We start from the raw sequence: 57,100 nt of genomic DNA, 5'->3' as shown, positions 1-57,100 counted from the left end.
CTTCCAGTGTGGCCAGATCCAGCACCAGATCGCCCACCTGCAGGCGCTTGCGCGGGTTGCGGCCCTGCGCACGCAGCAGCAGCGCTTCCAGCCGCACCTCCAGCTCCGGGAGTGCGAACGGCTTGGTCAGGTAGTCGTCGGCGCCGGCGCGGAAGCCGGCAATCTTGTCCGGCAGCTCGTCACGCGCGGTCAGCATGATCACCGGCACTTCCGATGCATGCTCGGCGCGCAGCCGGCGTAGCACCTCCGGGCCCTCCATGCGCGGCAGCATCCAGTCCAGGATGACAGCGTCATACGGATGGCTCCCGGCCAGGTGCAGTCCGGTGATGCCATCCGGCGCCACGTCGAGCACGTGCCCGCGCGACTCGAAATAGTCGAACAGGTTGGCCACCAGCTGGCGGTTGTCCTCGATCACCAACAGACGCATGCACGAAACATCCACGGAAGTTCGTACCATGGTAGCGCCGCACATGTCGGAATGCGGTCGCCCCGGCGCCGCTCTGACGCTTTTCCCACCCCTGCCACCTCAGAATGGCCGTTTTGCTCCCGGAGCCTGCCGTGCCCGTAGCCCTGCCCCGCCGTTGGCGCCTGCCCCTGTTGTGGCTGCTGATCATTGCTGCGCTGGCAGCGGGGATCGGCCTTCGGCAGCCGCAGCCGCCGGACGAGCCGCGCTTCGTGCTGGCGGCCCGGACCATGGTCGAGAGCGGGCAATGGCTGCTGCCGCACCGTGGCGTGGAACTGTATGCGGAGAAGCCACCCGTCTTCATGTGGCTGCAGGCCGCCGCCTACGAGATCGTCGGCAGCTGGCAGTGGTCCTTCCTGCTGCCGTCGTTGCTGGGCGCCCTGCTCAGCCTGTGGGTGGTGTCGGACCTGGCGCGGCGGCTGTGGTCGCCACGACATTCCATCTACGCCCTCGCTGCACTGTTCTGCACCCTGCAGTTCGGGCTGATGGCCAAGCGCGCGCAGATCGACATGGTGCTGGTGGGCATGACCACCGTGGCCCTCTGGGGCCTGATGCGTCATCTGTGTGAACGCCGCAACCTGCCTGCCCTGTGGCTGGCCGGCTTCGCCGCAGGCGTCGGCACGGTGACCAAGGGCGTGGGTTTCCTGCCGCTGCTGATGGTGCTGCCCTGGTTCGGCTGGTGGCTGTACCAGCGCCGCCGCGGACGCACGGTGGAGGGTCCGCATCCGGCGACCCTGCTGTGGCTGATCCCGGCCTTCCTGCTGGGTGTCGGGGTGTGGCTGGCGCCGCTGGGCTGGGCCCTGCTGCACACGCCCAGTGCCGAACTGCAGGCTTATGCGCACGAGCTGCTGTTCAAGCAGACCGGCACCCGTTATGCCAATGCGTGGCACCACCGGCAGCCCGCCTGGTATTACCTGCAGGTGATCCTTACCCTGTGGCTGCCGGGCAGCCTGCTGCTGCCGATGCTGTTCAAGCCCTGGTGGCGCCGTATCCGCCGTGGCGACCGCCGTCAGTGGCTGCTGCTGGGCTGGGCCGTGCTGGTACTGGTGTTCTTCAGCGCAAGCCCGGGCAAGCGCGAGGTGTACCTGCTGCCGATGTTGCCGGCGATGGCGCTGGCCGTAGCCCCGCTGCTGCCCGGCCTGCTGCGCCGCCTGTGCGTTCGCCGCTACCTGTTCGGCTACAGCGTGGTGCTGATGCTGGCCACTGGCACGCTGGGCGTGATGCTGCTGACCGAACACGCTTGGGCGGTGGCCCAGCTGGAACGCCGCGCCATGCCAGACACCCTGCTACCGGTGCTGGGCGATGGCCTGCTGACCTTCGCCATCGCGCTAGCCACGCTGATCGTGTGGTTGCGGGTGCGCCGCGCGGCGACGCTGGTGCTGCTGACCCACGGGATGCTGTGGATGCTCTACGGCCTGGTACTGATCCCGGCGCTGGATCCCTATGCATCGGCGTCAGCGCTGATGCGCCGGGTCGGCGCGCGGATCGGACCGGATGCCGAACTGGCGCTGGTGGCCTGGCGCGAGCAGAACCTGCTGCAGGCCGACCGCCCGGTACGCGAATTCGGCTTCAAGCGGCCCTGGGCAGAGCAATGGCATGACGCCGGCCCTTGGCTCGCTGAGGCGCCGGACAAGCGCTGGCTGCTGGTGCTGGACGATGCGATGAGCCCCTGCGTGGATCCGGCCAAAGTGATCGACATCGGTGTTGCCAACAGGAATCGTTGGCAACTGCTTCCCGGTACCGCATGGAACCCGGAGTGCCACGCCGAGCGGACAGGATCGACCGCCGAAGAAGACTGAACGTTGACACGTGCCGGACGAACATTAACCCGGCACGAACGAGCATCCGACCCTTCTCCGACATCCAGGTGACGAGCATGACTGCGGATTCCCGAACCGCCCCTTCCCAGCATGCCCGTCCGTCCCCTTGATTCGGTAGCGCCGCTTGCGACATCACCACTGGCGTCTCGATTTGCCGTAACTCACCTCTGGCTGCCTGTCGCAATCGGTCTGCCATTGTTTACGCTGCTGATGGACTTCGGCGGTGATCAATGGGTGGCCGATCACCTGTTCCGTCTTGAAGGCAGCCACTGGGCGCTGCAGGACGCCTGGATCACCCGCAGCGTCGTGCACAAGGCCGGCAAATGGTTGAGCACGGCGGCAGCGCTGGTCGTGACCCTGCTGTGCTTCCACCACTGGCGTAGGGGTCGCGATCGCACCCTGCAATGGGCGCTGCTTTATGTCGTGATTGCCATGGCACTGGGCACCGGCGTGATCTCCCTGCTGAAGTCGCTGGTGCCGATGGAATGCCCGTGGGACCTGCTGCGCTACGGTGGCCACCAGCCTTTCATCGGTCTGTTCACCCTGCGCCCGGAAGGCATGCCGGCACAGGCCTGCTTCCCGGCAGGCCACGCCAGCGCAGGCTATGCGTGGCTCTGCCTGTACTTCTTCGCGTTGCTGTGGCGGCCGTCCTGGCGGTGGACCGGGCTCTGGATCGGCCTCGGCACCGGCCTGGTGTTCGGGATCAGCCAGCAGTTGCGGGGCGCCCATTTCCTTTCGCATGACATTGCCACCGCGTTGATATGTTGGCTGCTTTCGTTGGGCCTGTATGTTCTGATCCACCGTCAGCTGGACCGTCCCCACCGCCAGGAGGCAAACGCATGAGTGCATCGGTCCAACGCCCCGCCCGCCTCCCCGCCCTTGCGGGTCTTCGCAACTGGCGGCCGCAGCTCTCCACGGAAGCACTGATCGCGCTGACCAGCCTGTTCTTCGCGGTGGCCGGCAACGGCCTGTTCTGGCACAGCGCGATGGCGAGCCATCCAGGCAGCCTGCGTTACGCGCTTTCGCTGCTGCTGTTGCTGCTGGGTGCGCACGGCGTGCTGCTGGGCATCCTGGTCTGGCGCTGGAATGCCAAAGTGGTAATCAGCCTGTTGCTGCTGGTGACGGCGTTCGCTGCGCACTACATGAGCCGGTACCACATCTATCTGGATGCGGACATGCTGCGCAACGTGCTGGCGACCGACCCCAAGGAGAGCCGCGAGCTGATGACCGTATCGCTGCTGTGGCCGCTGCTGCTGCTGGCCGTGCTGCCGATGGTGGTGCTGTGGCGCGTGCAGCTGCGCCGACGCAGTTGGGGCCGCAGCCTGCTGTGGCGACTCGGCTTCCTGGTCGTGGCGGCGGCGACCGCAGTTGGCGGTGCGCTGATCTCGTTCCAGGATGTCTCGGCGCTGATGCGCAACCAGCGCGAAGTACGCTATCTCGCCACCCCGGCCAACGTGCTGCTCGGTATGCCGCGTGCGCTGCGTGGCGACAACCCGGTGCAGCGCGCGCCGAAGCTGCCGATCGGCACCGACGCCAAGGCCACGCCACGCGCCCCGGCCAGCAAGCCGCGCCTGCTGGTGATCGTCATGGGCGAAACCGTGCGCGCGCAGAACTGGGGGCTCAACGGTGGCCGCAACACCACCCCGGAGTTGGCCCAGGCACCGGTGATCAACTTCCCCGACATGCACTCCTGCGGCACCAGCACCGAAGTATCGCTGCCGTGCCTGTTCTCGCCGTGGGGACGCCACGACTACGATGAAAAGAAGATCCGTGCACACCAGTCGCTGCTGCACGTGCTGAACCGCGCCGGCATCGCGCCGTTGTGGCGTGACAACCAGTCCGGCTGCAAGGGCGTCTGCGAAGGGCTGGAGTTCCAGTCGCTGTCCGATGCGACCACGCCGGGGCTGTGCGCCGATGGCCGCTGCATGGACGAGATCCTGCTGCAGGACCTGGCCGCCCAGGTGCGTGCCAAGCCCGGCGACCGCGTGGTGGTGCTGCACCAGCTGGGCAACCACGGCCCGGCCTACTTCGAGCGTTACCCGGCAGCCTTCGCGCGCTTCAAGCCAACCTGCGACACCCGTGACATCGGCCGTTGCTCTCGCGAAGAGATCACCAACAGCTATGACAACGCGGTGTTGTACACCGATCATTTCCTGAGCAAGACCATCCGCACCCTGCAGGGCATGCAGGATTACGACACGGCGATGATCTACCTGTCCGACCATGGTGAATCGCTGGGCGAGAAGGGCCTGTTCCTGCATGGCGTGCCGTATGCGATCGCTCCGGCCGAGCAGACCCGCGTACCGATGACGATGTGGTTCTCGCCGGGCTTTGCCAGCAGCCGTGGGTTGGACCTGCAGTGCGTGCGCAAGCGTTCGGCGGCGTATACCGACCACGACAACCTGTTCCCGTCGGTGCTGGGCCTGATGCAGGTGAAGACCTCGCTGTATGAGCGCGATCGCGACCTGTTCGCCAACTGCGAAGGTTGAGGGTTGTTCGGCAGGGCTTGCAGCCCTGCACCCGCGGTAGTGCCGGCCGCTGGCCGGCAGCCTCGACAGCAACAGCAACAGCAACAGCAAAAGCAAAAGCAAAAGCAAAAGCTGGCATTCCGTGGATTGGCGGGGTGGGTCCGGTTGCGGGGGACGCTGCAAGTACGTCCATGTAAGCTCGGTCGCCGCATCCATGCGGCTCACGCCCCCGCAACCGGACCCACCCCGCCTTCGACAGATTTCCGCGATCTGTTGGAACGACGCATTGCCCTGGTGGGTGTCGACCTTGGTCGACACAGTAGATCCACGCCATGCGTGGATGACTCATTCGATATCTGACAGATGTGTCGACCAAGGTCGACACCTACCGACAGCACATGGAATCTGTCGGAGGTGGGGCGGTGTCGGAGTGCGGGGTGTCAGCCGCATGGATGCGGCTGCCAAGCCTACAAGGACGTACTTGCGGCGTCCCCGCACTCCAACACCGCCCCGCCAAACCACGGACAGTCCGCTGTTGCTGTTGCTTCGGCCTTTGCCGTTGCTTGAAGGCCTCTGCGGGTGCCGGGCGCCGCCCGGCCGACTTCCGCCACTTGCGGTGGCAGCGACGGCCCACTAGCCTTCGGCCGTCGTTCACTACCCAAGGACCGCCCGTGAAACACCGTCATCTCCTGCTGGCCTCGGCAATCGCCGCCGCCACGCTGGCCCTGGCCGCCTGCAAAAAGGAAGCTGCCCCAGGCACCGATACCGCCAGCAGCAGCGCCCCGGCCGGCGAAACCGCCGACCAGTTCGTGGCCCGCATCAATGCCGAATTCAAGGCCGCCTACCCGGAGATGACCTCGGCGCAGTGGCTGTCTTCCACCTACATCAACAGTGATTCCGAACGCATCGCGGCCAAGGCCAACGAGCGCTCGCTGACCCAGCTCAACAGCTGGATCGAGCAGGCCGCCAAGTTCGACGGCAAGCCGATGAGCGAGGACAGCAAGCGTGCGATCCACCTGCTGAAACTGATGTCCTCGATGCCGGCGCCGCGCGATCCGGCCAAGCTGGCCGAGCTGACCCAGATCGCCACCCGCATGGAAGGCAGCTACGGTGCCGGCAAGTACTGCACCGACGCCAACGATCCGAACTCCTGCCGCCAGCTGGGCGAGCTGGAACAGGTACTGGCGCGCAGCCGCGACTACGACAAGCAGCTTGACGCCTGGCAGGGCTGGCACAGCACCACCAAGAGCATGCGCGGCGACTACCAGAAGTTCGTCGGCCTGGTGAACGAAGGCGCCAAGGGCATGGGCTTCACCGATGCCGGCCAGATGTGGCGCAGCGGCTATGACATGCCGCCGGAGCAGATCGGCCCGGAAACCGACCGCCTGTGGGAACAGGTCAAGCCGATGTACGAGCAGCTGCACTGCTACGCGCGCGGCAAGCTGGACAAGACCTATGGCAAGGACAAGGCCGAAGTTGGCAATGGCCTGATCGCCGCGCACCTGCTGGGCAACATGTGGCAGCAGGACTGGTCGAACCTGTGGGACCAGCTGGAACCGTACCCGGGCGCCGGCAGCCTGGACATCACCGCGGCGCTGGAAAAGCAGTACCAGACCAACCTGAGCGCGGCGCTGGCCAAGGCCGGCAAGGATGCCAACGTGGCCGCGCAGTACAAGGCGCAGCGCGAGGCCGAACTGCGTACCGCCAAGCAGATGACCGAGCGCGCGCAGGACTTCTACGTGTCGCTGGGCATGCCGTCGCTGCCGCAGTCCTACTGGGAAAAGACCCAGTTCATCAAGCCTGACGACCGCGACGTGGTCTGCCACGCCAGTGCCTGGGACATGAACATGGAAGGCGACGTGCGCACCAAGATGTGCATCAAGCCGAACGAAGAGAACTTCACCACCATCTACCACGAGCTGGGCCACATCTATTACGACCTGGCCTACAACCCGCTGCCGCCGCTGTTCCAGGGCGGTGCCAACGATGGCTTCCATGAAGCGATCGGCGACACCATCGTGCTGGCGATGACGCCCAAGTACCTCAGCTCGATCGGCCTGGTCGATGCGCCGACCGAAAGCCGCGAGGCGGTCATCAACAACCAGATGCGCATGGCGCTGTCAGGCGTGTCGTTCCTGCCGTTCGGGCTGATGATCGACCGCTGGCGCTGGGGCGTGTTCGATGGCTCGATCACTGCCGACAACTACAACAAGGCGTGGTGGGACCTGAAGGCCAAGTACCAGGGCGTGGCGCCGGCCAGCACCCGTGGCGAAGAGTTCTTCGATCCGGGCGCGAAGTACCACGTGCCGGGCAACACTCCGTACACCCGCTACTTCCTGGCGCGCATCCTGCAGTTCCAGTTCTACAAGGGCCTGTGCGACGCGTCCGGCTACAAGGGCCCGCTGCATGAGTGCACCTTCTACGGCAACAAGGAAGCCGGCCAGAAGTACTGGGCGATGCTGAGCAAGGGTGCCAGCCAGCCGTGGCAGGCCACGCTGAAGGAGCTGACTGGTACCGACAAGCTCGATGCCGGCCCGATGATCGAGTACTTCACCCCGGTCAACGAGTGGCTGAAGCAGCAGAACGAAGGCCAGATGTGCGGCTGGCAGGCCAACGCGGCCCCGGCGGCGAAATGAAAAAAGGGGCGGGTCCGCAAGGATCCGCCCCTTTCTGGTAGTGCCGGCCGCTGGCCGGCAACTGCACGGTGGAAATCCGTCTGGCAGCCGGCCAGCGGCCGGCTCTACCGCAACAGCAGTCAGCTGTTCTTCTTCGCGGCCATCGCTGCGGCCAGCTCGGCCTTGAATTCCTCGAAGGTCTGGCCCTTCTCCCTGGCTTCGGCCTGTGCGGCATCGCGCAGCGCGTCGGAGTACATCAGGCGCACCGGCGTGCCATTGCGTTCGTGCAGTTCACCGGCCTGCATGATCAGCGCCAGCACCTGCGCAGCGCTCTCGCTGTGGCCCGCGATGCGGCCGTCCATGCCCAGCACCCATTCGCCGTCGCGGCGCACGACACCGGCCAGCAGGGTGCGCTGTGCATCGCGCAGTTCCGCATGCGGCTCCACCGGCGAGGCCTGCGCGGCGGCCTTGTTGGCGGCCTGCTTTTCCTGGCGACGGCGCTGGTCGCGGCGGGTCTTGGAGCTGGTGGACATGGTGCGGTACCGCTGCGAAGGGGGGCGCAAGGATAGCGCACCCCGCCCGCAGCACCGCTTCACACCCCTCAGTCCAGCACTTTGCCGTGCCGCCAGTAGCCCATGAAGGTGATCGCGCGGCGGTCCAGCCCGCAGTCGCGCACCAGATGGCGACGGATCGCCATCACGGCCCCCGCCTCGCCCGCCACCCAGGCGTACAGCGGCCCGGCCACGCGGGTATCGGCCTGCTCCCAGAGGATCTGCGTATCGACGTCGATCTCCTCCAGCGCATCGCCGGCAGTCACGCCCGAGGTCGCTGCCAACCGCGCCTGGACCGCCTGCAGCAACCGCTGTCCGTAGGCGGCCTGCCCGCGCGGCAGCCAGACCAGCTCGGCGCTGGAGGGCGCCTTCAGGTGCACCGCATCACCGGCCTGCGCCACCTCCAGCAGCGCCAGCGTGCGCGGTGGGTCGACCATGGCCGCCAGTTCCTCGAGGATGCCGGCCACCGCAGGCAACGCGGTTTCATCGGCCACCAGCAGCACCTGGCCGACACCGGCCGGTGGCTTCCACTCCCAGCCCTCGCTGCTCCCGGCACAGTCGGCGTCCGGGGCCAGCAGCACCACGCGGTCGCCTGGGCGGGCGTGCATGGCCCAGCGCGAGGCGGGGCCGGTTTCGCCATGGATGACGAAATCGACGTCGACCTCGCCCTGCTCCGCGCGCAACTGGCGGATGGTGTAGGTACGCATCGGCGGGCGCTTGTCGTCCGGCAGGGCCCGGTAGCGTGGGTACCAGTCTTCACCGCTGGGGACCTGCGGTACCTCCTGGCCGGGCAAGGGGAAGAACACCTTGATGCGCTGGTCAGGGCCTTCGGTCTTCATCCGCGCCACGTCGGCACCGGTGAACACCATGCGGTCCAGGGAAGGGGAAAGAACGCGGCGCTCCTTCAGCGCCACCTCGAACAGGCGGTAGGTCTGCTGCGCAGCCATGGGGAACCTCATGCAACGACATCGGATTGGCTGGCTGTCGTGCATCCACGCACCGGCTGGCTGGAGTGCCCAGCCTAGTCCGGTCGTTCCTCTTCGCAAGCGTTGCGGGCAAAGCGGCCGGCCCTACCCCTGCGCGCTGCTCAATGGCCCGTGCAGGCCGCCTGTGCCGCGCGTTCACGCTGGTGTTCCCAGTACCAGAACACGAAGCCGGCGGCGAAGAACGCGGCCTGCCCCAGTGCCAGGTGCAGCGGGCTGGCGCTGAGCAGCGGCGACACCACGCCGGCCACCACCGTGCTGATCATCAGCTGCACGAAGGCCTGCAGCGACGAGGCCAGGCCGCGCTGATGCGGGTACATGTCCAGCACCGCCAGCGCCAGGATCGGGAAGATCAATGCCATGCCCATGCCGCCCAGGAAGATCGGCAGCACCGCCCACGGCAGCACGAACTGCGGCGACAGCGCCACGTAGCCGACATTCAGCAGCACCGACAGCGCACACAGGCCGAAACCAATGGACACCTGGCGGGTGGGCGTGGTGTGCCCGGCCATGCGCCCGGACAGGAACGAGCCGGTGGTCATGCCGCCGATGGTGGGGATGAACAGCCAGGCAAAACCACCCTCGCCCAGATGCAGGTGCTGCATCACGAACACCGGCGCCGAGGAGATGTACAGGAAAATGCCGCCGAAACCGATGCTGCCGGCCAGCGCCAGGCGCAGGAACCGCGGGTTGAAACCGATGCGCACGTAATCACGCAGCAGCACGCGCGGTGACAACGGCACCCGTGCCTCCACCGGATGGGTTTCCGGCAGGTAGCGTGCGGTGGCCGCCAGCAGGAGCAGCGCAAACATCACCAGGAACCAGAAAATCAGTGGCCAGCCGGCGCCACTGAGCAGGATCCAGCCGCCAATGATCGGTGCGATGGCCGGAGCGATGCCGAACAGCATCGATACCTGGCTCATCAGGCGCTGCGCGTCGTGTCCGTGGTACAGGTCGCGGATCACCGCGCGGCCGACGATCATGCCGACGCCCGCTGACAGGCCCTGCAGCGCGCGGAACGCCAGCAGCGTGGTCAGGTCGGTGGACAGCGCACAGCCGACCGAAGCGCCGACGAACACCACCAGGCCACCGAGGATCACCCGCTTGCGGCCCCAGGCATCGGACAACGGGCCGTGCGCCAGGCTCATCAGGCCGTAGAACAGCAGGTACACACTGATGGTCTGCTGCACCGCCACTTCGTCCACCGCCAGGCGCTGGGCCAGCTGCGGGAACGCGGGGAAGATGGTGTCGATCGAAAACGGACCGAACATGGCCAGGCCGGCGAGCAGCAGGGCCATGCGGCGGGTGGAGGGAGCAACAGCGGCGGTCATGGAAGGCGTCCGGCAGGGCCATGCGCGGCACGCACGGCGGGCGCCGGTCCCCTGCAGCAGGGACGGCGCCAGATGAATTCGGGTATCCGCCCATCATAGGTGGGGATTGCGCCTGATGCCATGCAGCAGTGCACAAAACGCACGGACGGGCCATCGGCCATTCAGGCGCGGCCGCCAGGTCCGAAGGCGGCCGCCGCGCCCGCAACGGGCTATAATCGGGGGGCAACACGGTGGGAGAAGCGGAACACCGCTGCCGAAGGCGCAACGCCCGTAATCGCTCAGGCCCGATACCACCCGTAACACAACTCTGGAGAGACCGGTTCGATCCGGCGCCGAAGGGGCACGAAGCTGCGGTCCGCCGCGCTTTTAAACTCTCAGGCAAAAGGACAGAGGGGCGCCCCGCAGACCGCCGACCGGCGGCTTGTGCCCGTGCGTGTGCCCTTTCCTGACGGATCCTTCGCCATGTCCCAGAACACCCCTTCCCTGCGTGAGCTCGAGCACCACAACGCGTTCGTCGAGCGCCACATCGGCCCCAACGACGCCGAGATCGCGCAGATGCTCGACGTCGTCGGCCACGCGTCGCTGGATGCGATGACCGACGCCATCGTGCCGGCCAAGATCAAGTCGCCGGCACCGCTGGCACTGCCGGAGTCGATGACCGAAGTGCAGGCACTGGCGAAGATCCGTGCGATCGCCGACAAGAACACCGTGCTGCGCAGCTTCATCGGCCAGGGTTACTACGGTACCCACACGCCGAACGTGATCCTGCGCAACATCCTGGAAAACCCGGCGTGGTACACCGCCTATACCCCGTACCAGGCGGAAATCTCGCAGGGCCGCATGGAAGCGCTGATCAACTTCCAGACCCTGTGCGCCGACCTGACCGGCATGGAAATCGCCAACGCCTCGCTGCTGGACGAAGCCACCGCCGCCGCCGAAGCGATGACTCTGGCCAAGCGTTCGGCCAAATCGAAGTCGGACACCTTCTTCGTGCACGACGCCGTGCACCCACAGACCCTGGAACTGCTGCGTACCCGCGCCGAGCCCATGGGCATCGTGCTGCGCGTCGGCACCCCGGCCGAAGCACTGGAAGCAGAAGCGTTCGGCCTGCTGCTGCAGTATCCGGACACCTTCGGCCAGGTCGGCGACTACAAGGCGCTGGTCGATGCCGTGCACGCACGCGGCGGCCTGGTGGCCGTGGCCACCGACCTGCTGGCCCTGACCCTGCTGGCTGCCCCGGGCGAATGGGGCGCGGACATCGTGGTCGGCAACAGCCAGCGTTTCGGCGTGCCGTTCGGCTTCGGTGGCCCGCACGCCGCCTTCATGGCCTGCCGTGACGCCTACAAGCGCTCGATGCCGGGCCGCCTGATCGGCGTTTCGATCGATGCCCAGGGCAACCCGGCCTACCGCCTGACCCTGCAGACCCGCGAACAGCACATCCGCCGCGAGAAGGCCACCTCCAACATCTGTACCGCGCAGGTGCTGCTGGCGGTGATGGCCTCGATGTACGCCGTTTACCACGGCCCGGAAGGCCTGACCCGCATTGCCCGCCGCACGCACCGCCTGGCCTCGATCCTGGCCGCAGCGCTGCGCAATGCCGGCGTGCAGGTCGGTGGCGACTTCTTCGACACCCTGCACGTCACCGGCGTGCATGCCGATGAAATCCATGCCAAGGCACGCGCCGCCGGTTACAACCTGCGCGCGATCGACAGCGACTCGGTCGGCATCAGTCTGGACGAGACCACCACCCGCGCCGACATCGTCGCCGTGGCTGCGGTGTTCGGTGCCTCGCTGGACGTCGACGCGCTGGACGCCAGCACCGCCGACGCGCTGCCGGCCGGCCTGCTGCGCCAGTCCGCGTTCCTGACCCACCCGGTGTTCAACACCCACCACAGCGAGCACGAACTGCTGCGCTACCTGCGTTCGCTGGCCGACAAGGACCTGGCGATGGACCGCACGATGATCCCGCTGGGTTCGTGCACCATGAAGCTCAATGCCACCGCCGAGATGATCCCGGTGACCTGGCCGGAGTTCTCGCAGATCCACCCGCTGGTGCCGGCCGACCAGGCGCTGGGCTACAAGGAACTGATCGACACGCTGGAAGCGATGCTGGTCGAATGCACCGGCTACGACGCGGTCAGCCTGCAGCCGAACTCCGGCGCACAGGGCGAGTACGCCGGCCTGCTGGCGATCCGCGCCTACCACCGCTCGCGCGGCGAAGGCCACCGCGACATCTGCCTGATCCCGGATTCGGCGCACGGCACCAACCCGGCCTCGGCGCAGATGTGCGGCATGAAGGTGGTGGTCACCAAGACCGATGCCAACGGCAATGTCGATGTGGAAGACATCCGCCTCAACGCCGAGAAGTACAGCGACCGCCTGGCCGCGATCATGATGACCTACCCGTCCACGCACGGCGTGTTCGAGGAAGAGGTGGTCGAGATCTGCGAGATCATCCACAAGCACGGCGGCCAGGTGTACACCGACGGCGCCAACATGAACGCCCTGGTCGGCGTGGCCAAGCCCGGCAAGTGGGGTTCGGACGTTTCGCACCTGAACCTGCACAAGACCTTCTGCATTCCGCACGGCGGTGGCGGCCCGGGCGTCGGCCCGTGCGCGGTCAAGGAGCACCTGGCGCCGTTCCTGCCGGGCAAGCTGGGTGACAACGGTCCGGTCGGCATGGTCAGCGCGGCCAGCTTCGGCAGCGCCTCGATCCTGCCGATCAGCTGGATGTACATCGCGATGATGGGCCGCGAAGGCCTGCGCAAGGCCACCCAGGTCGCGCAGCTCAACGCCAACTACATCGCCAAGCGCCTGGCGCCGCACTTCAAGACGCTGTACACCGGCCGCAACGGCCTGGTGGCGCACGAGTGCATCCTCGACGTGCGCCCGCTGGAGAAGACCAGCGGCATCGGCGCCGAGGACGTCGCCAAGCGCCTGATCGACTTCGGCTTCCACGCCCCGACCCTGAGCTTCCCGGTGGCCGGCACGCTGATGGTCGAGCCGACCGAGAGTGAGTCGCTGCACGAGCTGGACCGCTTCATCAACGCCATGATCCAGATCCGAGAGGAAATCAGCGCGATCGAAGACGGCCGCCTGGACCGCGAGGACAACCCGCTGAAGAACGCGCCGCACACTGCCACCGCAGTGACCGCCAGCGAGTGGACCCACTCCTACCCGCGCGAACTGGCTGCCTTCCCGCTGGCCAGCCTGAAGCAGAGCAAGTACTGGCCGCCGGTGGCACGCGTCGACAACGTGTACGGCGACAAGAACGTGATGTGCGCCTGCATCCCGGTCGATGCCTACAAGGATGATGAAGTCGAGGCTTGATTCCTCGCGGCATCGGTAAAGAGAACGGCCCGCGCAAGCGGGCCGTTCTCATTGTGCATCACGGGTCCGGCATCTGCCCCAGGCTCAACTGCCACGACACGCCGAAGCGATCCTGCACCCAGCCGTAGCGGTTGCTGAAGTCATAGTCGCCCACCGGCATCAGCCAGTGGCCGCCCTCACCCAGCACGCGCGCGGCGCGCTCGAACTGCTCGGCGCCGGAGCACTCGACGAACAGCGAGATCGACGGGCTGAAGGTGAAATCGTGCACGTCCAGGCTGTCAAAGCACAGGTAGTGGGTGCCACCGAGCAGGAAGATGGCCTGTCGGACCTGCCCGGGCACGCCGGCACCGGCGCCGTCCGGATGGCGCTGCATTGCCAGCAGGCGGAAATCGGCGAAGGCCTCGGCGTACAGGGCCAGGGCGGCCTCGGCCTGGCCGGTAAACATCAGGAAGGGGCGACTGCGCAGCATGCGGTACTCCCGGTCGACGGGCCGATGACGGCCCACACGATCAGGATGGCACGGCGGATGTGCAGCCCCCGTGGTAGTGCCGGCCGCTGGCCGGCAGCTTCAGTCACGCCTCGCGCATGCGCCGCGCGATGGCGCTGCCGGCGGCGATCGTGGCGGTCAGCGCCACCATCGACAGGAACTGCAGGCGGGTGTGCGACTCGCTCAGCAGCAGGCCGAAGATCAGCGCCAGGATCGCCAGCGCGCAGCAGGTCAGCCACGGGAAGCCCGCCATGCGGAACGGCAGCCGGGTACCCAGGCGATCCGCGCGGCGGCGCAACACCAGTTGTGAGACCAGCGACAGCGTCCACACCAGCAGGCAGGTCGAACCGACGATGTTCAGCAGCACCGGCAGCACCCGGTCCGGGAACAGCAGTTCCATCACCGTGGCGGCGAAACCGAACAGCACGCTGGCCAGCACGGCAATGACCGGCACCTGGCGCGGATCGGTCCAGCCCAGCACGGCCGGGGCTTCGCGGCGCTGCGCCAGTGAATACATCATGCGCGAGGCGCCGTAGAGGTTGGCATTGAGTGCCGACAGCAGCGCGATCACCGCGATCAGGGTGATGGCGGTGCCGGCACCCGGAATACGGGCAATGTCCAGCACGGCGGCGAAGGGCGACTTCAACGCTTCGCTGGTCCACGGCACCACGGCGATGATCACGCTCAGCGAGCCGATGTAGAACACCAGGATGCGCCACGCCACGGTGCGGATGGCACGGGCGATGCTGCGTTCCGGATCTTCGGTCTCCGCCGCCGCAACGGCGACGATCTCGGTGCCACCGAAGGCAAAAACGACAACCAGCAGTGCAGCGCCAATACCGGCCAGGCCCTTCGGTGCGAAGCCACCATGCTCGGTGAAGTTGCTCAGGCCCGGCGAGGTCACCTGCGGCAGCCAGCCCATCAGCAGCGCCACGCCGATGGCGATGAAGGCCAGGATCGCCGCCACTTTGAGGATGGCGAACCAGAATTCGAACTCGCCGAAGTTCTTCACCCCGAGCAGGTTGATCGCGGTGAAGAACAGCATGAAGGCCAGCGCCGCCATCGGTACAGGTACTGCTGGCCAGACCGTGGCCAGCAGCCCGGCCGCTCCCACCGCCTCGGCGGCGATCACGATCACCAGCTGCACCCACCACAACCAGCCGACGGTGGCACCGGCGGTGGCGCCCATGGCATCGGCGGCATAGACCGAGAACGCGCCGCTGGTCGGTTTGGCCGCCGCCATTTCGCCCAGAGCGTTCATCACGATGATCACCAGCGCGCCGGCGACCAGATACGACACCAGGACCGCCGGACCGGCCGCCTGCACACCCACGCCCGAGCCGAGGAACAGGCCGGCGCCGATGGCGCTGCCCAGGCCCATCATGATCAGCTGGCGGGGCTTGAGCGAATGTCCGAGGCGGGACGGTGAAGCGGTCGGAATCGAGTTGGGCATCGGCAGGGCTGGCGGCGGGCTACAGGGGCGACACCTTACCCTGTCCAATGCCCGCGGGGATAGGCACAGCGCAGCAGGCGGCTCAGGCCAGTGCCGGCTCTCCGACACTGCCACCAATACGGGCGCGGTAGGCACGCGGCGAGAAACCGGTTTCAGCCTTGAACTTGCGGGTGAAGGCGCTCTGGTCGCTGAAACCGCAGGCCTGGCCGATGCTGGCGATGCTCTCGTCACCGTGCAGCAGGTGCATGGCCATCTGGATCCGCAGCCGGGTCAGCACCTGCTGCGGGGTCATCTGGAACACCTTGCGGAAGCTGCGCTCCAGCTTGGACAGCGAAAAGCCGGTGATGTCCAGCAGGGTCTGCATGCGCACGTTCTCGGCGTAGTGCGCGTTGAGGTGGGCCAGCGCCAGCCGCAGCTGCTCGTACTGGGTACCCAGGCTGTCCTTCTGGCCCAGGTCGCGGGAAATGCCGATCAGGCCCTCGATGGCCCCATCGACCACCAGCGGACGCTTGCAGGTCAGGCACCAGCCCGGTTCGCGGTTGGCGAACAGGTGCAGCTCCATCAGATTCTCGATCACCTCACCGGCCAGCACGCGGGCGTCCTGGTCCACGTAGTCGGCGCTCAGCCCGGTCGGGTAGATCTCCGCCGCGGTACGCCCGATCACGTCCTTGCGGGCGCGCAGGCCCAGCCGCCGCAGCATGGTCTGGTTGACGTGGGTGTAACGCCCCTGAAGGTCCTTGATGAAGAACAGCACATCCGGGATGGCGTCGAACAGGGCTTCGATGTCGGCGGGCTCGACTCGCATGGAACAAGCATACCCGAGCCTGCTTTTGCCTGTACGTTCACCTTTGCCGGACCTCGGTTTAACGGGCCCGGTTCCAGTGTCGTGGTTCTCTTTGAGCATCCGGAGCCAACGTCAATGGCCGCCAGCAAGCCGACCGGCAAGCGCGCAACCACCCACGCCGAGAACCACCACCGCGGCGACGGCGATGAACTGCACCAGCAGGCCGGGGGCAGTCATCCGGCGATGACCACCGATCAGGGCATCCCGGTGGCAGACAACCAGAACTCCCTGCGGCAGGGACCTCGGGGGCCTACGCTGCTGGAGGACTTCATCCTGCGCGAGAAGATCACCCACTTCGACCATGAGCGCATTCCCGAGCGCATCGTGCACGCCCGCGGCAGCGCTGCGCATGGCTACTTCGAGTTGACCCGATCACTGAAGGCGCATACCCGCGCGCGCATCCTGACCGAGGTTGGCGTGAAGACACCCGTGTTCACCCGCTTCTCGACCGTGGCCGGTGGCGCAGGTTCGGTGGACACCCCGCGCGACGTGCGCGGCTTCGCGGTGAAGTTCTATACCAGGGAGGGCAACTGGGACCTGGTCGGCAACAACATCCCGGTGTTCTTCGTCCAGGACGCCATGAAATTCCCGGACCTGGTGCACGCGGTGAAGATGGAACCGGACCGTGCCTTCCCGCAGGCCGCGTCGGCCCATGACACGTTCTGGGACTTCATTTCGCTGATGCCCGAATCGATGCACATGATCATGTGGGCGATGAGCGACCGCGCCATACCGCGTTCGCTGCGGATGATCGAAGGCTTCGGTGTGCACAGCTTCCGCCTGCTGAACGAGGCCGGCGAGTCAACGTTCGTCAAGTTCCACTGGCGGCCCAAGCTGGGTATCCAGTCCACGGTCTGGGACGAAGCATTGAAACTGCAATCGGCCGACAATGACTTCCATCGCCGCGACCTGTTCGAGGCCATCCAGCGCGGCGACTTCCCGGAATGGGAACTGGCGGTGCAGTTGTTCACCGAAGAAGACGCCGACGCATTCCCGTTCGATCATCTGGACCCGACCAAGATCATTCCCGAATCGCTGGTGCCGTTGCAGGTCATCGGGCGCATGGTGCTGGACCGCTGGCCGGACAACTTCTTCGCCGAGACCGAGCAGGTGGCTTTCTGCCCGGCCAACGTGCCACCGGGCATCGACTTCAGCAACGACCCGCTGCTGCAGGGGCGCCTGTTCTCCTACCTGGACACCCAGCTGCTGCGCCTGGGCGGCCCGAACTTCCACCAGATCCCGGTGAATGCGCCCAAGTGCCCGTTTGCCAATCATCAGCGCGACGGCCACATGCAGATGCAGGTTCCCAAGGGTCGGGTGGCCTACGATCCCAGTTCGCTGCAGGAGGACACCCCGCGCGAGACGCCTGCCGGATTCCGCAGCCATGCCAGCGCCGACGATGGCCACAAGGGTCGCACCCGCGCGGAGAGTTTCGCCGACCACTACAGCCAGGCCCGAATGTTCTTCCGCAGCCTCGAAAAGCCGGAGCAGGCCCACCTGGCATCGGCGCTGGTGTTCGAGTTGTCCAAGGTGGAAACGCTGAAGGTGCGGGTACGCACCGTCAGTCACCTGCGCAACATCGATGACTCACTGGCGCAGCGCGTGGCCGATGGTCTGGCGTTGCCTGCACTGCCCGACCCGGCGCCGACCGCTACTCCAGTGCGGGACATGCCCCCCGCCCCCGAGGTGCGCGTGATTGGGCGCAACAAGCCTACCCTGCAGGGTCGCTGCATCGGCATCCTGTTCGATGAAGGCTCCGACGCCCGGATCATTGCCAGCCTGAGCAAGGCAGCCAGGAAAGCAGGTGCGGATGTGAAGCTGGTCGCCCCCAGAGTGGGTGGCGCCACGCTCAGCGATGGCGCGCTGCAGGCGGCGGATGGGCAACTGGCGGGCACCCCGTCGGCCGGGTTCGATGCAGTAGCCGTGGTGCTCAGCCCGGAAGCGGCGAAGGCCTTGTCGAAAGAGAGTGCAGCCATCGAATTCGTCAGCCAGGCGTGGGCGCACCTGAAGGCCATCGCCAGCGATGCGGGCGGCCAGACGCTGCTGAAGGCGGCAAGGGTCGGCAACGACGCCGGCATCGTCGAAGCGGAAGACGCCAAGGCATTCCTGGCGGCGGCCGCCACCCGCCAGTGGGCGCGCGAACCCAAGCTGCGCCTGCTGGCCTGACTACAACACCAGGAGAACTGTCATGCCCCGTGGTGACAAATCCGCATACTCCGATAAACAGAAGCGCCAGGCCGAGCACATCGAGGAAAGCGAGCGCGAGCGCGGTGCCAGCGAAGGCACCGCCGAGCGCATTGCCTGGGCGACCGTGAACAAGCAGGATGGTGGTGGCAAGCGTAGCGGCAGCGCGCGCAAGGGTACGAAGAAGGCGACCAGCAAGAAGGCTGCCAAGAGGGCGCCTGCCAGAAAGTCGGGCACAAAGAAGGCCACGACCAAGGCGACGGCGGCGAAGAAGGCCCCTGCGAAGAAGACGACAGCCAGGAAGGTGGCGGCAAAGAAGGCACCGGCTCGCAAGACAGCCACAAAGAAGACCGCAAAGAAGACAGCGGCCAAGAAGGCCGGTACAGCCGCCTCGCGCAGTGCTGCAGCGAAGAAGGCGGCGAAGACACGTGCGGCCAAGAAGACCGTGCGCAAGGTGGCAGCGAAGAAGGCCGCGCGTACCCGCGCGCGCGGCTGAGTCCTTCGATCAGGGCGACAGCGTCCTCATCCACGCGGCAACTTCGGCTGCGGCTGCGTCAGCGCGTGCCTGCAGCAGCAGATGCGGCCCTTCCAGCGAAACATGCCGGGCATCCGGCAAAAGGGCCTGCAGTTCTGCCACGCTGGGCGGCCACAGCAGGCGGTCATGGCACGCGTGCAGGCACAGCGTCGGCACGTCGATTGCCGGCAGCAATGCGCGTACGTCGACGCGCAGGGTCGCTGCGGCGCGTCGCCGCAGTGTGGCCGCCGCAATCCGGGCCAGCGCATCGCGCAGCATCGACAGGTGCTCGCGGGTGCGCCACCGCCCCAGCAGCAGGCCCGCCAGCAACGCCACGGGAGGCAGAGGCCAGGTCGGCGTCAGCAGGGCTGCGCTGGCTGCCGGCAATGGCACCGGCCGACGCGCAAAGGTCGCGGCAAGCACCAGTCCGCGCAGCCCGGCGGGCTGTCGCGTGGTCAGTTCAACCGCCAACGGGCCCGAGAAGGACTCGGCAAGCAGGATGAAGGGATGGCCGGGCAGCTGCGACCACAGCCGTTGGGCCAGCGTGGCGTGATCCTGCCCTCCCTGCGCAGGCAGCGTAATCGCCTGCGTCGTCGGCCTATTAGCCTGGAGTGCTGACAGAAACGGGATCGACAGCCTGCCGGAGCCATCCAGCCCGGGCAGCATCAGCACGTGCTGCGGCGTGGGTGATGCCGAATCACAGCCCGGCTTTTCCTCGCTCCCGATTCCCATGTCACCTCCTTTGCTGGCAAGCATCGCCCACATCGGCAGGCAGCGGAACCTTCGCTCCGGCTCTCCTGCTGCTTTGCCGGTCAAGGTTGAGCGATACTCCCCGCTCTGCCGCGGGACGCGGCTGCCAATGAGAGCCTCTGATGCGATGGACATACGCGCTGGCCATGATGGTCATGATGCTGCCACTGAACAGTTCCGCCAACGATGGCTGGATAAACGGGGCAGGCAAGGCGATGCCGGAGACCGATGCCATGAAATCCAGCGGTGGCTTTGCGGCATCGCTGCTGGTCACCTCCGATGCCGACTGGCGGGCCAAGTGGGAAACCCCACCAGAGACCACTCCCGGTTTTACCCAGGCCGACGAAGTCCACCCGGGCGGTGAATTGTTCCTGCTGACATTCCTGTCCAACCCGCAACTGGATGAGAACCGCGTACCCAAGGTGCACTGCGATCTGCGCATGCTGCGCCCGGACGGCACTACCAGCATCGACGAACGCGATGTTCCCTGTTTCACCGCTGCCCTGCCCGGCCCGCCAACCCTGTTGTACATGACCAACCTGCACCTGAAGTTCGTGGCCGAGGCCAGTGATCCGAAAGGCACGTGGACTGCGCAGGTGGTGGTCAGGGATCTGCTGCGGAATGTGAGCCTGCCTCTGCAGGCTCACTTCGACGTCCGTTGAACGGAGGCGTGCGGATGAAGATGCGGCGATTACTGAGCTGGACCGGTCTTGCGCTTTGCGTGGTCTACCTGCTGTTGACCGCATGGCTGGTTCACGGCGCGCAGTCGGATGCGGACCCGAAGGGGGCCTATATCCTGATGTCGCTCCCCATCACCCTGCAGTCTGCTGCACTCGATGCCATCGGCGCAGGCAGCCTGCTGTACGGCAAACCCTGGTCGACCGCGTATGCAGTACTGGTTCCGCCAACACTGCTGTTGCTGTACGCAGCCGGCTGGCTGATCGAACGCGCCGCGCGCGGCCGCTAGCCAGCGGCACCGACCGGTGGCGTGCATGCGGTGCCCTGCATGCGGGGCATCGCGATGCAGGGCGTCATCCAACATCCAGTCGCAGGTTGCTTACGCCGCCTGCGCAGGCACGATGGGCATGCGCGCGCCCTGCTCCACCTTGAACACCGCCACCGACGTGGTCAGCGCATGCGCCTGTTCTTCCAGCGCGCGGCTGGCGGCAGTGGCTTCTTCCACCAGCGCAGCGTTCTGCTGGGTCACCTGGTCCATCTGCACCACCACCTGGTTGACCTGCTCGATACCGGCGGCCTGTTCCTTGCTGGCCGCTGCGATGTCGCTCATCAGCTGCGTGGTGCGCGAGCTGGCCTGGGCCACGCGGGCGATCGCGGCTTCCGATTCAACGGTCACCGCCAGGCCGCTCTTCACCTTGGCAGCGGCGTCTTCGATCAGCTCCTTGATCTCCTTGGCGGCGACACCGGCACGCTGTGCGAGCGTGCGTACCTCGCTGGCGACCACGGCAAAACCACGGCCCTGCTCACCTGCACGCGCGGCTTCAACCGCAGCATTCAGCGCCAGGATGTTGGTCTGGAACGCGATGCCGTCGATCACGGTGGAGATTTCCGAGATGCGTGCCGAGGACTGATCGATCTCACCCATCACCGACGCCATCTGCGCCATCGCCTGCTCGGTTTCGCGTACGGCGGCACCGGCGGCGTGCGCTTCACTGTCGGCCTGACGAGCGAGCTCGGCATTCTGGCGCACAGTCGAGGTCAGTTCCTCCATCGATGCGGCGGCTTCTTCCAGGTTGGCGGCCTGCTGCTCGGTGCGGCGCGACAGGTCGTTGTTGCCGGCGGCCAGTTCCTGCGCCGCGTTGTTGATGCTGTCGGCGGCCACCTGGATGCCACGTACGATGCCGGTCAGCTGCGCGGTGGTGGTGTTGGCGTCGTCACGCATGCGGGCGAATACACCGTCGTACTCGCCGTCCATGCGTGCAGTCAGGTCGCCGTGCGAGATCGCACGCAGCACATCGGAGACATCAGCGATGCTGGCCTGCGAACTGGCCATCATGCCGTTGAGGTGCTCGACCATCGCCTTGAACTGGAACTGGAACGCAGCAGCATCGCCACGCATGCTGAAATCACCGGCGCGCGCGGCCCGGGCCAGTGCATCGATCTGCGCGTTGATCGCCATCAGGCTCTGCTTCACTGCGGCCAGAGTGCGGGTCAGCGTCCCCTTCTCGCCCGGGTAGTCCGGCAGGTCGCGGCTGAGGTCACCGATGGCGTAACGCTGCATCACTTCGGCCATCAGCAGTTCCACCTGCACGTGTGATTCGACCAGGCTGTTGGTGGCCTGCACCATGCGGCCGAAATCACCGGGGAAGGCGCTGGCGTCCATGCGGTAGCGGATCGCACCCGCCTCGTGCTGTTCGGCCATCTGCAGCTGCGCGCCGATCGCCGCCTGCACACTCTGGCGCACGCTGGCCATCGCCTCGCCCAGCTGGGTCAGTTCGTCACGGCCGCCGAGGCGGAACTCCTGATCCAGCTGGCCCTTGGACAGGCGCTCGGCCAGGTTCACCGCGCGGGCCAGCGGGCCGGTCAGGCTGCGCCCGATCATCACCGAGGCGGCGATGCCCACCAGCAGCGCGACGCCGCCCAGCACCAGCAACTGCAGCAGGCTGCGCTCGCCCAGGCGGATCGCCTCGGCGGCCGCCTCACGGCTTTCCTTCTCTTCGAAGTCCACGCCATCGGACAGCGCCTTGTTCCAGCCGTTGGCGGCTTCCTGCACCGGGCCCAGGGTCAGCGCCACGGCGCCCGGGTAGTCGCCCTGCTCCATCAGTTCGCTGGTCTGCTTGTTGAGCGGACGCGCGATGGCACGCTTGGCGGCGATGGTTTCGGCAATGGCCTTGCCCTCGGCGTCGCTGGGCAGCGCCTGGTAGGCGGTCCAACTGGCCTCATAGCGCTTGACCAGATCGGCGATGCGCTGCTCATCATGGCCACGGTCATCGCCCTGGCGGATCAGCATCTCGCGGCGAACGACCATCATCTGGTTGTTGGCATCGAGCATCTGCGAGAGCAGGCGCACCTTGGCCACGCTGACATCGACCACCTGCTGCATCGCGCGCTTCTGCACGACACTGGCGGTGGCGCCGGTGGCCACCACGGCCGCAACCAACAGCAGCAACAGGCCAAAGCCCAGCCCAAGACGCCAGGCAACCCTGACATTCCTCAAGTAGTTCATCGGTACATCCAAAACGGGGGGATGTGGCGTTATCGGCGGCCCGCCAGGCAATCTTGATCGCCAACCGCCAATGGCGTGGGGCACCATTCACCTTGGTGAGCCCTTGGCCGGCGGCACCCGCGCGGGGACGGTGGCGCAACGACCCGACTGCTCATGCAGACGTCAGATCTCTTTCACGGCGGCTCGGCGCGGCCTGCAGGCAAGGTGGTGGCGTCATCTGCTGGAGTTCCCAATGCCATTACCCGTGTACCGATCCACCCTGCTCGCTCTCTCGCTGCTGGCATCGCCGGCGTTCGCGCAGGCACCGCCGCCTGGACTGCCCGCCCCCATCGCCGAGAAGGCCGGACCGGACACCGCAGCACGTTCCGCCCTGCATGCCCAGGTGCTGCTGGATCGCGCGAATTTCTCGCCCGGCCAGATCGACGGTGAAGTGGGCAGCAACCAGCGGCGCGCGGTGTCGGGTTTCCAGGCGGCGCACGGCCTGACCGTCACCGGTGAACTGGACGACGCGACCTGGCAGGCCCTGCAGGCTGATACGGTCACCCCCCTGGCCAGCTACACGCTGACCAGCGAGGATGTCGCCGGGCCGTTCCAGGCGGTGCCGAAGGGCCCCGCCGCACAGGCCAAACTGAAATCGCTGGGCTTCAACAACGTCGAAGAGTCGCTGGGCGAACGCTTCCACGCATCCCCTGAGCTGTTGAAGCTGCTCAATCCGGGCGTGGATCTGAGCAAGGCGGGCAACCGCATCCAGGTGCCCAATATCGCACCATCGCCGCTACCGAAGGCGGCCAAGGTGGTCGTCGACAAGTCCGATTCCAGCCTGCAGTTGCTGGATGCGCAAGGCAAGGTGATCGCTCAGGTGCCGGTTTCCTCCGGCAGCCAGCATGATCCGCTGCCGATCGGCGAATGGAAGATCCTGGGCGTGTATCGCGACCCGCCGTTCCACTACAACCCCAAGCTGTTCTGGGATGCGCGCAAGGGCGAAAAGAAGGCGACACTGCCGCCGGGCCCGAACAATCCAGTCGGCCGGGTCTGGATCGACCTGTCCAAGCCACACTACGGCCTGCATGGCACGCCCGAGCCCGGCCATGTCGGCAAGACCGAGTCACATGGTTGCGTGCGCATGACCAACTGGGATGCGCTGCGCGTGGCCGATGCGGTGGATACCTCCGTCCCCGTGGTGATGCAGGAGTGAGCCGATGCGTCTTTCGCAGCTGATCGTGCTGGGCGTGCTGCTGGGACTGGGGGCCGGCTGGTGGCTGCGCCGCGATCCAGGCGAGCCGGTAGCCGCCTCGCTGCCGGAAGCACAACCGGCAGCCGCTGTGGCGCCGGCCAAGGGATCGGTAGCGCCGCTCGACACGGCCCCTGCCCCCGCCGCCACCGCACCGTCAGCCGCGCGGACTGCGGATGCGCCGTCGGGTCTGCTGCTGCCGGTACAGGGCGTCCTGGCCTCCCAGCTGCGCGACACGTTCACCGATGCGCGTAGCGAAGGCCGCGTGCACGATGCCATCGACATCATGGCCACCGCCGGTACGCCGGTGCTGGCAGTGGCCGATGGCACGGTGGAAAAACTGTTCAACAGCGAGCGCGGTGGCCTGACGATCTACCAGTTCGAGCCCAGTGGCCGCTGGTGCTACTACTACGCGCATCTGCAGCGCTACGCCGATGGCCTGGCGGAGAAGCAGGTGATCAAGCGCGGAGACGTCCTCGGCTATGTCGGCAGCACCGGCAACGCCAGTGCCGAGGCTCCGCATCTGCACTTTGAAGTGCACGTGCTGGGGCCGGAGAAGCAGTGGTGGAAGGGGGAATCGATCAATCCGTATCCACTGCTGAATCCGCCTGCTTCGAAGCCCGGTGCTGCCAGCGCCGCAAAGTGAACGTGAACACCGCCAAGGCAGCTCCTGGAATCAGCAGGAGCAGTGCCGCCACTTTCCAGAAGAAGAACGGCCACAACCAGACATAATCCAGGTCAGTCAGCTTCAACAGGTCCAGTGGCGGCTGCAGCTCGACGGTGGCCGCGCGATCGGCCAGCGCCGGGTCCACCTCCAGCACGGTTAGCCGCACCCATGAGCGGCCGCGTGGCAATGCATCGCCGCGACCATAGCCGAAGTAGGACGCCATGAGGCCGCTGGACTCAACCGAAGCCAGCCCACGATTGATGCCCTGTCCGGCCACTCCCGAACGCTCCCCTGCGCGGAAGTCTCCATGATCGGTCGGAGTTTCGATGCGCAGCAGCACCTCGGGGTCAGCGTCCGTACCGTCCGCGGCATAGCGCAGGCGCAGCCGCAGTTGATCATCGATGAGGCGGTAGACGGTGATCTGGGCGGTTGCGCCAGGGCTCAGCACCAACGGCACCGTCTGCGTGCGCGAAGCCAGGGTATTGGCTGCCGCGCCCAGCACCAGTACCAGGCAGGCGATGCCCCACAGGCTCCACAACACCCACAGGGTGATCCGCACGGCCGTTTCGCCCTTCACGCTGACATCCTGGTCATCGCTTTGCTTCCTCGCCGACCCCGCTGACACAGTAACGAAAAAGCCCCGCTTGCGCGGGGCTTTTCCTGTCACCTACGCCGGGCAGCGCCCGGCGTTACCTCAGGCAAACGGATCCTGCAGGACCATGGTGTGGTCGCGGTCCGGGCCGGTGGAGACGATGCTGATCGGGCAGCCGGCCAGCTCTTCCAGCGAACGCAGGTAGGCGCGCGCAGCCGGCGGCAGGTCGTCCCAGTTGGTGATGCCGTGGGTGTTCTCGCTCCAGCCCGGGAACTCCAGGTACACCGGCGTGCACTCTTCCCAGCCCTGCGCGTCCAGCGGCGCGTACTCGGTGCGCTTGCCGTTGTATTCGTAGGCGATGCAGACCTTCAGCTTTTCCATGCCGTCCAGCACGTCCAGCTTGGTGATGCACAGGCCGCTGATGCCGTTGATGGCCACGGCACGCTTCAGCGCGACGATGTCCATCCAGCCACAACGACGCGGACGGCCGGTCGACGCACCATACTCGGCGCCGCGGTCACGGATGCCCTGGCCGACTTCGTCGTCCAGCTCGGTCGGGAACGGGCCACCGCCGACGCGGGTGGCGTAAGCCTTGGCGATGCCCAGCACGTAGTCGATCGAATCGGCGCCGACGCCGGAACCGGCCAGCGCGCCACCGACGGTGGTGTTGGAGCTGGTGACGTACGGGTAGGTGCCGTGGTCGATGTCCAGCAGCGCGCCCTGCGCGCCTTCGAACAGCACGCGCTTACCCTGCTTGCGCAGGTCGTGCAGGATGCCGGCCACGTCGGACTTCATCGGCTGCACGTATTCGCCGAAGGCCAGCGCTTCGTCGAAGGTCTTCTGGAAGTCGACCGCATCGGTGTTCAGATACTTGGTCAGCACGAAGTTGTGGTAATCCAGCGCGGTGCGCAGCAGTTCTTCCAGCTGCTTCGGGTAATGCAGGTCGGCGATGCGGATGCCGCGACGCGCCACCTTGTCTTCGTAGGCCGGGCCGATGCCACGGCCGGTGGTGCCGATCGCCTTGCCACCGGCAGCGCGCTCGCGCGCCTGGTCCAGGGCGATGTGGTACGGCATGATCAGCGGCGCGGCCGGGGAGATCTTCAGGCGCGACCGCACTTCCACGCCGGAGGCTTCCAGCTCGGCGATTTCCTTCTGCAGCGCGGCCGGCGAGATCACCACGCCGTTGCCGATCAGGCACAGCGCGTCGTCACGCAGGATGCCCGACGGGATCAGGTGCAGGACGGTCTTCTTGCCGTTGATGACCAGGGTGTGGCCGGCGTTGTGGCCGCCCTGGAAGCGCACGACGGCGCCGATTTCCTCAGTGAGCAGATCGACGATCTTGCCCTTGCCTTCATCGCCCCACTGGGCACCCAACACTACGACAGACTGACCCATGACGGGCTCCTCGATTTGTTGCGGCCATCGGGGCCGCGGACGGGTAAACCGTGGCGGGGCTGGCCAGCACCTGCAAGGCGGCTCCAAACGGGGAGCGGCCGGCGATGGAAGGCCCAGACACGGAAAAAGCCGAACGGGGAGGCCCGTCCGGCTTTTGTGCATTATCCGGGTTTCCGGGGTCGGGTGCCACCTTTCCGACGGGTGGCTTTACCGGCCGGTCAGCCGCCCCGCCCGGTCGTCCCGGCCACTCAGGCCCCGCCCGGTAGTGCCGGCCGCTGGCCGGCAATGCCAACCAAGGTTGGCATCCACCAGAGCCGGGCCACGCAGGTGAACGCAGGCGGGCGCGCCGGCCGCTGGCCGGCAACGCCAACCAAGGTTGGCATCCACCAGAGCCGGGCCATGCATGTGAACGCAGGCGGTAGTGCCGCACCCACCACAGCAGGCTCAGGCCGGCCAGCAGCGCCAGCCCACCGAAGCTGCGCAGGGCCGGGCTGGGCAGGTCCAGCAGGCGCTCGGCCATGCGCTTCCAGGCGAACGGGGCGACGAACAGGAACAGGCCTTCCAGCACCGCGACCAGGCAGACAGCGGCAAACAGATCTTTCATGGGGGACTCCGGAAAAAGCACGGGGCCCGGCATATGGCCGGGCCCCGTGGGGTACTGCCCTGCGACCTCAGCGGTCGTTCTTCAGGTACTGCAGGAACGGGTCGTTCTTGTCGAGCACGATCACGCCGTTGCCGTCGGTCATGGAGCCACGGTAGGCCTCCAGGCTGCGGTAGAACGCATAGAACGACGGATCGGCCGAGCCGGCCTTGCCGTAGATGCGGGCCGCCTCGGCATCGCCTTCACCGCGCAGGCGCTGGGCATCACGCTCGGCCTCGGCGATCAGCACAGTGCTGTCACGGTCGGCCTGGGCGCGGATGGTCAGCGACTGCTCCTCGCCCTCCGCGCGCAGCTTTGCGGCTTCCTGCTTGCGCTGGGCACGCATGCGCTCGTACACGTCGTTGATCACCTGGCTGTCGGTCGGCAGGTCCACCTGCTTGATGCGCAGGTCGATCATCTGCATGCCCAGGCCGGCCACCGCTTCGTTGATCCCCTTCAGCTGCTCGGCGATCAGCTCGCTGCGGTCGCCGGAGACCAGCTGCTGCAGGGTGCGCGAGTTGATCTGGTTGCGCAGCGAGTCGGTGATGATCGGTGCCAGGCGGGCGTTGGCGATGCGCGGATCGCCGCCGGTGGCACGGAAGTAGTCACCCACGTTGGAAATGTAGCCGATGGCGAAGAAGTCGACGCTGACGTCCTTCTGCTCGGCGGTGAAGTAGCGCGCCGGCGCGGTGTCGAGCACCTGGAAGCGGCGGTCGAAGACCTTCACCGTTTCCACCACCGGCACCTTGAAGTGCAGGCCCGGCTTGATGTCCGAACGCACCACCTTGCCCAGGTTCAGCACCATGGCGGTCTGGTCCTCACGGACCACGTACACCGAGCCGAGCAGGCCCAGCACCACCGCCACGATCACGGCGATCCAGATAGGACTCTTCATCGGCTGCCCTCCTCACGGCCGCTCGGTCGCCCGGTCGGGCGGCCCACCGGCCGGCCCGGATCACGGGAAGCTTCCGTCGCTGCACCCGGCAGCGACGGCATCACCACGTCCGGGTTGGCCACTGCGGCCGGAGCCGACGTGCTCGGACGGGTATCGCCGGTCATCGGCACGTAGATCAGCTGGCGGCCATCGCCACCGATCACCTTGCGGTTCTCGCTCAGTACCTGCTGCACGGTCTCCAGCCACAGGCGCTTGCGGGTCACTTCCGGGGCGTCCTTGTACTGGGCCTGCAACAGGCTGAAGCGCTGCGCGTCACCCTCGGCCTTGGACACCACGGCCTGCTTGTAGCCTTCGGCAGTGGTACGGGCGCGCGAGGCCTGGCCCCGGGCTTCCGGCACGACCTTGGCGGCGTAGGCCTGGGCTTCGTTGATCAGGCGTTCCTTGACCTGCTGGGCACCGTTGACCTCGTCGAAAGCCGGCTTCACTTCTTCCGGCGGACGGGCATCCTGCAGGGTCAGGCCGGTCACGGTCAGGCCGGTCTTGAACGCCTTCAGCAGCGCCTGCAGGCGCTCCTCGGCGGCCACGGCCAGCGGGCCACGGTTGTTCAGCACGGCGTTGAGATCGGCGCGGCCGACTTCCTCGCGTACGGCGCTCTGCGCCGACTGCTCCAGCACCTGGTTGGCATCGACGGTGCCGAACAGGTACTGCTGCGGGTCGTCGATGCGGTACTGGACGTTCAGCGAGACGTTGACGATATTCTCGTCGCGGGTCAGCACCGGCACCTGGATCGAGAACGTCTTGATCTCGGTGGCGTTGACCTTGGTGACCGATTCGATCGGCCACGGCAGCTTGAAGTTCGGGCCGGGCTGCAGGATGCGCGAGAACTGGCCGAAGCGCAGCACCACGCCACGCTGCTGTTCGCCGATCAGCTGGAAGCTGGAGAACAGCACCAGCAGCACCACGGCTGCCACCACCCAACGCACGATGCCGCCGTCGAACAGGTCCTTCAGCGGCCCGGGCAAACCGCCCCAGCCACCACCATTGCCACCGCCGCGTGACCCGAACGGCCCGCGTCGATTGTCCTCGGGGCCTTGTCCGCCCTTGTTGCCGCCGGGTGTATTCCAGGCCATGCACGCTCCATCAAGATTTGGGCTGCGGCGCGGGCCCTTCCCGCACCGCCAGCCGTGAAACCATCACCGATCATACAAGATGGGGCGGATCGGCAGGATCGAAAGGGGGGCAACGGGGTAAGGTGGCGTTTTCCTCGAAGTCAGGCAACGCCGATGGCCCCCACCACCCCGTTCACCGCCTTCCGCATCGAAAACGACGACGCCGGCTACCGCAGCGGCCTGGTCCGGCTCGGGGTCGACGACCTCAACCCCGGCCAAGTGCTGATCCGCGCCCACTGGTCCTCGGTCAACTACAAGGACGCGCTGGCCGGTACTGGAAAAGGGAAGATCCTGCGCCGCTTCCCGCTGGTGGGCGGCATCGATGTGGCCGGCACCGTGGTCGCCAGCACCGACCCGGACTGGCTTGAAGGCGACGCGGTGCTGGCCACCGGCTGCGGCCTCAGCGAGACCCGCGACGGCGGCTACAGCCAGTACGTGCGGCTGGAATCGCGCGCGGTGATCGCCCAGCCGGCCGGGCTGACCCCACGCGAGGCGATGGTGCTGGGCACCGCCGGCTTCACTGCGGCGCTGGCCCTGCTGCGCATGCAGGACAACCGCCAGACCCCGGAACTCGGCCCGCTGGCGGTCACCGGTGCCAGCGGCGGTGTCGGTGCGCTGGCGCTGTCCATCTTCAGCCGTGCCGGCTACAGCGTGCACGCGGTCAGCGGCAAGCCGGACCAGGCAGGATTCCTGCGCAGCATCGGCGCCACCGAGGTACTGCCGCGCGACGCGCTGGCCGACACCGGCGCGCTGCAGTCGGCCCGCTTCGGGGGTGGCCTCGATAATGCCGGAGGCGACATGCTGGCCAGCCTGCTGGCGCAGACCGTGCCCTACGGCAGCGTGGTCAGTGCCGGCCTGGCAGCCAGTCCGACGCTGGACATGACGGTGATGCCGTTCATCCTGCGCGGTGTCTCGCTGCTGGGCGTGTCCTCGGCCAATGCGCCACGCGGACTGCGTGAGGAAGTGTGGTCGCGGCTGGGGAGTGACTGGAAGCCGCAGCACCTGGACCGCATCTGCACCGCCGAAGTCGGCCTCGATGGCCTTCCTGCCGTGTTCGAACGGATGCTGGCGGGCGGTTCGCTGGGTCGCACCGTGGTGCGGATCGACTGAACGTCGCAGGCAGGCGACGGACGGCAGACGTGGCCCTCCCGCCGGTAATGGGCCCGCACTACACTGCGGGCATTACATGGGGAACAACATGGCACGCATTCTGATCGTCGACGACTCACCGTCGCAGCTGTTGGGGATACAGCGCATCGTCGAGAAGCTCGGGCACCAGATCCTGACCGCCACCGATGGCGCCGCCGGGGTCGAAACCGCCAAGGCCGAGCTGCCCGACCTGGTCCTGATGGACGTGGTGATGCCCAACCTCAACGGCTTCCAGGCCACCCGTACCCTCGCCCGCGACGAGGCGACCCGGCATATCCCGGTGATCCTGGTGACCACCAAGGACCAGGACACCGACCGCATGTGGGGCATGCGCCAGGGCGCCAAGGCCTACATCACCAAGCCGTTCTCGGAGGACGAGCTGTCCGAGGTGCTGGAGCGCGTGTTCGCGGGCCAGGGCTGAGACGCGCGCGGTAGTGCCGGCCGCTGGCCGGCAACCACGCATCACCGTCCAGGGCAATGAAGTTGCCGGCCAGCGGCCGGCACTACCTTCAAATGGTCTCGCCGAACGCCTTGGCCAGATTGCGGTACGCCTTCTTCTGCGCCTCATCGGTCGCAGCCGGGGCCACGATCTCGATCTCGACGATCTGGTCGCCATCCGGGTTGCCCGGCAGGCCGCGCCCGCGCAGGCGCAGCTTGCGACCGGCATCGGAATCGGCCGGAATCTTCAGTTCCACCGCGCCGCCCAGGGTCGGCACGCTGATGCTGGTGCCCAGCGCGGCCTGCCACGGCGTGAGCGGCAGCGTATAGAGGATGTTGCGGCCATCGACCTCGAACTGCGGGTGGGCGGCGTATTCCACTTCCAGCAGCAGGTTGCCGCCATGGTTGCCCTGCCCTGCCAGGCGGATCACCTGGCCCGGGCGGATGCCCTTGGGCACGCGCACGTCCAGCTGCTTGCCGTTGACGGTGATGCGCAGGCTGTCGCCGCTGTAGGCCGCTTCCAGTGGCACCGACAACTTGGCGCGGGTATCGCGGTTGGGCGCATGGCCCTGGCTGCTGAAGCCCGGACCGGCCCCCGCGCCCGCTCCACCGCGCTGGCGCGCGAACAGGCTTTCGAAGAAGTCGCTGAAGCCGCCGTTGGGGCCGCCGCCACCGAACACTTCCTCGAAATTGAAACCACCGGCGCCGCCGTAGTTCGGCGGCACGTTGAACTCCTCGCCCGGGCGATAGCCCTGCGCGCGCAGCTGGTCGTAGGCCGCGCGCTTTTCCGGATCACGCAGCGCCTCGTAGGCCTCGTTGACCGCCTTGAACTTGTCTTCGGCCCCAGCCTCCTTGCTGACGTCCGGGTGGTACTTGCGTGCCAGCCGGCGGTAGGCGGTCTTGATCTCCGCCTCGCCCGCGCTCGGTTCCACCCCCAGGGTGGCGTAGTAATCCTTGAATTCCATCCAGCTACCTCGATTCGCTTCGGCCGCGCCGGTGGCGCCGCCCCGGGTTCATTCTACGCGCCTGCGAGGCTACGCCGCCCCTCGTGCGGCCCCGGTGAGGCCGACTGATCCTGCGCAATGCGGCTGCCATCCCCGTGCGCCACGCTGTGGCTGGAAGCCCCTGCCACAACGCCGGAAGATGGGGCCTGCACACCGGGTTTCCAATGTCTTGACGCCCCTGTCCCATCCGGCCCACTAGCCTCCCCCAGCAAGGAGTTCCCATGACCATCCATGTCGGCGACCGCATTCCGGAAGTGACCCTCAAGCGCATCCGCGAGGGCATTGAAACGCTTGATACGCATTCGTTGTTCGATGCGCGCAAGGTGGTGCTGTTCGCCGTGCCCGGCGCGTTCACCCCGACGTGCTCGGCACGTCACCTTCCCGGCTACGTCGAAAAGTTCGAGGCCTTCCGCCAGCGCGGCATCGACGTCTACTGCATGGCCGTCAACGACCCGTTCGTGATGAAGGCCTGGGCCGCCGACCAGAGCGTGCCCGACGGCCTTCTGATGCTGTCCGACGGCAATGCCGAGCTGACCCGCGCCCTGGGTCTGGAGCTTGATGCGAGCGCGTCGGGCATGGGAATCCGCTCGCGTCGTTTTGCCCTGTACGTCGACGACGGCGTAGTTCGAGAGGCCTGGGTTGAACAGCCCGGCCAGTTCGAAGTGTCTTCGGCCGAGTACGTGCTGGAGCATCTCCCCACCTGATTCCCCACCGCAGAAGGAAACGGCCAGCCATGTCCAGCAAGCCAGCCAAAGCCAGCAAGCCCGCCGCGAACGTTCCTGGCATCAGCGATCGCGCAACCCTGCGCGAGCGCGCCCGGCGCAACCTCGAAGACGGGGCGATCACAGACAGCTACAGCGCTGACCGCGAGGTGGTGATCAAGCTGCTCAACGACGCACTGGCCACCGAGTACGTCTGCGTTCTGCGCTACTACCGGCACTACTTCATGGCCAAGGGCATGCTGGCCGACGCGGTCAAGGCTGAGTTCCTCGAGCATGCACAGCAGGAGCAGGCGCATGCCGGCAAGCTGGCCGAGCGCATCGTCCAGCTGGGCGGCGAGCCCGACCTCAATCCGGATACGCTGACCGCGCGTTCGCACGCCGAATACAAGGAAGGCAGCGACCTGCGCGACATGGTGCGCGAGAACTTGGTGGCCGAGCGCATCGCCATCGACAGCTATCGCGAGATGATCAACTTCATCGGTGACCGCGATACCACCACCAAGCGCATCCTTGAAGAGATCCTGGCGCAGGAAGAAGAGCACGCCGACGAGTTCGCCGACCTGCTGGATGGGTGGATCGGGGAATAGCGGCCCCGCATACGCCTTGGCAGTTGCCCACCCTGGTGGGCGCATTCATCGCGTGCCAACCAAGGTTGGCACCTACCGCAGGACGTTGAACCTTACCTGTGTCCACGCGCCATCTGCCGCCAGCGCGGTCAAGGTGTGCGCGCCCGGCTCGGCGAACTCGCGCTGCATCAGCTGCGCACCGCGCGTCTGTGCGATCCAGCGTCCATCGAGCAACCAGTCCACCGCCTGCTCGCTACCCAGCGCGCGTAGCTGCAGGCGTACGCCATGTTCCGAATTCGGCGCGCGCGCCAGCGTGGCGCCATCGTTGAGCCCATCGATGTGCAGCGCAACGCTGGCCTCGCGGCCATCATCACGGCAGTCCGGCGACAGCGCCGGCAGCTGCGAGGCTTCGCGCGTGGCCTTGGACAGCCACGGCGACAGCAACGCTGGCCAGCGCGCGATCTCGCGCGCGACTTCTTCGTGCGGCAAGCGGCAATCGGCTGACACGCGCAGACCGGTACGCGCATCGGCAAGGTAGCGCTGCCGACCCGGTTGCCAGCGCCGTGCCTCGCGTTCGGGGAAGGTCGGTGGTGCCGCGCCTTCCAGCAGATAGGCTGGCATCAGCCGCTGGCAGAGCGCAGCAGGCAGGCCTTCGGCACGCTCACCGGTCGGCCAGCAGATGTCTTCCTGGCTGACGCTGGCCGGCATCGGCGCAGCGGCCGAGTCACCGCGCTGGCGCGGCAGGCTGTCCACCACCTCGAACATCAGCGGCAGCGCGGTCACCGCGCCGTACTGGCCCGGTAGCGGTGTGCCGTCCGGCCGGCCCACCCACACGCCCACGGTGTAGTGGCGGGTGCTGCCGATCGCCCACGCATCGCGGTACCCGTAACTGGTGCCGGTCTTCCACGCCACGCGCGGGCGGCCACCGACATCGAACGTCCCGACGCTATACCCCGGCCGCGGATTCGATTCCAGCATCTCGCGCACGATCCAGCTGGCGCCTGGCGAGGCCAGGCGCCGCTCGATCATCGGTTCGTCATCGGTGTAGCGCACGCGCCCGGCGATGCCGTTGCGGTTGAGCGCGGCGAACGCACCGACCAGATCTTCCAGCCGCGCACCGGTGCCGCCCAGGATCAGCGACAGGTTGGGCGTGCTGCCCGGCGGGAAGCGCAGCTGGATGCCGGAGTGCGACAGGCGCGCAGCAAAGCGCGCCGGACCGACCCGCTGCAGCAGGTCCACCGAGGGCACGTTGAGTGACAGCCGCAGCGCGCTGGAGGCGCCGATCGGCCCATTGAAGGCCATGTCGAAGTTGCCGGGGCGGTAGCTGCCGAAACTCTGCGGCGCATCGACCAGCAGGCTTTCCGAATGGATCAGGCCATCGTCCAGCGCCATTGCATACAGGAACGGCTTGAGCGTGGAGCCCGGCGAACGCCAGGCCTGCACCATGTCCACGTGGCCGAGCCGCTGGCGGTCACCGAACGCCAGCGTGCCGACATAGGCACGCGCCTGCAGGGTCTGGTTGTCGACCACCAGCAGGGCCGCCGAAGTGCGCTCGGGCAGCGTGGAGAAGTAGCTGGCCACGCGTTCTTCCAGGGTGCGCTGCAGGCCGATGTCGATACTGCTCTGGATGCGTGCCTGGCCCGGATGCGCCGAGTGCAGGCGCTGCGCCAGCAACGCGGCATGCAGCGGCGGCCGCAGCGAGCGTGCGACCACGTTCTCGATGCGCGCATCTTCCACTTCTTCCGCTGTCCACGCGCCCAGCTCGGCCATGCGTGACAGCACCTTGTCGCGCGCCTTCTGAGCCGCTTCCGGATGGCGGTCCGGGCGCAGCCGGCTCGGCGCCTGCGGCAGCACCGCCAGCAACGCGGCCTCGGCATGCGACAGCTGCGCCGCCGGCTTGCCCAGGTAGGCCCAGCTGGCCGCTTCCACGCCCTCGATGGTGCCGCCGTAGGGTGCGCGCTCCAGGTACAGGGCCAGGATCTGCTGCTTGCTCAGGTGCACTTCCAGCTGCACCGCACGCAGCATCTGCTTGAGCTTGCCCCAGGGCGTGCGCGTATGCGGATCGAGGATGCGTGCGACCTGCATGGTCAGGGTCGAGCCACCGGACACGATCCGACCACCGCGCAACAGCTGGCCACTGGCACGCAGGATCGCCAGCGGGTTGATGCCCGGATGGCGCCAGAACCAGCGGTCTTCGTAGGTCAGCAGCGCCTGAAGGTACAGCGGCGAGACGCTGTCGGTCGATGCCGGATAACGCCACACGCCCTCGGCATCGGCGAACGCACGCAGCGGCGTGCCATCGGCAGCCACCACCAGGGTGCTGGTATCGCGCTGCTTCGGCAGCGGCGGCGGGAAGGCGAAATCCAGCACCAGCAGCAGTGCCAGCGTGGCGGCCGTACCCCAGCGCAGCCACGGCCACAGCGGCTGCAGCCGGCGGCGCAGGGCCGCCAGCCGGGTCGTCATCGTGTTCGTCATTGCAGCGTGCCGCATTGGAGCTTGCCAGCTGGACGGGCCGCACCGTCGCGGCCCGTCCGCGCGGTCACGGCTGTACCACCGTGATCGTGGTCGGGTTGCTGCGGCCGACGCCGCGCAGCTGCGGCCGGTACATGTCCTCCACCAGCGGCGGCGGCACCGAGTAGGTACCCGGGGTCACCGCGCGCACCAGGTAGAAGACGTTGGCCTTGCTGCCACGCGAGAGCTTCAGCGCGGCCACGTAGCGGTCGTCGCGGAATTCCTCGTGCTTGGTATCGGCCGCTTCACCCCGGTCGCTGATGGTGATGCCATCGACCACCACGTCGGCCCACTGCTTGGCATCGCCCAGGTTGAAGTTCTCCATCTCCAGGCCGGCCGGCAGCAGGTCGGTCAGCAGTGCATCGGGCATCGTGGTGTCGGCAGCGACGGTGACGCGCACGATCAGGGCTTCGCCTTCCTTCAGCGGCCGCGGCGACCACGGCTTGCCATCGGTGCCGTAGTAGCTGCGCTCGACGCCCAGCACGCTGTTATCCGGTGCCGGCGCGCTACGCGGGATACCGGCCACGTCGATGCTGGCGAACATCGGCGGCTGGCCCTGCGGGGTGAAGCGCACGCCGCTGGCGAGTTCATTTGCACTGAAGTTGCGGCCGAACAGCTTGCGTTCGCCGATGGCTTCGGTGTTGCCACCGATCACCAGTTCACCGGCCACCAGCGCCTTCTGGTTGGCAGCAAGCGCCTTGCCAAGGCGGGCAATCGCTACCTGTTCCTGCGTGCTCAGCCACATCCAGCCGGCATTGCGGCGCGCATCCAGGCCACGGCCGAGGTCAACCGCACGTGCATCCCAGGCCGGCTTGGCCAGCTTGTTTTCGTGGGTCAGCGCGATCATCAGCGCGTCATCACGGATCGCACTGCCGTAGTCGCCGAAGTACGACGGGCGTTCGCTGCTGGACTTGGCGAAGGCCGCCGCCAGCGCGGCCTGGCCGCGCTTGGCATCGCCCTGCAACGACAGCGCCACGCCCAGGTGGACCAGCGACAGGCCGCCGACCGCCTTGCTGCGCTCGTTGTCGTACAGCGTGCGCAGGGTACCCAGCGGCGCACGGTTGACCCTGGCCAGCACGTAGCCCGAATACGCCTGGTTGGCGAACTTCAGCTTCTCGCGGTCGTCCTGGCCATAGAACTGGTTGCCACCGGACAGCAGATCCTCGCTGAGGCGGTTGAGTGCCTTCTGCAGCACGTTGTCGGGCACGGCGAAGCCGGCGTCCTTGGCATCGAGCAGGAACTCGGTGATGTACGGGGTCAGCCACGGGTTCACGTAGCCGTCGTCACCCCACATCGAGAAGTTGCCATTGGCCACCTGCATCGACGCCAGGCGGCCAAACGCACCTTCCATGCGCTCGCGGCGGGTCTTGGCATCCAGCCCGTCGGCACCGAGCATCGACGAAGTGGCCTGGTCCAGGATCAGCGCGGCGTAGCCCTTGCTGGTGGTCTGCTCGGCACAGCCATACGGGTAGTTCAATGCACCCTGCAGCGCACTGGCGAACGGGATCGGCGGCAGCGGGCTGACCAGCAGGCGGGCATTCACCGACTCGGCCATCAGGCCATCGGTCAGGCTGTTGTCGAGGCTGACCGCGGCCAACGGATCAAGCGTGCGCACCTGCGAACGCAGCACCTGCGGCCACGCCGCACGCACCGGCAGGTCGTAACGGCGATCGGCCTTGAAGCCGTTGCCGTCCACCCGCACCCGCACCTTGGCCACGCTGTGGCCCTCGCGTGCCGAAAGCGGGAAGCTCAACGTGGTCTTGGCGTCGGCATTCAACTGCACGCTGCGGCTGCCTTCGCCCAGGTTCAGCGGGCCCTCGCTTTCCACCTTCACGTTGAACTGGCCCGGCTTGCCGGTGAAGTTCTGCACATCCAGGGTCACGGTGCTGCGGTCGCCCGGAGCGAGTACGCGCGGCATGCTGGCTTCGGCGAGGATCGGCGCACGCACAACGGTTTCCACGTCGCGCTTGCCGTACTGGTCATCGCTGTAGACCAGTGCCGACACCCGCAGGGTGCCGTTGAAGTCCGGCACCTTCAGGCGGATGCGGGCGATGCCCTTGGCATCGAGCTGCACCGGGCCAGAGAACAGGTCCACGGTCTGCACGCGCGCGGTCGGGCGCTTGGCCTGCGGCAACGCCTGCAGCGCCATGTCGCCACCGAACTTCAGCTTGCCGGCACCGCCGTCAAAGCTCTCGATCACCCGGCTGTAGATGTCGTAGGCATCAATGCCGAGACGACGCTGGGCGAAGAAGTGCGCACCGGCGTCGGGCACCGGGAAGCGGGTGATGTTGAGGATGCCCACGTCCACCGCCGAGACCGTGACGTGCGCCATTTTGCCGGCCAGCTGCGGTGCGCTGACCGTCACCGGCAGATCCTGTTCCGGTCGCATCTGCTTGGGCGCTGCCAGGCCGACGGCCACGGTGCGCCCCTTGCGGTCCATCGGTACGTGCACCACGCCCACCGCACGGGCCGGGGTGATCTTGCTCGGCGCACTGCCGCCGCGGAACACCAGCGCGGTGATGTAGACGTCGTGGCGCTCCCAGTCAGCGGTGACCGGAATCTTGAAGGTCGAACCCGGCTTGGCGTCGATGTCCTGCACGTAGAGCATGCGGTCGGTCTCGACCATCAGGATGCCCTTGCCGGCGTGCGGCGGGGTCACCGTCACCTCAAGCGTGTCGCCTGCCTTGTAGCCGGTCTTGTCCAGGCCCAGCTTGATCTTGTCCGGGCGCGCGTCCAGGCCGCGGTTGTCATCACCCCAGCTCCAGCCGGCGCGGAACGGGTAACGGCTGGTCAGGCCGGTGGACGGGTCGAACACGTCCACCCGGTACTCGCCCCACTCCACCGGGAAATCGAAGGCGACCGCACTGCTGCCGGCATCGACGGTGCGGGTTTCCTTGTTCTCGAAACGGCGGGTGAAATCGTAGTCCCAGCGATTGTCGTTGAAGGTCCAGTGGTAGTCGCGCAGCTCGCGCACCAGGGTGATCTTCAGGCCCTTGGCCGGCTGCGGCGTACCAGCAGCATCCACGCGCATCAATTCGAAGCGCGCGTTGCCGTTGGAATCGGCACCGTCCTCCGGGTTGAACAGCGGGCGTACACCGACCAGGGCGTTGGCCGGCCACATCACCCGCTTCAGGGTACGGGTGACCGTGCGGCCACCGGTTTCATACAGGCTGCCGGACAGCACTACGGCAATCGGCGCCTTGGCCTTGGCTGCCTCTTCCGGCAACGCGACGTCCTCACGCAGCTGGCCGTTGCCCGGCAGCGTGGTATCGATCACGTCCTTGGCCTCGCGCGGCAGCTGCAGGGTCGGGTCACCGAAGAAATAGCCCGGCAGGCCCTCCACCGGCTTCTGCTCGGCGGCCACCGCCATGCGCGCGGTGAAGCGGTTGCCATCGGCCGGCGCGCCATACAGATAGGCACCATTGGCCTGCAGGCGCAGGTCCTCACCGGGCTTCAGCGTCTTCTGCGCGCTGTCCAGGTCCAGCTTCATGCGCTCGGGCAGGAACTCCTCGATGCGCAGGGTCATGCCCTGGATCGCTTCCTTGCTGGCCGGGTCGGTGCGGAACTCGACCTGCCAGCGCCCGGTCGGCGCCTCGGCGGGAATGACCTGCTCGAAGTTGATGTAGCCCTGGTCCCCCGGCTGCAGGCGGGTCTCGCGGAAGGTCTTGCCGTCGGGCTGCTTCAGGCGCAGGAATACCGGCTGCGCCTTGACCGGCTTGCCGTCGTTGTCGCGCAGCAGGGCGGACAGGCGCACCGTCTCGCCCGGGCGGTACAGGTCACGGCCGGACCAGGCGTAGACGTCGAACCACGCATTGTCACGGCCGGCCACGGCGAATTCGCTAAGATCCAGCGCCGGCTGGTTGAACGGCAGGAAGCTGGTGTCCTTGCCGGTGCTGGCGACCAGCACGTGGGTGGCATCCAGGGTGTAGTTCAGCAGCGCGTTGCCATTGCCATCGGTGCTGCCCTTCAGCACCACCTCGCCCTTGGCATCGAGCACGCGCAGGTCGATGCCCTTCAGCGGCGCGCCGTCCTTCAGGCCGGCGGTATGGACGAACAGCTTGTCCTTGTAGGCGCGGGTATGCAGGCCGATGTCGCTGACCGAGAAGAACGCGGTATCGAACTCGCCTTCGTAGTCACCGGTGCGCTTGAGCAGGGCGAAGTACAGGCCCGGCTCCTGCAGTTCCTTGATGTCCTGGGTCGGCAGGTAGGTCAGCACCCGCTCGTTCTTCTTGCCGCCCAGGATGAAGCGGTTGACGTAGACCGGCTCTGCCAGCTTGTTGATCGGGCTGCGCTCGTAGTCGCTGCTCAGCTCCCAGCTGCCGCGGCGGCCACCGCGCTGGTACTGGCTGAAGAAGGTCGGCAGGTCCTTCTCGCGCACGCGCAGGAACTCGACGTCGACCTCCGGCACGTTCACCGAGACCACCGGCAGGCCACGACTGTCCTTGGCCGGCAGCACGCTGCCCTGCGAGGCGAAGCCGACCACCGGTTTCAGCTCGCCGCTGAACACCTTCTGTTTCAGTTCCTTGCCCAGGCGGCTGCCATCGGCGGCCAGCAGGTTCGGCGAGACCACCAGGCTGAACTCCTTGCCGGCCTCGACGAACGGGTAGCGCAGGGTCAGGCCGTCATCGGACAGCGTCCAGCTGCTGTCGTCGGTGCCGACCTTCTCTTCGAAGCGCACCAGCTTGTCGAAATCCTGGGTACCGACCAGCGGGCGCGAGAACTCCAGCGCCAGCGACAGGCCGTCATTCTTCTGGTCCGGGTAGGCACGCAGCAGGGTGAATTCCTTCACCTGCTCGGCCTTGGTGGTGATGGCTTCACCGCTGGCCTTGGGCAGCTGCCCGCTGTCATTGCGGCAGCCGGCCAGGCCCAGCAACAGGCCTCCTGCCAGTACCGCCGCCGCCCATCCCCACCGCTTCCGCCGTGCCGGACCGCTCATGTCGTCACTCCTTGATCGAGGCGGCCATTATAGGCAGGCCGCGTCAAGGTGTTGACGCGATTTCGGCAATTGCCCCAAGTGTGGGTAGTGCCGGCCGCTGGCCGGCAACCGGCATGGCAGGTTGGATGGAATTGCCGGCCAGCGGCCGGCACTACCGATCGCCCTAGCCCGGCAGGTACAGGTCCACGTAGTCGGTCACCGGCATTGCCGCCAGCGCCACCGGGTCCAGCGATGCGGCCAGGATGCGCTGCTGCTGGCTGGTCGGGAAGCGGTGGGCCAGGTGCCGGCGGAACTTGTCCATCAGCAGCGGAATGCCTTCCTCGCGACGGCGCGCGTGGCCCAGCGGGTACTCCACCAGTACCTCGGGCAGCTCGGTGCCATCGGTGAAGCGCACGCTCAGACCGTTGGCGATGCTGCGCTTGTCCGGGTCCAGGTAATCGGCGCTGAGCTGCGGGTCTTCATGGCAGGCCATCTTCGCGCGCAGTGCGTCGATGCGCGGGTCGGCGGCAACGTCGTCCTCGTAATCCTCGGCCGTCAACCGCCCGTGCAGCAGCGCGATGGCGACCATGTACTGCACGCAGTGGTCGCGGTCGGCCGGGTTATGCAGTGGGCCCTGCTTGTCGATGATGCGGATGCAGGCTTCCTGGGTGCGGATGGCGATGTGCGCGATGTCCTCGACCCGACGCCCCATCGCACGCAGCTGCTGATGCAGCGTGATCGCCGCCTCCACCGCGGTCTGACCATGGAACTCGGCCGGGTAGCTGATCTTGAACAGCACGTTTTCCATCACGTAGCTGCCCAGCGGTCGCTCCAGCGTCAGCGCCTTGCCCTGCATCGATACCGCTTCAAAACCCCAGGTCGGCGCGCTCAACACACTGGGATAGCCCATCTCGCCACTGGCCGCCATCAGCGCCAGGCGCACGCCACGGCTGGTCGCATCGCCGGCCGCCCAGCTCTTGCGCGAGCCGGTGTTGGGCGCGTGCCGGTAGGTGCGCAGCGCCTGGCCATCGACCCAGGCCAGCGACAGCGCATTGAGCATGCGCTCGCGGTCCAGCCCGAGCAGTTGGGCGACCACGGCAGTGGTGGCCACCTTGACCAGCACCACGTGGTCCAGCCCGACCCGGTTGAAGGAGTTCTGCAGCGCCAGCACGCCCTGGATCTCATGCGCCTTGATCATCGCCAGCAGCACGTCGTGCACGGTCGGCGGCGGACGACGCAGAGCCTGCGCGTTGCGCCCCAGCCAGTCGCAAACAGCCAAGATGCCGCCGAGATTGTCGGAAGGATGGCCCCACTCGGCAGCCAGCCAGGTGTCGTTGAAATCCAGCCAGCGCACCATTGCGCCGAGATTGAAGGCGGCCTGCACCGGGTCCAGCACGTAGTGCGTGCCCGGCACGCGCGCGCCGTTGACCACGCTGATGCCCGGCACCAGTGGACCGAGCAGCTTGCTGCAGGCCGGGAAAGAAAGTGCCTCCAGTCCGCACCCAAGCGTATCGAGCAGGCAGTGGTGCGCGGTCTGGAACACCAGCGGTGAGTCGGTGCGTGCGTCGCGCACGTAATCGACGATGTCCACCAGCAGCGCATCCCACGCTGCACGCTCGTTGGATGGGGTGTGGCTGTCGGACATCGTCGATCTCCTCTTCAGAAGCAGGTCAGGCCGCGCCCCCCGGTAATCGCCAACCTAGGTTGGCGCTGGACCGTACCCGGGCGGTGCCAATGCAATGCCAACCAAGGTTGGCATCCACCAGAGCATGTGATGCCGGCGCCGTTCGGCTGGTTACTCGGCCGGTACCCGCACCTTGCCTTCCATCAATACGCGGGCGCTGCGGCTCATGATGGCCTTGGTCACTGTCCACTGGCCGTCAACGAGTGCCGCCTGCGCACCCACGCGCAACGTGCCGGAGGGATGGCCGAACGTCACCGCTTCGCGTTCGCCGCCACCGGCGGCGCGATTGACCAGCGTGCCCGGAATCGCCGCGGCGGTACCGATCGCTACGGCGGCGGTACCCATCATCGCGTGGTGCAGCTTGCCCATCGACAACGCGCGCGCATGCAGGTCGATCGCCGAGGCCGGGATGGCCTTGCCACTGGACGACACATAGTCCTGAGCCGGTGCAACGAACGCCACCTTCGGCGTGTGCTGGCGCGTCGCCGCGTCCTCCAGGTTCTTGATCAGACCCATGCGCAAGGCGCCGTAGGCGCGGATCTTCTCGAAGCGCTCCAGCGCTCCCTTGTCCTCGTTGATCGCCGGTTGCAGCTCGATACCGGTGTAGCCGAGGTCGGCGGCGTTGAGGAAGATGGTCGGGATGCCGGCGGTGATCATGGTCACCTCGAAGCTGCCCACGCCGGGCACGTCCAATGTATCGACCAGATTGCCGGTCGGGAACATCGCGCCCGCATCACCGTCATCGGACGGATCGATGAATTCCAGCTGGATCTCGGCCGCCGGGAAGGTCACGCCATCCAGCTCGAAATCGCCGGTCTCCTGCACTTCGCCATCGCGCATCGGCACGTGGGCGATGATGGTCTTGCCGATGTTGGCCTGCCAGATGCGTACGGTGCACAGGCCATCGCGCGGCACCCGGGCCGGATCGATCAGCCCATGGGCGATCGCAAACGGACCCACCGCGGTGCTGAGGTTGCCGCAATTGCCGCTCCAGTCGACGAAGGCGGTATCGATCGAGACCTGGCCGTACAGGTAGTCCACATCGTGGTCCGGCACCGAAGCGGTGGAGATGATCACGCATTTGCTGGTGCTGGACGTTGCACCGCCCATGCCATCGGTCTGCTTGCCATACGGATCGGGCGAGCCGATCACGCGCATCAGCAGCGCATCGCGTGCGGCGCCCGGCACCTGCGCGGCCTCGGGCAGGTCCTGCAGGCGGAAGAACACGCCCTTGCTGGTGCCACCGCGCATGTAGGTGGCGGGAATACGGAGTTGCGGGAGGAAGGTCATGGATCAGTATCCTGGATGCGACGAACCAATATCGGGGTTGAGCTTCTCGTCTTCGAACAGTGCTTCCATGCCCCGCGAAGCATTCCAGATGCGCACGATGGAAACGTGCGCAGGTAGCTCCACGTAGTAGATCAGGTAGCCGTTGGAGCGACGAACCGGATGAAAACGCAACGGCGCTGCAGCGAGGGCAACAGACCCGCATGCAGTGCGGAACCAGCACCCGGGTGGGCCTCGATCAGCTTTACAACGGATTCCACCGCATCGATGAAGCCGATTTCCAGCACTTCTCCCCCCTGATCTGCATACCAAGCTGCTGCCTGGTCAAGATCTCGAACCGCTGCAGGGGACCAGTGCGAGGGCTTCACTTGCGGTTCCGTGCACGCTCACGCAGCTTGTCAAAGTGATCCGGCGCCAGAGGCGCCGAATGACCAGAGGCCAGCCCCTCGGCAATCAGCTGCTTGAGCAGCTCTTCAGCCTTGCTGCGCTGGCGCTGGCGGATCAGGTCACGCACATAGTCCGAGGTGCTGGAGTAGCCCCCTTCGCGCACTTCTTCGTCCACGAACTGCTTGAGCGGATCGGTCAGCGAAATGTTCATGGTGGCCATGAAACCCTCCTTTGGCAGTTTTTGCCAAGTCAGTGTGCGCCCCGCTCTGGTGTCGGACAAGCCCGCCCCCGGCCTCCGGGGGCGGGCATTCAGCCGGCTATCACGCCACCTTGGCACCTTCCAGGAAGTCCTGAGCGAAGCGCTGCAGCACGCCGCCGGCCTCGTAGATCGCCACTTCCTCGTCGCTGTCCAGGCGGCAGGTGACCGGCACGATCACGTCCTGGCCGTCGCGGCGGTGGATGACCAAGGTCAGCTCGGCACGCGGGGTACGCTCGCCGATCACGTCAAAGGTCTCGGTGCCATCGATCCCCAGGGTCAGGCGGGTGGTGCCCGGCTTGAACTCCAGCGGCAGCACGCCCATGCCGATCAGGTTGGTGCGGTGGATGCGTTCGAAGCCCTCGGCCACGATCGCCTCCACGCCAGCCAGACGCACGCCCTTTGCGGCCCAGTCACGCGAGCTGCCCTGGCCGTAGTCGGCGCCGGCGATGATGATCAGCGGCTGCTTGCGCTCCATGTAGGTCTCGATCGCCTCCCACATGCGCATCACCTTGCCTTCCGGCTCCACGCGCGCCAGCGAACCCTGCTTCACGCTGCCGTCGTCATTGCGCACCATTTCGTTGAACAGCTTCGGATTGGCGAAGGTGGCGCGCTGCGCGGTCAGGTGGTCACCGCGATGCGTGGCGTAGGAATTGAAGTCCTCTTCCGGCAGGCCCATCTTCACCAGGTATTCGCCGGCGGCACTGGACGCCAGGATCGCGTTGGACGGCGACAGGTGGTCGGTGGTGATGTTGTCCGGCAGCACCGCCAGCGCGCGCATGCCTGCCAGCGTGCGCTCGCCGGCCAGTGCGCCCTCCCAGTATGGAGGACGGCGGATGTAGGTGCTCTGCGGGCGCCAGTCGTACAGCGGGCTGACCGCGGTGCCGTGCTCCACGCGCACGTTGAACATCGGGTTGTAGACCTTGCGGAACTGCTCGGGCTTCACCGAGGCCTTCACCACCGCGTCGATCTCGGCATCGCTGGGCCAGATGTCCTTCAGGCGCACTTCGTTGCCGTCGGCGTCCACGCCCAGCACGTCCTTCTCGATATCGAAGCGGACGGTGCCGGCGATGGCATAGGCGATCACCAGCGGCGGCGAGGCCAGGAAGGCCTGCTTGGCGTACGGATGGATGCGGCCATCGAAGTTGCGGTTACCCGACAGCACGGCCGTGGAATACAGGTCACGGTCGATGATTTCCTGCTGGATCTTCGGATCCAGCGCACCACTCATGCCATTGCAGGTAGTGCACGCGAAGGCGACGATGCCGAAGCCGAGCTGTTCCAGGTCCGGCAGCAGGCCGGATTCTTCCAGGTACAGCTGGACGGCCTTGGAACCCGGCGCCAGCGACGACTTCACCCACGGCTTGCGCTGCAGGCCACGCGCGTTGGCGTTGCGCGCCAGCAGTGCGGCGGCGATCACGTTGCGCGGATTGGAGGTGTTGGTGCAGCTGGTGATGGCCGCGATGATCACCGCGCCATCGGGCATCAGGCCCTGCGCCTGCTCGGCCTTGCCCGCTTCCAGCTTGGCCTCGTCGGCGATGCCGCGCTCGGCCAGCTCGGCAGTGGCCACGCGCTTGTGCGGGTTGGACGGGCCAGCCATGTTGCGCACCACGCTGGACAGGTCGAAGCGCAGCACGCGCTCGTACTGCGCGGTCGCCAGATCGTCGGCCCACAGACCGGTGGTGCGTGCGTAGTTTTCCACCAGCGCTACCTGCGACTCCTCGCGCCCGGTCAGGCGCAGGTAATCGGTGGTCTGTGCGTCGATGTAGAACATCGCGGCGGTGGCCCCGTATTCGGGGCACATGTTGGAGATGGTGGCACGGTCACCGATGGTCAGTGCCGCGGCACCCTCGCCGAAGAATTCAAGCCACGCGCCGACCACGCGTTCCTTGCGCAGGAACTCGGTCAGCGCCAGCACCACGTCGGTGGCGGTGATGCCCGGCTGCGGGCGGCCAGTCAGTTCGACACCGACGGTGTCAGGCAGGCGCATCCACGACGCGCGGCCCAGCATCACGTTCTCCGCTTCCAGACCACCCACACCAATGGCGATCACACCCAGCGCATCCACGTGCGGGGTGTGGCTGTCGGTGCCCACGCAGGTATCCGGGAAGGCCACGCCGTCCTGCACGTAGATCACCGGAGACATCTTCTCCAGGTTGATCTGGTGCATGATGCCGTTGCCCGGCGGAATCACATCCACGTTCTGGAATGCCTGCTTGGTCCAGTCGATGAAGTGGAAACGGTCTTCATTGCGACGATCTTCGATCGCGCGGTTCTTCTCGAACGCCTGCGGATCGAAACCACCGCACTCCACCGCCAGCGAGTGATCGACGATCAGCTGCACCGGCACAACCGGGTTGACCTTGGCCGGGTCGCCACCCTTGTCGGCGATCGCATCACGCAGGCCGGCCAGGTCCACCAGCGCGGTCTGGCCGAGGATGTCGTGGCAGACCACGCGCGCCGGGAACCACGGGAAATCGAGGTCGCGACGGCGCTCGATCAGCTGCTTCAGCGAGTCGCCGAGCGTGGCCGGGTCGCAGCGACGCACCAGGTTCTCGGCCAGCACGCGCGAGGTGTACGGCAGGGTGGCGTAGGCGCCGGGCTGGATCGCATCGACAGCGGCACGCGCGTCGAAATAATCCAGCGCGCTGCCGGGGAGGTTCTTGCGGTAATCGGTATTCATGGGCTGGCGGAGTACTGGGGGCGGGCCGGGTGCCGGCGGTGCGGCGGCGAAAGCACCCGGCCGGCACGCGGCCGGCCGGATGGGTACGGCAGGTGGATCAGACGCGCTTGTCGATGGCGACGAAGTCGCGGTCTTCCGGACCGATGTAGTTGGCGCTCGGGCGGATGATCTTGCCGTCGATGCGCTGCTCGACGATGTGCGCGCTCCAGCCGGCGGTGCGGGCGATCACGAACAGGGGAGTGAACATCGCGGTCGGCACGCCCATCATGTGGTAGCTGACGGCGCTGAACCAGTCCAGGTTCGGGAACATCTTCTTGATGTCCCACATCACCGATTCCAGGCGCTCGGCGATGTTGTACATCTTCATGCTCGACTGCTCTTCGGACAGCTCGCGGGCCACGTCCTTGATCACCTTGTTGCGCGGATCAGAGACGGTGTAGACCGGGTGGCCGAAACCGATCACCACTTCCTTGCGCTCGACGCGGGCCTTGATGTCTTCCTCGGCCTCATCGGGACTGTCGTAGCGCTTCTGCACTTCGAACGCCACTTCGTTGGCGCCGCCGTGCTTCGGACCGCGCAGCGCGCCGATGCCACCGCAGATCGCGCTGTACATGTCGCTGCCGGTGCCGGCGATGACGCGGCAGGTGAACGTCGAGGCGTTGAACTCGTGCTCCGCGTACAGGATCAGCGAGGAGTGCATCGCCTTCACCCACGATTCCTGCGGCTTCTCGCCGTGCAGCAGGTGCAGGAAGTGGCCGCCGATCGAGTCATCGTCGGTTTCCACGTCGATGGCACGGCCGTTGTGGCTCCAGTGGTACCAGTACAGCAGCATCGAACCGAGGCAGGCCATCAGCTTGTCGGCGATGTCACGCGCGCCCGGATGGTTGTGGTCGTCCTTCTCCGGCGCCACGCAGCCGAGCACGGACACGCCGGTACGCATCACGTCCATCGGGTGTGCCGACGGCGGAAGCTCTTCCAGCGCCGCCTTCACCGCAGCAGGAATGCCACGCAGCGACTTCAGTTTGGCCTTGTACGAAACCAGCTCGGCGCGGGTCGGCAGCTTGCCGTGCACCAGCAGGTAGGCGATTTCCTCGAACTCGCTGGTGTTGGCCAGGTCCAGGATGTCGTAGCCGCGGTAGTGCAGGTCGTTGCCGCTGCGGCCCACGCTGCACAGCGCGGTGTTGCCGGCGGCGGTGCCGGACAGGGCGACGGACTTCTTCGGCTTGAAGGTCGGGGTTGCGGTCGTATCGTTCATGTTTCCCTCCGAAAACTTGATGGTGCAGGGTACTGCTTATTTCTTGGCGGCGAACAGTGCATCGAGCTGCTGCTCGAAGGCGTGGTAGCCGATGCGGTCGTAGAGTTCTTCGCGGGTCTGCATGGTGTCCACCACGTTGCGCTGGTGGCCATCGCGACGCACCGCCTGGTAGACGTTCTCGGCGGCCTTGTTGGCGGCGCGGAAGGCCGACAGCGGGAACAGCTGGATCGCAACGCCGGCAGAAGCCAGTTCATCGCGGCTGAACAGCGGGGTGGCGCCGAATTCGGTGATGTTGGCCAGCACCGGCACCTTCACCGCGTCGACGAAGCGGCGATAGGTGTCCAGGTCGTAGGCCGCCTCGGCGAAGATGCCGTCCGCACCGGCCTCGACACAGGCGATGGCGCGCTCGATGGCCTTGTCCACGCCGTCCACCTGGATGGCATCGGTACGCGCGATCAGGAAGAAGTCCGGATCGGTCTTGGCATCGGCAGCCGCCTTCACGCGGTCGACCATTTCACCCTGGGAGACGATTTCCTTGCCCGGGCGGTGACCGCAGCGCTTGGCGCCGACCTGGTCTTCGATGTGGCAGGCGGCCGCACCGGCCTTGATCAGCGACTTCACGGTGCGCGCGATGTTGAACGCGCTCGGGCCGAAGCCGGTGTCGATGTCGACCATCAACGGCAGGTCGCAGACATCAGTGATGCGGCGCACGTCCACCAGCACGTCTTCCAGGGTGTTGATGCCCAGGTCCGGCAGGCCCAGCGAGCCCGCGGCAACACCGCCGCCGGACAGGTAGATGGCGCGGAAGCCGGCGCGCTTGGCCAGCAGGGCGTGGTTGGCGTTGATCGCGCCGATCACCTGCAGCGGCGATTCGGCAGCCAGCGCCTCACGGAAGCGGGCACCGGCGGAGAAAGGAGTGGAAGCGGTCATGCGGCAATCCAGGTTGAAGTACGGAAAAGAGAGCGCAAGCACCATGCCAAGCTGCAAGCCGTTGATTTCACGGGAATGACGCCCATGCAGCAGCGAAACATATGAAACATTGAAACAGATGTATCATGAAACATCCCGTCCAACGCGCGCCGCCATGTACCTGCCCCGCTCGCCCCTGCGCCACGCCGATGCCGACCCCAGTCGGCCGGTGATCTGGACCGTCAGCGTCTCGCGGCTGACCGGTCTTCTCGGCGACGTCATTCCCGAGTTCGATCGCCGCGCGCGTATCGAGCAGATCAACCTCGGCTTCGAGGAAGCGGTGGACGTGATCGGCCAGCGCCTGCGCCGCGAGCACTGCGACGTGGTCATCGCTGGCGGCTCCAACGCGGCCTGGCTGCGCAGCCGGCTGGAGCTGCCGCTGGTGCCGATCCAGGCCAACGGCTTCGACCTGATGGAAGCCTTGGCGCGCGCACGGCGGATCGCCGGCCGTATCGGCCTGGTCACCCACGCCAGCGACGTGCCGGTGTTCAGCAACTTCCAGCAGAGCTTCGGCCTGGACATCGAGCATCGCCGCTTCGTCACCCGCGAGGACGCCCGCGACTGCATCGCCGACCTGCGCGCCAACGGCATCGAGGTGATCGTCGGCACCGGCATGGCCATCGACCACGCCGAACAGGCCGGACTGCCCGGCGTGCTGCTGTACTCGGCAGATTCGGTACGGCAAGCGTTCGAGCACGCGTTGGAACTGACCCAGACCCTGGCCCGCTCCGGCGGCAGCCGGCCCGCGCCGCGCCGCCGTGCCGCACCGCGCAGCGATGCCCACGACCTGCTCGGCGACAGCGAGGCCATGGCACAGGTGCGCGCACAGATCGCGCTGTACGCCCCGCATGACAGCACCGTACTGGTCACCGGCGAAACCGGCACCGGCAAGGAGCTGGTGGCGCGCCAGCTGCACGCCGCCAGCGGACGCCGTGGCCGCTTCGTGGCACTGAACTGTGGCGCGATCAGCGAATCGCTGCTGGAAGCGGAGCTGTTCGGCTACAGCGATGGCGCCTTCACCGGCGCACGCCGTGGCGGCCGCGTCGGCCTGGTCGAGGCCGCTGACGGCGGCACCCTGTTCCTGGATGAAATCGGCGAACTTCCGCTGCCACTGCAGACCCGCCTGCTGCGGGTGCTGGAAGAACGCGAGGTACTGCGTGTCGGCGCCACCGAACCGACCCCGGTCGACCTTCGCGTGGTGGCCGCGACCCTGCAGTCGCTCGAGCAGCGCGTGGCGGCCGGCAGCTTCCGCCGCGACCTGTATTACCGCCTGGCCGCGCTGCGCATCGCCCTGCCCGCACTGCGTGCCCGGCGCGGTGACATCCCGCTGCTGGCGCAGCATTTCTTCCGCCAGCTGCGTGGTATCGACGCGCCACTGGATGCGGAGGCACTGGCGGTGCTGACCACCGCAGAGTGGCCCGGAAATGTTCGCGAATTGCGCAATCTGGTGGATCGGCTGCGCATCCATTGGCAACCTGGTGAGGGGCTGATTGATGCCGCGCGACTGCTGCAGCTGGCACCCGAGCTGGTGAATGAGGGCGCCGCTGCGCTACCGGTGGAAAGCAACGGCAAGCGGCCGCCGCGTGCGCAGTTGGAAACGCTGTTGCAGGAACACCGCAATGACCGCGAGGGGATGGCGCAGGCGCTGGGCGTCTCACGCACCACACTCTGGCGCTGGCTGCGCGCGGCGGGATTGTAACCACTCGTTGCCTGGTGGGTGCGAACCTTGGTTCGCACCGCTCTTCCGTCAAGCATCTCATCCACGCATGGCGTGGATCTACCGGCAAACACCAAATGCTACAGATGCGTTCTGGCTGCGCGCGGACGAGGAGCGCTCAGCGTGCCCAACGCGCTTCGATCGCGAACCGTCCACTCCCCACTGCGGCAATCCACAACAGCAACACACCCAGCGGCACTTCGCTCAGGTAGAAGAACCAGCTCAACCAATCCGGCACGCTCAGTCCCGCAGGAATGCGCGCGATGCCATCGGTAAGCGCCGCCACCGCACAGATCCCCGCCAGCAGCAGGGCCGAAGGCCGGCTGAGCAGGCCCAGCACCAGCAGGCCGCCCGCAATCCATTCAATGCCGCCGAGCACCGGCACACTGAACACCGGGAACGGGATCCCCGCATCGACCAGCGTATGCACCATGCGCTCACGGCCCGCATCGGTGAACACCTTGTTCCAGCCGGACACGCAGAACATCACCCCGGCCACGATGCGGGCGATCAACAGCAGGAACGCTTCCACGCCGTGACGCGGCGGCGGCACCGCAAACAGGCAACGCCAGGAGGGCATGGCAACTCCGGAAGTCGAGAACATCCGTCGGAGTGTGCCGGTTAAGGGCCTGCTCGCAGATGAAGCAAGCCGGTCCATTTGCGACAGCCTGCTCTTGTGGAGTCGAGCCCTGCTCGACTGCCTCATGCGTCGGAGCAGCAGCCGAGCAGGGCTCGACTCTACCAAAGGTGTGCGTCGGCCAGCAGAAGCTCGATCTCCTCCACCTGCACCACCGGCACCTGCCACGGATGATGCGGCACGATGCCCTGTTCGAAGATGCGCTGCAGCCGCTGCGGATCGCGCGGCAGGCAGAATTCCAGGCGTACGCTGTCGACCGCTTCGGTGCGCCCCGCCTCACCCTGTACGGGCGACGCACCCACGCGCGGGCGGAACTGTTCAAAGCCCGGCGCCGACCACCACATGCCGTGCTCGTAGTCGCCGGCCGCCAGCGCATCCATCGCCAGGATGCCCTGCTTCACCGCGCCCAGTGCTGCCGACGGCACGAACACCACCACGCGGTACAGCGCCACGCGATTCACGCCGATGGCTCCAGCGGCATGCGGAAATAGACGACCCGTTCGGTCTCTTCGAAGCCGCAGGCCCGATGCGCGGCGTGAGCCTGCACGTCTTCCACGCGACTGTCCGAAGCCAGTTCGCGGCAGCCCGCATCGCGCGTCCACGCCTGCACCGCCGCCAGCAGGGCGCGGCCGACGCCGCGGCCATGCCACTGCGGCTGCACGTACCAGCCCTCCAGGAACCCCACCGGCGAAGACTCGGTGCCGTTCACGTAGTCATGGCGCAGGCGCACTTCAGCGAAACCAACCGCCTCGCCATCCGCCGCACAGGCCAAGAACACAGCACCTTCGGCATCTGCCAGCGACTGCGTCAGTTCCTCCAGCGGATCATCGGCATCAGTCCACAGGCCGAGACGCAACCGCGCCCATGCGGCCGCATCGGCCGGCGTGGCCTGGCGGATCATGGGCGCCCTGGCGATCACGGGTACAGCAGGCGCTTGCTCCAGCGCCCTTCGGCGCCGGCTTCATAGCACCAGCGTTCGTGCAGGCGGAACTGCGCGCCGTACCAGAACTCGATGCGGTCGGGCACGACGCGCAGGCCACTCCAGCCCTCCGGGCGCGGCACGTCCTTGCCCTCGAAGCGGGCTTCGACCTCGGCCACGCGCGCATCGAATTCCTCGCGCGTTGCCAGCGTCTTCGACTGCTGCGAGGCCCACGCGCCAATCTGGCTCATGCGCGGGCGGCTGGCGAAATAGGCATCGGCTTCGGCATCGGCGACCTGCTCGACACGGCCTTCAATGCGCACCTGGATACCGGCTTCGCGCAGGCTGCGCCACAGGAACAACAGCGCGGCCTGCGGATTGGCCTGCAGCTCCTGGCCCTTATGGCTGTCCAGGTGGGTGTAGAACACGAAACCACGCTCATCGAACGCCTTCAGCAGCACGGTACGTGCAGAGGGACGCCCGTGCGTATCGGCGGTGGCCACGGTCATCGCGTTCGGCTCGACCTCGCGGCTCTGTTTGGCCTCTTCGAACAGGCCGGCAAACGTGGACAGGGCTTCGGCGTACAGGTCGCTCATGATTGCGTTCTTCTCACACGGATTGGGCTATTGTGGCTGCATGGCCGCTGCTGCGTATATGCCCCAGGTGAAAGGATTCCCCGAAACATTGGCCGAACAGGTGCTGGACGATGCACTGGGCAGCGGTGCAGCGGTTCCAGTATTGGCGATCAGCGGCCTGCAGGGGAGCGGCAAATCGACGCTGGCCGCGCAGGTGGTGGCGCGCGCCCAGTCGCGCGGCCTGAACGCCGCCACGCTGTCCATCGATGACGTCTACCTGACCCGCGCACAGCGGCAGCGGCTGGCCCGCCAGGTGCACCCGCTGCTGATCACCCGAGGCCCGCCGGGCACCCATGACCTGCCGTTGGCCCATGCAGTGCTGGACGCCGTGGCCACACGCCAGCCCTTCGCGATGCCGCGCTTCGACAAGCTGGCCGATGAACGCCTGCCCGAAGCGCACTGGCCGCGCCTGCAGCAACCGCTGGACCTGCTGGTCTTCGAAGGCTGGTTCCTGGGCACCCCCGCGCAGGATGACGGCGCGCTGGACAGCCCGTTGAACGCACTGGAGCGCGAAGCCGACGCCGATGGTCGCTGGCGGCGCTGGTGCAACCAGGCGCTGGCCCGCGACTACCCGGCGCTGTGGCAGCGCTGCGACCGCCTGTGGTTCCTGCAGCCGCCGGATTTCTCGGTGGTACCGCGCTGGCGCTGGCAGCAGGAGCAGAACCTGCAGGCCGCGCAGCCGGGCCGGCACGGCATGAGCCGGCCACAGCTGGAGCGCTTCGTGCAGTACTACGAGCGGGTCAGCCGCCAGGCGCTGCATGCCCTGCCCGCCCTGGCCGACCACGTGGTGGTGCTGGACGGCCAGCGACAGGTGCAGGACGTGCGCTGAGCGCGCCTATTCCACCAGGAAGGTCACCCGCAGGTTGACCCGCCATTCGGTGATTTCGCCGCTGCCATTGGTCACCACCTTGGTCTCGTTCACCCAGGCGCCCTGGATGCCCTTGACCGTCTCGGAGACCTTCTTCAGACCGCTGCGCACGGCGTCCTCCACGCTCTTCGGCGAGGAGGCGGTGATTTCGATGACCTTCGCGACCGTCATGGCCTGTACTCCGGTTGGCGCGGGAAACCCCGCAGGAACGCCTACCCTGACGTGAAGGACGTAAAGGCCAGGGCACGGAGGTGTTAGCATCACAGGGCATGAATCCTGCTCCGAACCTGATCCTGATCGGCCCGATGGGCGCCGGCAAAACCTGCATCGGCCGCCGCCTGGCCGAGCGCTTCACGCTGGACTTCGTCGATGTCGACCAGGCCATCGTCGATGCCGCCGGCGCCAGCATCCCGACCATTTTCGAGCACTCCGGCGAAGCCGGCTTCCGCAGCCATGAACGCGAGGCGCTTGCCCGCGTGCTGGAAGGTCGCGGCCAGCTGGTCTCCACCGGCGGCGGCGCGGTGCTGGATCCTGGCAACCGTGCGTTGATCGCCCAGCGCGGCTTCGTGGTCTACCTGCGGGTCAGCGTGAACGCGCAGCTGGAACGCCTGGCCCGCGACAAAGGCAGGCCGCTGCTGCAGCGCCCGGACCGTGAGCAGGTGCTGCACGATCTGGCCGCGCACCGCGACCCGCTGTACCGCGAACTGGCCGACATCACCCTTGATACCGACCCGTACACCGCTGCCGACGCGACCGCCCACCTGGTGGTCAAGCTGGCCACGCAATGGCAGCGCCAGGACCTGACCCCATGACTTCCCCCGCCCTGCTGCAGGTCGCCGTCGGCGGCGACCGCCCTTACTCCATCACCATCGGCGCCGGTGCGCAGGCCGACGGCGCCGCGCTGGCCTCGCATGTGCGTGGCCGCCACGTGCTTTTGCTCAGCGACAGCGAAGTGGCCCCGCGCTATCTGGATGCCGTGAAGCAGACCCTTCTGACCGCACGCCCCGACCTGATCGTCGGCGAGCATGTGCTGGCCGCGGGCGAAGCCTCCAAGACGCTGGCCGAATTCGGCCGTGCCATCGAAGCGCTGGCCGCGCTTGGCGCCACCCGCGACGCCTGCGTGTTCGCCCTCGGCGGCGGCGTGGTCGGTGATCTCGCCGGCTTCGCCGCGGCCTGCTGGATGCGCGGCGTGGACTGCGTGCAGCTGCCGACCACCCTGTTGGCGATGGTCGATTCGTCGGTGGGCGGCAAGACTGCGGTCGACATCCCGGCCGGCAAGAACCTGGTCGGCGCGTTCCATCCGCCGCGCGCGGTGATCGCCGATACCCGTGTGCTGGCCACCCTGCCGCCGCGCGAGCTGCGTGCCGGCCTGGCCGAAGTGGTGAAGTACGGCGCGCTGGGTGATGCCGTGTTCTTCGAATGGCTGCAGCAGCATGCCGATGCGCTGCTGGCCGGCGAGGATGCGGTACTGGCCGAAGCCATCGCGCGCAGCTGCCGGCACAAGGCTGCCATCGTCGAGCGTGATCCGTTCGAGAAGGGCGAGCGCGCCCTGCTCAACCTCGGCCATACCTTCGGCCATGCCATCGAGACCGAGCAGGGCTACTCGGCCCCGGGCCGCGATGCACTGAACCACGGCGAAGCGGTCGCGGTGGGCATGGTACTGGCCGCGAAGCTGTCCACTCACCTGGGCCTGGCCGACGATGCCGATCGCGCACGCCTGCAGGCGCTGCTGGAACGGCTCGGCCTGCCGGTGTCGATCCCGGCCGGGCTGGACCCGCAGGCCCTGCTCGGCCGCATGCGGCTGGACAAGAAGAATGTGGCCGGCCGCCTGCGCCTGGTGCTGTGGCGCGGCATGGGCCGCGCCGAAGTGGTGCCGGACGTGGATGAAGCGGCGGTGCTGAAGGTGCTGTCGGCCCGGTAGTGCCGGCCGCTGGCCGGCAACGTCATCAACGAGGAAGCCGGCCAGCAGCCGGCACTACCGGGCTGCGCGGCAGGATTGCCGGCCAGCGGCCGGCACGACCGCGTTGCGGCCGGGGTCACCCTGGCCCCGCTACAATCGGCCCATGCACGTCTACCTGCAACATCCCGACGCCGGTGCGCAGGCACCGCGCTTCCTGCGCCTGAGCCTGCAGCCGGACCTGTTCGGCGGCTGGGAGCTGCTGCGCGAGAGCGGCCGCGTCGGCAACCGCTCGCAGCTGCGGCGCGAGCTGTTCCTGCAGGCTGACGAAGCCCGTCATGCCTTCGAGAAGGCCCGCGATGCCGAACTGCATCGCGGCTTCCAGATCCTCTCGCACGGCGACTGACGCCGCTGCCAACTTTCGTCCAAGGAATGCCCATCGTGACCAGCCCTCTCCGCAACGATCGCCTGCTGCGCGCCCTGCGCCGCGAACCGGTGGACTGCACCCCCGTCTGGCTGATGCGCCAGGCCGGCCGTTACCTGCCGGAGTACCGCGCAACCCGGGCCAAGGCCGGCAGCTTCCTGGCCATGGCCAAGAACCCGGAGATCGCCTGCGAAGTCACGCTGCAGCCGCTGCGCCGATTCCCGCTGGACGCAGCCATCCTGTTCTCGGACATCCTCACCATTCCCGATGCGATGGGCCTGGAGCTCTACTTTGTTGAAGGCGAAGGCCCGAAGTTCCGTCATCCGGTGCGTGACGAAGCGGCCATCGCCCGGCTGGCGGTACCGGACATGGAGCAGGACCTGGGCTATGTGATGGACGCAGTGCGCCTGATCCGTCGGGAGCTGGACGGCCAGGTACCGTTGATCGGCTTCTCCGGCAGCCCCTGGACACTGGCCTGCTACATGGTGGAAGGCGGCGGCAGCAAGGATTTCGCGCGCATCAAGGCAATGGCGCTGAACCATCCGCAGGCCCTGCACCGCCTGCTGGAGGTCACCACCGACGCGGTGATTGCGTACCTGGGCGCGCAGCGC

General features: G+C 67.0%; 51 protein-coding genes and 1 riboswitch (2 of these 52 cut by a window edge). Of the genes, 21 read left to right on the top strand and 30 right to left on the bottom strand.

The features are described from left to right. Positions 1–427, bottom strand: the 5' portion of a protein-coding gene (locus AC5P99_RS02205) for a response regulator transcription factor (protein ID WP_005410617.1). 287 nt of this gene lie to the left of the window's left edge; 427 of the gene's 714 nt are visible here — the first part of the coding sequence; the start codon lies at positions 425–427; its stop codon lies off the left edge, out of view. A 131-nt stretch (positions 428–558) separates the two neighbouring features. Here AC5P99_RS02205 and AC5P99_RS02200 point away from each other — a divergent pair, with 131 nt between their 5' ends. The 4 genes from AC5P99_RS02200 to AC5P99_RS02185 all read left to right on the top strand — a co-directional run bounded on the left by AC5P99_RS02200 (position 559) and on the right by AC5P99_RS02185 (position 7,387). Beyond that, on the top strand, positions 559–2,262 hold the full coding sequence (locus AC5P99_RS02200; RefSeq protein WP_049450940.1) for an ArnT family glycosyltransferase: 1,704 nt from the start codon (positions 559–561) through the stop codon (positions 2,260–2,262). A 111-nt stretch (positions 2,263–2,373) separates the two neighbouring features. After that, positions 2,374–3,126: a phosphatase PAP2 family protein gene (locus tag AC5P99_RS02195; protein WP_005410619.1), complete on the top strand. Its 753-nt coding sequence runs from the start codon at positions 2,374–2,376 to the stop codon at positions 3,124–3,126. Beyond that, a complete protein-coding gene (locus AC5P99_RS02190; protein ID WP_495212845.1) occupies positions 3,123–4,772 on the top strand; it encodes a phosphoethanolamine transferase in 1,650 nt (549 codons plus the stop codon). The genes AC5P99_RS02195 and AC5P99_RS02190 overlap by 4 nt, the downstream gene beginning before the upstream one ends. 650 nt (positions 4,773–5,422) lie before the next feature. Then, positions 5,423–7,387 carry a M2 family metallopeptidase gene (locus AC5P99_RS02185; protein WP_005410621.1) on the top strand — a complete coding sequence of 655 codons (1,965 nt, stop codon included), beginning with the start codon at positions 5,423–5,425 and terminating at the stop codon, positions 7,385–7,387. 119 nt (positions 7,388–7,506) lie between these two features. Here the strand turns inward: AC5P99_RS02185 and AC5P99_RS02180 are convergent, their stop codons facing one another. From AC5P99_RS02180 to AC5P99_RS02170, 3 genes are all read right to left on the bottom strand, one after another. Further along, the gene (locus AC5P99_RS02180; protein WP_005410623.1) at positions 7,507–7,899 is read right to left on the bottom strand and encodes a hypothetical protein; all 393 of its coding nucleotides are present in this window, start codon (positions 7,897–7,899) and stop codon (positions 7,507–7,509) included. A gap of 68 nt (positions 7,900–7,967) precedes the next feature. Continuing rightward, positions 7,968–8,864 (bottom strand): siderophore-interacting protein, encoded by an 897-nt coding sequence (locus AC5P99_RS02175; RefSeq protein WP_049450943.1) that lies wholly within the window; start codon positions 8,862–8,864, stop codon positions 7,968–7,970. A 140-nt stretch (positions 8,865–9,004) separates the two neighbouring features. Continuing rightward, positions 9,005–10,231, bottom strand: a complete 1,227-nt coding sequence (locus AC5P99_RS02170; RefSeq protein WP_024956946.1) for a multidrug effflux MFS transporter — start codon at positions 10,229–10,231, stop codon at positions 9,005–9,007. Between the two features lie 297 nt (positions 10,232–10,528). Next, positions 10,529–10,631, top strand: a riboswitch (glycine riboswitch). Positions 10,632–10,693: 62 nt separating this feature from the next. On the opposite strand from AC5P99_RS02170, the gene gcvP reads away from it, so the two are divergent. Further along, positions 10,694–13,561, top strand: a complete 2,868-nt coding sequence (gene gcvP / locus AC5P99_RS02165) for an aminomethyl-transferring glycine dehydrogenase (RefSeq protein WP_049450946.1) — start codon at positions 10,694–10,696, stop codon at positions 13,559–13,561. A gap of 58 nt (positions 13,562–13,619) precedes the next feature. Here the strand turns inward: gcvP and AC5P99_RS02160 are convergent, their stop codons facing one another. The 3 genes from AC5P99_RS02160 to AC5P99_RS02150 form a co-directional block, all read right to left on the bottom strand. Further along, the gene (locus AC5P99_RS02160; protein WP_005410627.1) at positions 13,620–14,030 is read right to left on the bottom strand and encodes a VOC family protein; all 411 of its coding nucleotides are present in this window, start codon (positions 14,028–14,030) and stop codon (positions 13,620–13,622) included. Positions 14,031–14,133: 103 nt separating this feature from the next. Then, positions 14,134–15,501, bottom strand: a complete 1,368-nt coding sequence (locus AC5P99_RS02155; RefSeq protein WP_005410628.1) for an amino acid permease — start codon at positions 15,499–15,501, stop codon at positions 14,134–14,136. 82 nt (positions 15,502–15,583) lie between these two features. Further along, positions 15,584–16,306 carry a helix-turn-helix transcriptional regulator gene (locus AC5P99_RS02150; RefSeq protein WP_005410629.1) on the bottom strand — a complete coding sequence of 241 codons (723 nt, stop codon included), beginning with the start codon at positions 16,304–16,306 and terminating at the stop codon, positions 15,584–15,586. 114 nt (positions 16,307–16,420) lie between these two features. Here AC5P99_RS02150 and AC5P99_RS02145 point away from each other — a divergent pair, with 114 nt between their 5' ends. Both AC5P99_RS02145 and AC5P99_RS02140 read left to right on the top strand, forming a co-directional pair. Further along, positions 16,421–18,511 carry a catalase gene (locus AC5P99_RS02145; protein ID WP_495212844.1) on the top strand — a complete coding sequence of 697 codons (2,091 nt, stop codon included), beginning with the start codon at positions 16,421–16,423 and terminating at the stop codon, positions 18,509–18,511. Between the two features lie 22 nt (positions 18,512–18,533). Further along, positions 18,534–19,025 carry a hypothetical protein gene (locus AC5P99_RS02140; protein ID WP_049450948.1) on the top strand — a complete coding sequence of 164 codons (492 nt, stop codon included), beginning with the start codon at positions 18,534–18,536 and terminating at the stop codon, positions 19,023–19,025. Between the two features lie 9 nt (positions 19,026–19,034). On the opposite strand, the gene AC5P99_RS02135 is transcribed toward AC5P99_RS02140, so the two are convergent. Further along, on the bottom strand, positions 19,035–19,775 hold the full coding sequence (locus AC5P99_RS02135) for an alpha/beta fold hydrolase (protein ID WP_495212880.1): 741 nt from the start codon (positions 19,773–19,775) through the stop codon (positions 19,035–19,037). Between the two features lie 140 nt (positions 19,776–19,915). Here AC5P99_RS02135 and AC5P99_RS02130 point away from each other — a divergent pair, with 140 nt between their 5' ends. Beyond that, on the top strand, positions 19,916–20,455 hold the full coding sequence (locus AC5P99_RS02130) for a hypothetical protein (protein ID WP_049450951.1): 540 nt from the start codon (positions 19,916–19,918) through the stop codon (positions 20,453–20,455). 14 nt (positions 20,456–20,469) lie between these two features. Further along, complete coding sequence (locus AC5P99_RS02125; RefSeq protein WP_005410634.1) at positions 20,470–20,760, top strand: hypothetical protein; 291 nt, start codon at positions 20,470–20,472, stop codon at positions 20,758–20,760. A 90-nt stretch (positions 20,761–20,850) separates the two neighbouring features. Here AC5P99_RS02125 and AC5P99_RS02120 read toward each other — a convergent pair whose 3' ends face one another. After that, positions 20,851–22,977 (bottom strand): methyl-accepting chemotaxis protein, encoded by a 2,127-nt coding sequence (locus AC5P99_RS02120; RefSeq protein WP_164223143.1) that lies wholly within the window; start codon positions 22,975–22,977, stop codon positions 20,851–20,853. Positions 22,978–23,209: 232 nt separating this feature from the next. On the opposite strand from AC5P99_RS02120, the gene AC5P99_RS02115 reads away from it, so the two are divergent. Both AC5P99_RS02115 and AC5P99_RS02110 read left to right on the top strand, forming a co-directional pair. After that, positions 23,210–24,172, top strand: a complete 963-nt coding sequence (locus AC5P99_RS02115; RefSeq protein ID WP_005410636.1) for a L,D-transpeptidase family protein — start codon at positions 23,210–23,212, stop codon at positions 24,170–24,172. A 4-nt stretch (positions 24,173–24,176) separates the two neighbouring features. Beyond that, positions 24,177–24,854 carry a M23 family metallopeptidase gene (locus AC5P99_RS02110; protein WP_495212843.1) on the top strand — a complete coding sequence of 226 codons (678 nt, stop codon included), beginning with the start codon at positions 24,177–24,179 and terminating at the stop codon, positions 24,852–24,854. Here the strand turns inward: AC5P99_RS02110 and AC5P99_RS02105 are convergent. The 5 genes from AC5P99_RS02105 to hflK form a co-directional block, all read right to left on the bottom strand. Further along, positions 24,790–25,452 (bottom strand): hypothetical protein, encoded by a 663-nt coding sequence (locus AC5P99_RS02105; RefSeq protein WP_049450955.1) that lies wholly within the window; start codon positions 25,450–25,452, stop codon positions 24,790–24,792. The two genes, AC5P99_RS02110 and AC5P99_RS02105, sit on opposite strands and share 65 nt — an antisense overlap. Positions 25,453–25,569: 117 nt before the next feature. Then, positions 25,570–26,862: an adenylosuccinate synthase gene (locus tag AC5P99_RS02100; protein ID WP_005410639.1), complete on the bottom strand. Its 1,293-nt coding sequence runs from the start codon at positions 26,860–26,862 to the stop codon at positions 25,570–25,572. Then, positions 26,819–27,466 carry a DUF2065 domain-containing protein gene (locus tag AC5P99_RS02095; RefSeq protein WP_495212842.1) on the bottom strand — a complete coding sequence of 216 codons (648 nt, stop codon included), beginning with the start codon at positions 27,464–27,466 and terminating at the stop codon, positions 26,819–26,821. Before AC5P99_RS02095 ends, AC5P99_RS02100 begins: the two co-directional genes overlap by 44 nt. A gap of 67 nt (positions 27,467–27,533) precedes the next feature. Further along, positions 27,534–28,397: a protease modulator HflC gene (gene hflC / locus AC5P99_RS02090; protein WP_005414169.1), complete on the bottom strand. Its 864-nt coding sequence runs from the start codon at positions 28,395–28,397 to the stop codon at positions 27,534–27,536. Then, a complete protein-coding gene (hflK, locus tag AC5P99_RS02085; protein WP_005414168.1) occupies positions 28,394–29,527 on the bottom strand; it encodes an FtsH protease activity modulator HflK in 1,134 nt (377 codons plus the stop codon). The genes hflC and hflK overlap by 4 nt, the downstream gene beginning before the upstream one ends. 153 nt (positions 29,528–29,680) lie before the next feature. Here hflK and AC5P99_RS02080 point away from each other — a divergent pair, with 153 nt between their 5' ends. Both AC5P99_RS02080 and pilH read left to right on the top strand, forming a co-directional pair. Beyond that, a complete protein-coding gene (locus AC5P99_RS02080; RefSeq protein WP_088436304.1) occupies positions 29,681–30,676 on the top strand; it encodes a YhdH/YhfP family quinone oxidoreductase in 996 nt (331 codons plus the stop codon). Positions 30,677–30,764: 88 nt separating this feature from the next. Then, positions 30,765–31,136 carry a twitching motility response regulator PilH gene (pilH, locus tag AC5P99_RS02075; RefSeq protein ID WP_005410644.1) on the top strand — a complete coding sequence of 124 codons (372 nt, stop codon included), beginning with the start codon at positions 30,765–30,767 and terminating at the stop codon, positions 31,134–31,136. Between the two features lie 88 nt (positions 31,137–31,224). On the opposite strand, the gene AC5P99_RS02070 is transcribed toward pilH, so the two are convergent. Continuing rightward, a complete protein-coding gene (locus AC5P99_RS02070; protein ID WP_005410645.1) occupies positions 31,225–32,118 on the bottom strand; it encodes a DnaJ C-terminal domain-containing protein in 894 nt (297 codons plus the stop codon). Positions 32,119–32,378: 260 nt separating this feature from the next. Between AC5P99_RS02070 and AC5P99_RS02065 the strand changes: the two genes are divergently transcribed. Further along, complete coding sequence (locus AC5P99_RS02065) at positions 32,379–32,861, top strand: peroxiredoxin (protein ID WP_005410646.1); 483 nt, start codon at positions 32,379–32,381, stop codon at positions 32,859–32,861. A gap of 29 nt (positions 32,862–32,890) precedes the next feature. Next, positions 32,891–33,466 (top strand): ferritin-like domain-containing protein, encoded by a 576-nt coding sequence (locus tag AC5P99_RS02060; RefSeq protein ID WP_005410647.1) that lies wholly within the window; start codon positions 32,891–32,893, stop codon positions 33,464–33,466. A 72-nt stretch (positions 33,467–33,538) separates the two neighbouring features. Here AC5P99_RS02060 and pbpC read toward each other — a convergent pair whose 3' ends face one another. The 10 genes from pbpC to prpB form a co-directional block, all read right to left on the bottom strand. After that, positions 33,539–35,920 carry a penicillin-binding protein 1C gene (gene pbpC, locus AC5P99_RS02055; RefSeq protein ID WP_049450964.1) on the bottom strand — a complete coding sequence of 794 codons (2,382 nt, stop codon included), beginning with the start codon at positions 35,918–35,920 and terminating at the stop codon, positions 33,539–33,541. A gap of 64 nt (positions 35,921–35,984) precedes the next feature. Beyond that, on the bottom strand, positions 35,985–40,892 hold the full coding sequence (locus tag AC5P99_RS02050; protein WP_495212841.1) for an alpha-2-macroglobulin family protein: 4,908 nt from the start codon (positions 40,890–40,892) through the stop codon (positions 35,985–35,987). Between the two features lie 163 nt (positions 40,893–41,055). After that, positions 41,056–42,516 (bottom strand): bifunctional 2-methylcitrate dehydratase/aconitate hydratase, encoded by a 1,461-nt coding sequence (locus AC5P99_RS02045; RefSeq protein ID WP_049450968.1) that lies wholly within the window; start codon positions 42,514–42,516, stop codon positions 41,056–41,058. A gap of 150 nt (positions 42,517–42,666) precedes the next feature. Continuing rightward, positions 42,667–43,845: a 2-methylaconitate cis-trans isomerase PrpF gene (gene prpF / locus AC5P99_RS02040; protein ID WP_049450969.1), complete on the bottom strand. Its 1,179-nt coding sequence runs from the start codon at positions 43,843–43,845 to the stop codon at positions 42,667–42,669. Between the two features lie 3 nt (positions 43,846–43,848). Continuing rightward, positions 43,849–44,016, bottom strand: a complete 168-nt coding sequence (locus tag AC5P99_RS02035; protein ID WP_495212882.1) for a hypothetical protein — start codon at positions 44,014–44,016, stop codon at positions 43,849–43,851. Further along, a complete protein-coding gene (locus AC5P99_RS02030) occupies positions 43,977–44,210 on the bottom strand; it encodes a type II toxin-antitoxin system RelE/ParE family toxin (RefSeq protein WP_495212840.1) in 234 nt (77 codons plus the stop codon). Before AC5P99_RS02030 ends, AC5P99_RS02035 begins: the two co-directional genes overlap by 40 nt. Further along, complete coding sequence (locus AC5P99_RS02025) at positions 44,207–44,449, bottom strand: type II toxin-antitoxin system ParD family antitoxin (protein WP_049450973.1); 243 nt, start codon at positions 44,447–44,449, stop codon at positions 44,207–44,209. The genes AC5P99_RS02030 and AC5P99_RS02025 overlap by 4 nt, the downstream gene beginning before the upstream one ends. A 100-nt stretch (positions 44,450–44,549) precedes the next feature. Then, the gene (acnD, locus tag AC5P99_RS02020) at positions 44,550–47,168 is read right to left on the bottom strand and encodes a Fe/S-dependent 2-methylisocitrate dehydratase AcnD (protein WP_495212839.1); all 2,619 of its coding nucleotides are present in this window, start codon (positions 47,166–47,168) and stop codon (positions 44,550–44,552) included. 97 nt (positions 47,169–47,265) lie between these two features. Then, positions 47,266–48,423, bottom strand: a complete 1,158-nt coding sequence (prpC, locus tag AC5P99_RS02015) for a bifunctional 2-methylcitrate synthase/citrate synthase (protein ID WP_495212838.1) — start codon at positions 48,421–48,423, stop codon at positions 47,266–47,268. Positions 48,424–48,459: 36 nt separating this feature from the next. Next, a complete protein-coding gene (gene prpB / locus AC5P99_RS02010; RefSeq protein ID WP_049404562.1) occupies positions 48,460–49,353 on the bottom strand; it encodes a methylisocitrate lyase in 894 nt (297 codons plus the stop codon). 154 nt (positions 49,354–49,507) lie between these two features. Between prpB and prpR the strand changes: the two genes are divergently transcribed. Further along, a complete protein-coding gene (gene prpR, locus AC5P99_RS02005) occupies positions 49,508–51,091 on the top strand; it encodes a propionate catabolism operon regulatory protein PrpR (protein ID WP_088436312.1) in 1,584 nt (527 codons plus the stop codon). A gap of 136 nt (positions 51,092–51,227) precedes the next feature. On the opposite strand, the gene AC5P99_RS02000 is transcribed toward prpR, so the two are convergent. The 4 genes from AC5P99_RS02000 to pdxH form a co-directional block, all read right to left on the bottom strand. Continuing rightward, positions 51,228–51,689 (bottom strand): DoxX family protein, encoded by a 462-nt coding sequence (locus AC5P99_RS02000; protein ID WP_495212837.1) that lies wholly within the window; start codon positions 51,687–51,689, stop codon positions 51,228–51,230. Positions 51,690–51,847: 158 nt separating this feature from the next. Then, the gene (locus tag AC5P99_RS01995) at positions 51,848–52,207 is read right to left on the bottom strand and encodes a YqfO family protein (protein WP_495212836.1); all 360 of its coding nucleotides are present in this window, start codon (positions 52,205–52,207) and stop codon (positions 51,848–51,850) included. Then, entirely contained in the window at positions 52,204–52,647 is a 444-nt protein-coding gene (gene aac(6')-Iz / locus AC5P99_RS01990; RefSeq protein ID WP_495212835.1) for an aminoglycoside N-acetyltransferase AAC(6')-Iz, read from the bottom strand. The genes AC5P99_RS01995 and aac(6')-Iz overlap by 4 nt, the downstream gene beginning before the upstream one ends. Positions 52,648–52,661: 14 nt before the next feature. Then, positions 52,662–53,261, bottom strand: coding sequence for a pyridoxamine 5'-phosphate oxidase (pdxH, locus tag AC5P99_RS01985; RefSeq protein WP_005414153.1), 600 nt, complete (start codon positions 53,259–53,261; stop codon positions 52,662–52,664). Positions 53,262–53,301: 40 nt separating this feature from the next. Between pdxH and AC5P99_RS01980 the strand changes: the two genes are divergently transcribed. Next, positions 53,302–54,129, top strand: a complete 828-nt coding sequence (locus AC5P99_RS01980; RefSeq protein ID WP_049450982.1) for a kinase — start codon at positions 53,302–53,304, stop codon at positions 54,127–54,129. A gap of 6 nt (positions 54,130–54,135) precedes the next feature. On the opposite strand, the gene AC5P99_RS01975 is transcribed toward AC5P99_RS01980, so the two are convergent. Then, positions 54,136–54,339 (bottom strand): dodecin family protein, encoded by a 204-nt coding sequence (locus AC5P99_RS01975; RefSeq protein WP_005410663.1) that lies wholly within the window; start codon positions 54,337–54,339, stop codon positions 54,136–54,138. Between the two features lie 98 nt (positions 54,340–54,437). On the opposite strand from AC5P99_RS01975, the gene AC5P99_RS01970 reads away from it, so the two are divergent. The 4 genes from AC5P99_RS01970 to hemE form a co-directional block, all read left to right on the top strand. Further along, complete coding sequence (locus tag AC5P99_RS01970) at positions 54,438–54,980, top strand: shikimate kinase (RefSeq protein WP_012481014.1); 543 nt, start codon at positions 54,438–54,440, stop codon at positions 54,978–54,980. After that, positions 54,977–56,089, top strand: coding sequence for a 3-dehydroquinate synthase (gene aroB / locus AC5P99_RS01965; RefSeq protein ID WP_495212834.1), 1,113 nt, complete (start codon positions 54,977–54,979; stop codon positions 56,087–56,089). Before AC5P99_RS01970 ends, aroB begins: the two co-directional genes overlap by 4 nt. Before the next feature lie 142 nt (positions 56,090–56,231). Continuing rightward, a complete protein-coding gene (locus AC5P99_RS01960; RefSeq protein WP_005410666.1) occupies positions 56,232–56,471 on the top strand; it encodes a WGR domain-containing protein in 240 nt (79 codons plus the stop codon). A 26-nt stretch (positions 56,472–56,497) separates the two neighbouring features. Further along, a protein-coding gene (gene hemE, locus AC5P99_RS01955; protein ID WP_049450984.1) for a uroporphyrinogen decarboxylase crosses the window boundary here: on the top strand, positions 56,498–57,100 show its 5' portion. 480 nt of this gene lie beyond the right edge of the window; 603 of the gene's 1,083 nt are visible here — the first part of the coding sequence; it begins with the start codon at positions 56,498–56,500; its stop codon lies beyond the right edge, outside the window.

It is taken from the genome of Stenotrophomonas sp. YJH_SMC_80 (assembly GCF_059372495.1).
The sequence above is the reverse complement of the archived record's forward strand: the minus strand, read 5'-3'. Positions and strand labels throughout refer to the sequence as shown.

Bases quoted from the DNA above. Each gene is read 5' to 3' on its own strand.
- AC5P99_RS02195 (WP_005410619.1), top strand. From the start codon at position 2,374: ATGCCCGTCCGTCCCCTTGATTCGGTAGCGCCGCTTGCGACATCACCA.
- AC5P99_RS02190 (WP_495212845.1), top strand. From the start codon at position 3,123: ATGAGTGCATCGGTCCAACGCCCCGCCCGCCTCCCCGCCCTTGCGGGT.
- AC5P99_RS02180 (WP_005410623.1), bottom strand. From the start codon at position 7,899: ATGTCCACCAGCTCCAAGACCCGCCGCGACCAGCGCCGTCGCCAGGAA.
- AC5P99_RS02175 (WP_049450943.1), bottom strand. From the start codon at position 8,864: ATGGCTGCGCAGCAGACCTACCGCCTGTTCGAGGTGGCGCTGAAGGAG.
- AC5P99_RS02170 (WP_024956946.1), bottom strand. From the start codon at position 10,231: ATGACCGCCGCTGTTGCTCCCTCCACCCGCCGCATGGCCCTGCTGCTC.
- gcvP (WP_049450946.1), top strand. From the start codon at position 10,694: ATGTCCCAGAACACCCCTTCCCTGCGTGAGCTCGAGCACCACAACGCG.
- AC5P99_RS02160 (WP_005410627.1), bottom strand. From the start codon at position 14,030: ATGCTGCGCAGTCGCCCCTTCCTGATGTTTACCGGCCAGGCCGAGGCC.
- AC5P99_RS02155 (WP_005410628.1), bottom strand. From the start codon at position 15,501: ATGCCCAACTCGATTCCGACCGCTTCACCGTCCCGCCTCGGACATTCG.
- AC5P99_RS02150 (WP_005410629.1), bottom strand. From the start codon at position 16,306: ATGCGAGTCGAGCCCGCCGACATCGAAGCCCTGTTCGACGCCATCCCG.
- AC5P99_RS02145 (WP_495212844.1), top strand. From the start codon at position 16,421: ATGGCCGCCAGCAAGCCGACCGGCAAGCGCGCAACCACCCACGCCGAG.
- AC5P99_RS02140 (WP_049450948.1), top strand. From the start codon at position 18,534: ATGCCCCGTGGTGACAAATCCGCATACTCCGATAAACAGAAGCGCCAG.
- AC5P99_RS02135 (WP_495212880.1), bottom strand. From the start codon at position 19,775: ATGGGAATCGGGAGCGAGGAAAAGCCGGGCTGTGATTCGGCATCACCC.
- AC5P99_RS02130 (WP_049450951.1), top strand. From the start codon at position 19,916: ATGCGATGGACATACGCGCTGGCCATGATGGTCATGATGCTGCCACTG.
- AC5P99_RS02125 (WP_005410634.1), top strand. From the start codon at position 20,470: ATGAAGATGCGGCGATTACTGAGCTGGACCGGTCTTGCGCTTTGCGTG.
- AC5P99_RS02120 (WP_164223143.1), bottom strand. From the start codon at position 22,977: ATGAACTACTTGAGGAATGTCAGGGTTGCCTGGCGTCTTGGGCTGGGC.
- AC5P99_RS02115 (WP_005410636.1), top strand. From the start codon at position 23,210: ATGCCATTACCCGTGTACCGATCCACCCTGCTCGCTCTCTCGCTGCTG.
- AC5P99_RS02110 (WP_495212843.1), top strand. From the start codon at position 24,177: ATGCGTCTTTCGCAGCTGATCGTGCTGGGCGTGCTGCTGGGACTGGGG.
- AC5P99_RS02100 (WP_005410639.1), bottom strand. From the start codon at position 26,862: ATGGGTCAGTCTGTCGTAGTGTTGGGTGCCCAGTGGGGCGATGAAGGC.
- AC5P99_RS02095 (WP_495212842.1), bottom strand. From the start codon at position 27,466: ATGAAAGATCTGTTTGCCGCTGTCTGCCTGGTCGCGGTGCTGGAAGGC.
- hflC (WP_005414169.1), bottom strand. From the start codon at position 28,397: ATGAAGAGTCCTATCTGGATCGCCGTGATCGTGGCGGTGGTGCTGGGC.
- hflK (WP_005414168.1), bottom strand. From the start codon at position 29,527: ATGGCCTGGAATACACCCGGCGGCAACAAGGGCGGACAAGGCCCCGAG.
- AC5P99_RS02080 (WP_088436304.1), top strand. From the start codon at position 29,681: ATGGCCCCCACCACCCCGTTCACCGCCTTCCGCATCGAAAACGACGAC.
- pilH (WP_005410644.1), top strand. From the start codon at position 30,765: ATGGCACGCATTCTGATCGTCGACGACTCACCGTCGCAGCTGTTGGGG.
- AC5P99_RS02070 (WP_005410645.1), bottom strand. From the start codon at position 32,118: ATGGAATTCAAGGATTACTACGCCACCCTGGGGGTGGAACCGAGCGCG.
- AC5P99_RS02065 (WP_005410646.1), top strand. From the start codon at position 32,379: ATGACCATCCATGTCGGCGACCGCATTCCGGAAGTGACCCTCAAGCGC.
- AC5P99_RS02060 (WP_005410647.1), top strand. From the start codon at position 32,891: ATGTCCAGCAAGCCAGCCAAAGCCAGCAAGCCCGCCGCGAACGTTCCT.
- pbpC (WP_049450964.1), bottom strand. From the start codon at position 35,920: ATGACGAACACGATGACGACCCGGCTGGCGGCCCTGCGCCGCCGGCTG.
- AC5P99_RS02050 (WP_495212841.1), bottom strand. From the start codon at position 40,892: ATGAGCGGTCCGGCACGGCGGAAGCGGTGGGGATGGGCGGCGGCGGTA.
- AC5P99_RS02045 (WP_049450968.1), bottom strand. From the start codon at position 42,516: ATGTCCGACAGCCACACCCCATCCAACGAGCGTGCAGCGTGGGATGCG.
- prpF (WP_049450969.1), bottom strand. From the start codon at position 43,845: ATGACCTTCCTCCCGCAACTCCGTATTCCCGCCACCTACATGCGCGGT.
- AC5P99_RS02025 (WP_049450973.1), bottom strand. From the start codon at position 44,449: ATGGCCACCATGAACATTTCGCTGACCGATCCGCTCAAGCAGTTCGTG.
- acnD (WP_495212839.1), bottom strand. From the start codon at position 47,168: ATGAATACCGATTACCGCAAGAACCTCCCCGGCAGCGCGCTGGATTAT.
- prpC (WP_495212838.1), bottom strand. From the start codon at position 48,423: ATGAACGATACGACCGCAACCCCGACCTTCAAGCCGAAGAAGTCCGTC.
- prpB (WP_049404562.1), bottom strand. From the start codon at position 49,353: ATGACCGCTTCCACTCCTTTCTCCGCCGGTGCCCGCTTCCGTGAGGCG.
- prpR (WP_088436312.1), top strand. From the start codon at position 49,508: ATGTACCTGCCCCGCTCGCCCCTGCGCCACGCCGATGCCGACCCCAGT.
- AC5P99_RS02000 (WP_495212837.1), bottom strand. From the start codon at position 51,689: ATGCCCTCCTGGCGTTGCCTGTTTGCGGTGCCGCCGCCGCGTCACGGC.
- pdxH (WP_005414153.1), bottom strand. From the start codon at position 53,261: ATGAGCGACCTGTACGCCGAAGCCCTGTCCACGTTTGCCGGCCTGTTC.
- AC5P99_RS01980 (WP_049450982.1), top strand. From the start codon at position 53,302: ATGGCCGCTGCTGCGTATATGCCCCAGGTGAAAGGATTCCCCGAAACA.
- AC5P99_RS01975 (WP_005410663.1), bottom strand. From the start codon at position 54,339: ATGACGGTCGCGAAGGTCATCGAAATCACCGCCTCCTCGCCGAAGAGC.
- AC5P99_RS01970 (WP_012481014.1), top strand. From the start codon at position 54,438: ATGAATCCTGCTCCGAACCTGATCCTGATCGGCCCGATGGGCGCCGGC.
- aroB (WP_495212834.1), top strand. From the start codon at position 54,977: ATGACTTCCCCCGCCCTGCTGCAGGTCGCCGTCGGCGGCGACCGCCCT.
- AC5P99_RS01960 (WP_005410666.1), top strand. From the start codon at position 56,232: ATGCACGTCTACCTGCAACATCCCGACGCCGGTGCGCAGGCACCGCGC.